This window comes from Streptomyces diastatochromogenes, from assembly GCF_002242805.1.
Classification (GTDB): domain Bacteria; phylum Actinomycetota; class Actinomycetes; order Streptomycetales; family Streptomycetaceae; genus Streptomyces; species Streptomyces diastatochromogenes.
This window is the reverse complement of record NZ_MCGQ01000023.1, coordinates 169,930-226,582: the sequence shown is the minus strand read 5'-3', so window position 1 is coordinate 226,582 and position 56,653 is coordinate 169,930. Positions and strand designations below refer to the sequence as shown.

Genomic DNA, 56,653 nt, shown 5'->3' with positions numbered 1-56,653 from the left:
TCGGCGCTCTCCACCATCTCGTTCGCGGCCTTCAGCTTGATCGAGCCGGCGAAGTTGAAGCCTTCGCACTTCAGGTAGAGGGGGCATCCGAAGATCGACCCGAGGTCGACGAAGAGACTGCCTTCGTTGAAGTCATGGGGAGCGGAAATTACGGGCACGTGGTCCTCCTGGTGCCAGAGCTCAGGGCAACGGCCTCAGCCGTATCGGCGCAGGTCGTGGAAGAAGTCGTCGATGAGGCGGAGGTTGCCCGCCCCGGCTGCTTCGTCGTAGACGAACTTGCCGACGGCGAGATCGAGCACGCCGAGTCCGAAGGGGGAGAAGATCACTGGGCGGTCGTGCGGCGGGGCGGCTCGTCCGAGCATCACGTCGTTGAGCGTGCCGTTCAGGAAGTCGCGGTTGCCGGTGCGCTGTTCGACCAGGTGGGGGGACGTGTCGGCCTTCAGGCAGTGGTCGACGTCGTCCACGAAGTTCGCGGAGGCGAGCAGGACCTCGGGGGAGAGGTCGCGCAGGGAGATGTGCAGGACCAGCGGGTTGTGGTCGAACCAGGCCGGCGAGGTGACATGGGGCTCGCCGGCGATGGTGGCGAAGACCACGAGGTCGCTGGAGCGGATGAGGTCCTCGGCGCTGTCGTGGACGACGACCTCGGCGGTGGTGCCGGCCTCCCGCAGGTAGCCGCAGAATCCGGTGGTGCTCTCGACGGACAGGTCGTGCACGCCGATCGTGTCGAACATCCAGTCGGTGCCGGCCAGGAAGGTGTGGATGTAGCGGGCGATCAGCCCGGTCCCGAAGAAGCCGATCCGGGTGGGGCGCGGCCGGTTGCGGCTGAGCCAGTCGGCGGCCAGCGCGGCGGACGCCGCGGTGCGGGTCGCGCTGATGATGGAGCTTTCGAGACAGGCGAACGGATAGCCCGTGTCGTGGTCGTTGAGGATGAGGACCGCGGAGGCCCGGGGCAGCCCGGCACTCACGTTCTCCGGAAAGCTGGAGACCCACTTCAGCCCGTCCACCTGCACCGAACCCCCGATGGAGGCGGGCAGCGCGATGATCCGCGCGGTGGGCCGGTCGGGGAAGCGCAGGAAGTAGGAGGGCGGGTTGACCGAGTCGCCGGCGCCGTGCAGCCTGTAGGTGGCCTCGACCAGGTCCACGATCTGCTTCTCGCGCCCGCTGAGCGCCTGTTGCACCTGTGTACCGGTGATCACCGCGAACGTCGGCACCGCGACCCCGTGAGGGAGGGTCCGCTGGGTGGCGCTGGACAGCAGTTGGGTCATCGCTCGCTCGCCTCCGAGGTCGGCCAGCAGTCGGCCAGGCGGCGGGGCTCGGCCATGCCGACCAGTACCTGCCGCTCTCCGGTGAAGGGCTCTCTGCTGTGGGCGGTGCGCAGGTTGTCGACGAGCATCAGGTCACCGGCCTGCCAGGGCTCGCGTCGGGTGTGCTCTTCGTAGGTGGTGTTGAGCAGCTGGACGACGTCCTCGCCGATCGGGGTGCCGTCTCCGTAGCGGGTGTTGAACGGCAGCCCGTCCGCCCCGTAGACGTCCACCAGGTACTCGCGCACCTCCGGGGCCAGCGTCCACTCGTTGAGGAAGGCGATCTGGTTGAACCAGCAGCGCCTGCCGGTGAGCGGGTGCCGCACGATCGCGCTGCGGCGCTGCTCGGTGCGCAGGGAGCCGTCGGGCTGCCAGGCGAAGTCGATGCCGTGGGCGCGGCAGTACTGCTCGATCTCGGTGTGGTCCTCGGTGCCGAACGACTCCGTCAGGGAGGCCCCGATCTCGTCGTTGTAGGCGCGGGTCAGCAGCCAGCCCTCCTGCTCGAACCGTTCCGTCAGCTTGGTGGGCAGTGCCTGGAGCACCTGTTCCGCGTCGGCCACCGCGGTCGCCCCGCCCTCGCCGGGCGCGGTCAGACACGCGAACAGCATCAGGCCGGGAACCTCCAGCCGGTAGCTCAACTCGTGGTGCATGCACATCGGCTGGTTGGCCGGCCAGGTCGTGGAGGAGTACAGCCCTGGGCCGTACGCCTCACGGGGGGCGAAGGCCTCCCGCTCCGGCATGAGAGCTCCGGCGAGCCCGGCGAAGACGGCACCGGTCCGGGACGCGTCCCGCAGCGCCAGGCCGCGGACGAGGAGGGCCCCGTGCTCGGTGACCTGCGCACGCAGCGACTCGCGGTGCTCGGCCGCCCAACTCGCCGCGTCACCGGGGGAATCGACGTGCAGGATCGCGGGTCTGTCCGGCCGCAGCTCCACGTCGAGCGGTGCTGCCAGAGGTGAGGACGACATCTCGGTTTCCCTTCGGTTGCCCGTCTTGAGGCGCCGCGCGGCTCAGTTGGAGGCCAGCGGGGCCACGACACCCAGGACGGCCTGTGCTGCCTCGGCCGGACGGGTGCGAGTGAAGTAGTGGCCGCCGTCGGCCAGCTCGTGCAGGTCCACGTGCTCGGCCAGGAGCAGCCAGTCCCGGTAGTGGTGGGCGTGGCCGGCCGTGTGCGGATCGTCGGCGGCGACGACCACCGAGACCGGCGCGGACAGCTTCACCGGCGGCGGCCCGTCCAGCGCGGCGCAGAAATAGCGGTGCGCGGACACACAGTCGTGCCGGTAGGCGGCGCCGATGTGCTCGGCGTGCTGCGCGTTCAGTTCCGCGAGTTCCGTGTAGCCGCTGTCCGAGGTGAGCCGCGCGGCGATCTCCGCGTTGCTCCGGCTCGTCAGTTCGCCGACGGCGGCGTGCCGGTCGGCGGCGGTGCCGAGCAGCTGCGCGCCGAGGAACACGCGCGGCACGTCCACACCCTGCTCCTGGAGTCTCCTGGCCGTCTCCAACGCCGGTGCGGTGCCCGACGAGTGGCCCCAGAGCACGACCCGGGTCAGGCCGCGCGCGGTGATCTCGGCGGCGACCCGCTCCGCCACCTGCGCGATCGACGCGAACGGCTCCGGGTGGGACGCCAGGTCGTGACCGGGCAGGTCCACCGCGAGGACCGCCATGCCGTGGCCCGCCAACGCGCTCGCCATCGGCTGGTAGTTGACCGCGTTGCCGCCCGCGTAGGGGAAGCACACCAGCGCGCACCGAGGCGTACCGCCCGCTGCCGACAGGGGCTGGAGCAGCTCCGGGTGGGGCCGGGGCGTGCCGTCGAGGAGGGCGGCCAGGTCGGCGAGTACCGGGTGCCGGGTGATGTCCTTGAGGGACACCGCGCGGTCCAGTGCGATGGTGAGTTTGACCGCCGTCAGGGAGGTGCCCCCGGCGTCGAAGAAGTGGTCCTCGCGGCCGATCCGGTGCTCGGGGACGCCCAGCAGTTCCGCCCAGGCGGTCGCCAGCCTCCGCTCGGTCGGGGTGAGCGGGACGCTCTCGTCCGCGCCGGCCACGGAGGGTTCCGGCTGCGTGGCCAGGGCGGTGAGCGCCTTCCGGTCGATCTTGCCGTTGGCGGTCAGCGGCAGGCCGGCCTGCCAGTGGAAGGCCGAGGGGATCATGTAGCCGGGCAGTACCGCACCCAGCGCCTCGCGCAGCCGGTCCGCGTCCAGGCGCCGGCCCGTGTAGAAGGCGATCAGATGCTTGCTCCGGCCGGCCCGCTCGGCGACGACCACCGCACCGTCCCGCACCCCGGCCACCCGCAGCAGGGCGTTCTCGATCTCGCCGATCTCGATGCGGAAGCCTCGGATCTTGACCTGGTTGTCCCGGCGGCCGAGGAACTCCAGCTTGCCGCCCGGGTGCCAGCGCCCCCAGTCACCCCCGAGGTAGAGCCGCTCACCCGGACGGAACGGGTCCTCGCGATAGGCCTCACGGGTCCGCTCGGGATCGTTGACGTACCCACGGCCCACGCAGACACCGGAGAAGGCGATCAGTCCCGGGGCGCCCAGCGGCACCAGCGACAGATGCTCGTCCACGACATGGACGTTTACGTTGTTGACCGCACGCCCCAGCAGAACCCGCTCCGGGACCGCGTCCATGACCTCGTGGTTGGTGTCGTCCGAGGTCTCGGTCAGCCCATAGGCGTTGACCAGCCTGATCCCCGGCTGGAGCGCGAACCACCGCTGGACCAGCTCCCGTTTCAGTGCCTCACCGGTCACCGACACACAGCGCAGGTCCGGCAACTCGCGCGGGTGCCGCTCCAGATACGAGACCACGACCTCCAGATAGGAGGGCACCACCTGCGCCACACCGGCCCGGCCGCGGACCAGCGTGTCCACGAACCGCTCCACGTCCACGATCACGTCCTGGCCGACCAGCAGCGTCCGCCCGCCCACCAGCAGCGAGGACACCAGCTGCCACAGCGAGATGTCGAAGCACTGCGGGGCGGTCTGTGCCACCACACTGCCCTCGCCGATCCCCAAGTCGTCGATCTTGGCGTGGAGATGGTTGAGCATGCCCGCGTGCTCGCACATCGCCCCCTTCGGCTCGCCGGTGGAGCCGGACGTGAAGTAGATGTAGGCCAGCTGACCGGCGTCGACCCGCACTCCGACGTCACCCTCGGCGTGCCCTTCCGCGTACGCCCCCTCGATCAGCAGCTTCTCGACCCCGGGCAGGGTGGCCAGGGCCTGGTCGAGGGTGTGGGCGCTGCCGGACTCGGTCAGGACCAGCCGGCACCCCGCGCGCGACAGCGTCGCCGCGACACGGTCGGCGGGGAAGTGCGGCTCGATCGGCAGGTAGGCGCCGCCCGCCTTGAACACCGCCAGGGTCGCGGCCATCCAGTCGAGATGGCGTTCGGTGACCACGGCCACCACGTCTTCCCGGCCCAGCCCCCGCGTCAGCAGCGCCCGCGCCAACCGGTTCGCGCGCGCGTTGAGTTCTCCGTACGTCCACTGCTGCTCGCCGCACACGGCCGCCACCGCTTCCGGATGCGCCCGTACCCGCTGTTCGAACAGTTCGTGCGCCCGCGCGTCGGGCAGCACCCGGCGGGGCCCGGCCAGCTCTTCCAGCTGTTCCTGCACTTCGTCGGCGGACAGCAGACTCTGTCGCGCGTGCTCGGCGTCCACGTCGGCCGTCATCAGCCGCAGCGCCGTCAGGTGATAGCCGGCGATCCGGGCCGCACTCGTGGCGTCCAGGACGTCGGTACGGTACCGGAGCCGCAGCCTCAGCCGCCCGTCCCGGTCGGACCAGTGCACATGCAGGACTCCGTCGTCGGCCACCGTGTTCTCGGCCCCGCCCCGGGGACCGAACACGACCTCGTACGACGGCTCCACCACCTCCAGCTCCCGGCGCAGCTCGTCCACCGGGAACTCCCGGTGCGCCAGCAGCTCCGCCTCGGCGTGCTGAGCGGCCGCGACCAGTGCGCGCCAGGACCCGGGGGGAACCGTCAGCCGGCAGGGCAGCGGCTCGCCCCGCACCCCGGCGGCGTACCCCGTCACCACGTCCTGCTCGCCGGAGAGCGCGGCCAGCACCTTGGCGTGCGCGGCCAGCAGCAGCGCGCTGACCGGTACGCCCAGCTGCCGCACCAGCCCACGGGCGGCGTCCGCCACGTCGTCCGGCACCGACACCTCGTGCTCGGCCGCTCCGGGAGCCGGCTCCCGAACCCAGCGTGGCACCGTGGTGGTACCGCCGGCGGTCAGCACGCGGCTCCAGAACTCCCGGTCCGCTTCCAGGTGCGTTTCCATCGAATGGCCTTCCTCAACTCAGGGTCGCCGCGGGGGCGTCGGCCGAAGAGGGTGATGTCGTCCGGTCGCTGCCGCTGAGCTGTTCGGCGGCATCCGGCATGTCCACGGCGGGGTTGCCGCCCCACCGTGCGCGTGCGGGGACCTCCTCGCCCTTCATGAGGAAGGAGTCGGGTGCCAGCACGGCGCCGTCGCCCATCGTCACGCCGTAGTGCACATGGGCGCCGATGCCCAGCGTGCAGCCGGCGCCGAGCGTGGTGCCGTCGGACTTGAAGGTGCCGTCCTCCTGCGAGTGGCACTGGATCTTGCTCCCGGCGTTGAGGGTGCAGTCGTCGCCGATGGTGGTGAGGGACCGCTCCGTCAGGTAGCAGCCGTCGTCCAGCACCCTGCTGCCGATGCGTACGCCCAGCAGCCGCCAGACCAGGCTCTTGAACGGGGTTCCGTTGAAGATGTTGAGGTACTGGTCCGGCACCTTCCACAGGCGCTCGTGCCACCAGAAGTAGGGGTCGTAAATGGAGCACAACTGGGGGCGCAGCGCACGGAATCTGGTGATGCAGCGTTCCAGCAGGACGTAGTAGAGGGTGGAGAACCCGAGCGTGAGTGCCAGATAGGTGGCGATCACCACGTGGCCGAGCACGCCGTAGAGGTCGACGGAAGCAAGTCCGAATGCCGTGAGCACAAAGGTGTGCAGCCATCTCGCGAACAGGTGGAGGACCATCGAGCGGAGGTTGTAATGGTTCTTCGCGGCGAGACGGTCTCGGAACGTGTCTCCGGTCCTGAGGTCGTCGAACCGGGAGTCGCGCTCCACCGACCGGGGAATCTCGAAGCAGGGCGAGCCGAGGAGCCCTACGCCTTCGCGGACCTCACCGTCGAGGGGAATCATCACCTTCGTCGCGAGCAGGCAGTTGTCACCCGTCCTGCCGCCCGTGGGATAGGCGATGTTGTTCCCGAGGAAGTTGTGCGGTCCGATCGATGCCCGGGACACCCGGAACGACGTACTGGAGAAGTCCGCGTTCACGATGGAGAGCCCGTCGGCCACCATCGTGCCGCTGCCGACGGAGACCAGATACGGGGTCTCGTGCTGCACCTCGGTACCGAAGTTCGACCCGGTCTGCTCGACGCGGGACAGGTCGTATCCGAGCGCGTGCAGGTAGTACACGATGTAGGAGCTGTCACCGAAGAGCCACTTGAAGAACTTGATGTTCGTCATGCGCGACGTCGCCTGGTGCAGCGCGTAGTGGAATCCGTAGAGCGGATAGACCCGGTCGGGCTTGACGGCCAGACTCACCAGACGCGGCACGGTGAACAGGGCGGCGAGGCCCAGGACCAGGAAGCCGAGGAACAGGACGAGGGACAGGGACAGCGAGTCGGAGATCAGTTCCGACCAGGAGAGTGAACCCGTGTCCGGGCCGAGTCGCTTGCCGATCGCCGGGACCGCGTTGAACAGCATGTACAGCCCGCCGACGGCCAGCGGTATGTACAGGAAGAACAGCTGGAGCAGGCTGGCGAGGCCGAACCAGGTCCGGCGCAAGGTACCGCACTTCGCCGGCGCGACCCTGACGTAGTCGATCTCCGTGGGCAGGGCCGGGGTCCCGTGCCAGTGCTCACCGTCCGGCACCGCCTGGCCGCGGTACAGGGCGGACGAGTGCCCCAGTTGGGCTCCGTCGCCCATCGACGTGTCGATGTCGAGGACGGTCTTCTCCCCGATGAACACCTCGCGGCCGAGCGTGACCCGGCCGGTCTGGATACGACCGGCGTGGGCTCGGTAGCCGAGGAAGAACGACTCCTTGCGGATCACCGCACCGTCGCCGATCGTGAGCAGGTCGGTGCAGACCGGGACGGAGTGGGAGAGGATCGTGACTCCCTTGCCGATGTGCGCGCCGAGTGCCCGAAGGTAGAGCACATACAGCGGATTGCCGGCGAAGAGAATCATCGGATTGCCGTGGAGCAGCACCTTCACGAACCAGAAGCGCAGATAGGCCAGACTCCAGACAGGGATCTCCGTCGGTTTCCAGCGGCCTATGAGGATCCATTTGGCGAAGACCGGGAACATGCACAGGGCCACGAACCCGATACCCCCGAAGAACAGGGACCGCAGATAGATGTGGACCAGGCCCGAGCCGGCGGCTATCCACTCGTAACCCCGGGCGGTGGCAAAACCGGCGACCAGGGAGTATGCCAGGAAAAACAGCAGCTGGAACGCCCCGCAGAGTACATGGTTCGGTCTGCGTGTCGCCGTCGTTGTCGGCTGTGCCGGCGGTGGCGCCGGTTGCGATGAAGCGGCGGGAGCGGGAGTGGCTTCCGCGAGAGCCGCTGTCAGGCTCCGGATCGTGGGGTGCCGGTAGATGTCCTTCATGGACGCCGACGGCAGATCCGGTATTTTCCTGACCCGCGCACAGAACTGGGCCATCACCAAGGAATTGGCACCGAGATCGGTGAAGAAGTGGCTGTCGAGCGGAACCTGTTCGACGCACGAGACGTCGGCCAGAATGCCCGCGAGCCTTTTCTCGGTATCTGTCCTCGTCGGGCCGGAACCGCTCTGCCTGGCGGCGACTGCTTTGTCCGACCCGGATATATGGACCTCTGAGGACTGCTCCACCATGCGATCTCCCGGAACGTCTGGATCGGGCGGGTGCTTGCTGATCACGAACCGCCGGGTTCAGTTTCGGTCGGCCACCGTGAGGGTGCCACTTCGAATCGACCACCGTTCGAGCGCGGAATGCCCGACGGCCCCGTGTTCCCTGGCTCCCCGCAGCACGGGGGAGCATTACGGATCACCCGAATGGGGGCCGTTCCCGAAGGGCCGGACAAGCTGCCGGCGCCGACTTCCGGACGCGGAAAAAGGGACGGTGCCGGGCGTCCCTTCCCGGCACCGTCCCGGACCGTGTGCCGCTCAGGACACGGTCCGTCTGGGGTGAAGCGTCAGGCGACTTCCGCGCGCTCCTTCTCGGCCTCCACGGCCTTCTCCTGGCGGTGCTTCGCGCCGGACTTACGGCCGGGCAGGACGGCCAGGACGATCATGGTGCCGGCGGTCATGATGATCCCGCCGACGAGGCTGGTCTGGGCGACACCGTGGGCGAAGGACTCGTGCACCGCGTCCACCAGGGCCTGGGCCTGCTGAGGGCCGCCGGACGGGCTCTTCGCGACCTGGCCGGCGACCGCGAGGCCGGCCCCCACGGACTCCTTGGCGCTGTCCAGCGCGGCGGCCGGGAGATGGCCGCCGACCAGGTCGCCCAGCCTGTCCTTGTAGGCGGTGCCCAGCAGCGAGCCCAGGATGGCGATGCCGAGGGAGCCGCCCAGCTCCAGGGAGGTGTCGTTGGCGCCGCCGCCGACACCCAGTTCGGACTCGGGGAAGGAACCCATGATCGTGTCGGTGGCGGGGGAGACGCTCAGCCCGATCGCGAAGCCGAGCAGCAGCAGCGAGGGCAGGAAGTCGGTGTACGCCGAGCCCTGGTCGATCCGGATGAGCAGGAACACGGCCACGGTGCCGATGATCATGCCGGGCACGACCATGGCCTTCACTCCGAGCTTCGGGGTCAGCCTGCCGGTCACCGCGGCGCCGGCGAAGACCGCACCGGCCAGCGGCAGCAGGCGCACACCGGTCTCCAGCGCGTCGTAACCGAGGACGAACTGCAGGAACTGCGTGGAGTAGTAGATCGATCCGAAGGCGCCGAAGAAGAAGAACAGAACGGCGATCATCGAGCCGCTGAAGGGACGCAGCCGGAACTTGCGGACGTCCAGCATCGGGTTCGGGTGCTTCAGCTCCCACACGGTGAAGGCCACGAAGCCCAGACCGGCGACCACGGCCGCGGTGACGGGACCAGTGCCCCAGCCGAAGTGCGGGCCCTCGATGATGGCGTACACCAGGGAGCCGACGGAGACCATCGACAGCAGACCGCCGACGTAGTCGATCCCGCCCATGCCCGCCGCCTTCGACGGCGGCACCAGCACGAGCGCGCCGATGACGGCGACGACGGCGATCGGCACGTTGATCAGGAAGGTCGAGCCCCACGCGTGGTCCCGCAGCAGCCAGCCGGCGACCAGCGGGCCGACGGCGATGGCGAGGCCCGAGGTGGCCGTCCAGGCGGTGATGGCGCGGGCCCGCTCCTGCTTCGGGAAGATCGCCACCAGCAGGGAGAGCGTGGCCGGCATGACCACGGCCGCGCCGACGCCCATGACGGCCCGGGCGGTGATGACCAGGTCGGTCCGGTCGACCTGGCTGCCCATCACCGAGCCGCCCGCGAAGATCAGCAGGCCCGTGACGAGGGCGCCCCGGCGGCTGTACTTGTCGCCGATCGAGCCGAGTACCAGCATCAGCGCGGCGTAGGGGACGGTGTAGCCGTCGATGACCCACTGCAGGTCGCTGCTGCTGAGCCGCAGGTCCTTGGTCATGTCGGGGGCGGCCACGATCAGGGACGTGTTGGCCATGACCACGATCAGCAGACTCAGGCACAGCACGACCAGCGCGAACCAGCGCCGGGGATAGGGCCCGGTCATCTTCTCGACCGGTGTCTGGGCGAAGAGCGGCATCACAAACTCCTAGGGGTGAAGCGGCAGCCTCGGGGTGGGGTGGCAGAAGCGGTGCGGGGTGCGGGGTGCGACCCCGGGCACTGCGGGCACTGCGGGCACTGCGGGGCGGTTAATTGCCCAACGATGTGCAGACTAGTTTGTTGCTCGCCCATGTGCAAGTATTACTTGCCCAACGATGTGCAAGAGGGCGATGCCCCCCGCCGACCGGAGGTCCCGACGTGATCGACCGCCCCGACCTGTCCGGCCACCGGCGCCGGACGCTCACCACGAGAACCCGCATCCTGGAAGCGGCCCGGCAGGAGCTGGGGCGTGACCCCGAGAGCAGCCTGGGCGACATCGCCGAGGCCGCCGGTGTGGCCCGGCGTACCGTCTACGGGCACTTCGGCGGCCGGTCCGCGCTCGTCGAGGGGCTCGTGGAGGACGCGGCGAAGGCGCTGCGGGACGCGCTCGACGGGATCGCGCTGCCGATACCGGACGCGGTCACCGCCCTGGCGCGCTTCGTGCTGACGCTCTGGCCGATCGGCGACCGCTACCGCATGCTGCTGCGTCTCGCCCCGCAGGACCTGGCCCCCGAACACGTGGACTGCGTCCTCAGCCCCGCCCGCGCGACCGCGACCGCGATCATCGCCGCGGGTCAGCGGCAGGGCGTCTTTCACACCGACGTTCCGGAGACCGCGCTCAGCCGCGCCCTGGAGGCCTACGTCCTGGCGCTGCTCGACTGCGTCAACAACGGCACGTGGTCCGACGACGGCACGCACACCGCGGCCGCCGCCCTGATCGCCGTGGGAGTCCACCGTGACCTCGCCGCAGCGCACGTCGACCGGCTCCGTCAGCCCGAGCGCATCGGCGCCTGAGCGCCCCCATCCCCCGGAGGAAACCCGTGTCCCAGTCCTCGTACGACACCGAACCCGCCTATGGCGACGGCTCCGTGTACATCAGCCCCCCGCCCCTCGGGCGCCGCCGCAGGATCGTGATCGTCGCCGTCGCGTCCCTGGCGGCACTGGTCCTGACCGGCGTCACGGCCGACCGGTTCGTCGCGGGCCGCGTGGAGAGTCGTACGGCCAGGGCGTTCCAGGACGGCATGGACACCCCGAACCGCCCCTCGGTGCACGTCAGCGGCTTCCCGGTGCTCACCCAGCTGGCCTCCGGCACCCTGCGGCACGTGGACATCACCGCCCACGACATCCCCGCGCACGGTTCGACGCGGCCCCTGCCGATCACCCGGCTCACCCTCGGCATCGACGACCTGAAGCCCTCCGGTGACGCCGACAAGGCCCACGCGCGCGCCGTCGAGGCGACCGCGTTCCTCTCGTACGAGGACCTGTCCGACGCGCTCGGCCTGCGACTCTCCCAGGACTCCGAGCCGGGCCGGGTCCGGGCGACCGTCGCTCTCCCGCTCGGCGGCCAGGCCACCGTGAGCACGGCCGTCTCGGCGGTCTCCGGCAACCGCATCGCGTTCACGGACTTCCGTGTCGCCGAAGGAGTCCTGCCCGGTCCGGCGAAGGCCCTGCTCGACAGGATCTTCGCGGCCCCGATCCCGCTCCGGAACATCCCCGAGGGTCTCCACCTCAGGTCTCTCACACCGACGGCGAACGGTGTCGCCGCGCGCTTCACCGGTCGCACGGTCACCTTCCGACCGGCCGCCTCGACCGCGTGACCTAGGGGGTGTCTTCTGGATCATGCCGGCGACGCGGGGTCTGGCACGCACATCTGCCGCGTTGTCGTCACTCGCCGACGCTCCGCGTCGACTCCCTCCTCCGCCTTGCAGCTGCACGCACCAGACCCCGCTCAGGTCGGCCACCAACGCACCCGGCGCAATGGCGCCGACCTGATCCAGAAGACACCCCCTAACCCTCGTCGGAGCCCTCGTCGCGTACCTCCGCGGCGACCGCCTCGACCACGTCGACCGCCTGCCGCTCCGGTACGCCCGCCGCGACCAGCGTGGCGACGGCTGACCGGGTGCCGTCGTCCTCCCACGCGCCCGCGTTGACGCTCTCCAGCAGGGACAGGGTCAGGGCCTCAAGGCCGGCGTTCAGCACGGCCGGCGGCAGGTGGTCGTGGAAGACGCCCTGCCGCTGTCCGTGCTCCAGGATGACCGCGGCCTCCTCGCGGGCCGGGGACAGCACCTCGGACACCCGCTCCATGCCCAGGTCCTGGCGGGCCAGCGCCAGCAGCAGGCGGTAGCGGTCGCCCACGGGCCAGATCGCGAGGACGAAGCGGGCCAGCGCGCGCTCGGGCGGCTCCGCCGTGCCGGGCTGCCGTGCGACGGCGGCCTGCAGGGCCTCGGCGGCCTCCTCGGCGAGCGCCTCGACCAGGGCCGCGCGCCCGGGGAAGTGCCCGAACACCGTACGGCGCACCACGCCCGCGGCCCGGGCGATCTCCTCCAGGGTGGCATCGGGGTTCCGGCCCAGTTCCTGCCGGGCGGTGGCCAGGATCCGGGCCCGGTTGGACCGGGCGTTGCTCCGGATCGGGGCGCGGACCACGGGCTTCGATGCCACGACACAACCTCACGACTGACAGCGGTGCACTTACGGCGACTCATCCTGCCATGGCCGAAAGCACCTGCCCGGTCGGGACGGGCAGGTCAGGTACCGAGCCGCGGATCCCTGCCGATGACCGGCTCGGTGTGCTCGACGGCGAAGGCGTGGACGGCCGTCATGACCGTGTGCTGGTCGGCGACCAGGCCGGCGACGGCCGTGGACGCCAGGATGTCGTCCACGGCCGCGCGGTCGGCCAGCGGCCTCCCCGGGGGCCGGTCAGGTTGCCGAGCACCCGGGCGAAGACGTTCTGTTCGTCGAGATAGACCTCCCGCATGTGGACGGGGGCGGTGAGGACGGCGGCCACGCCGGTCATGCGGACTTCGGCGATGCCGTCGCAGCGCCAGGTCGCGGGAACGGCGGTGCCCACCGTGGCGGACGACGGCCAGTAGCCGTGATCCGTGGGCGAGAAGTGGTGCTGGCGGTATTCGACGAGGCCCGGCAGCCGCGACACGATCCGCGCGTGCGGCCCTTTCCAGTACTGGAGAGCGGCTGCCCTCGTCAGGTCCTCGCGGAGCCGGACCGGGAAGATCCCGGACATGGTCGGCTCGGGGGTCATGCGTGCTCCATCGGTCGCGTGTTCCCTGCCCGTTGCCGGCTGTCAGTCGTCGGGGATGCCGGCACCGCTGAGCGCCGGGACGGTGATCTCCGGGCGGGCGAGGGAGCGGGCGCCGAGCCGGAACTGGTCGAGTTTGTCGATGATCGTCTGGCCGACGGGCGTGTGGCCCCAGATGCTGATGCCCTGGTGGGTGGAGGGCTGCCAGGTGTTCTCGTCGATGACGATCGGGTTCCAGCCGACCTCCCACTCGAAGCCCGAGGGCGTGCGGGCGTAGTACGACAGCTCCTTGTCGTTGGTGTGCTGACCCACGGACAGGGCCATGTCGAAGCCGAGTTCGTGCACGCGCTGGTAGCTCTGCGCCAGGTCGTCGAGGGACGCGGCCTGGATGTTGAGATGCTGCACGCGCGTGCGGACCGGGTCGACGGGCAGGCCACGGACGGCGGCGATCGCGATCGAGTGGTGGCGTTCGTTGACGCGCAGGAACCGGATCTTGAGCTTGACGCCGCTGATGGTCTCGTCGATGTAGTCGGTGAGGCGGGCGTCGAAGACCGTGTTGAAGTAGCCGCGCATCAGGGCGGGTCTGGCAGAGCTGATGGCGACGTGGCCCATGCCCGCGTCGCCGGTGACGAACCCGGACGCGAGCATCCGCAGGGGCCGCGCCGACGTCAGCGCGGTGGTGTAGATCTCCTGGGTGATGCCCTTGGGGCCGGGGAAGCGCAGCAGGCGTTCGACACCGCGCAACTCCGCCTCTTCTTGGGTGCCTTCGAGGACGGGGACACCATGGGCACGGATGCGCGCCTCGATCTGCTCGAAGCTGCTGTGGTCGTCGATGTGCCAGCCGGTCGCCACGACGTCCTCGGCAGGGCCGTGCCGTAGCAGGAAGCGGCACTCCTGGTCGTCCAGGCGGAAGCGCACGCATCCGGTGTCGAGGTCGTCGCGGTGCATGCCGATGGCGTCGGTGCCGAAGCGGTGCCAGTCGGCGAAGCGGTTGGTCTCGATGACGATGTAGCCGAGGTGGACGGCGCCGAAGACGGAGGCGGTGTTCATCGGCGGCCCGCCAGGAAGTCGGCGCACAGCCGGTTGAACAGCTCGGCGCGCTCGAACTGCACCCAGTGGCCCGTGTTGGCGGCCATGTACAGATCGCAGTTGGGCAGCCGCTCGGCCAGCATCCGGCCGCCGCTCGGCCGGTTGACCTTGTCCGCCGCGCCCCACAGCACCAGGGTGGGCACGGGCAGCCGGGACAGGCGGTCGTCGCGGGTGAAGTCCATCTTCCACAGGGTGCGCAGGGCGTCCGGGCCGGACGGGCGGCGCAGCGGCGGGGCCGCGACGACCTCCGGGTCGACGCTGTCCCGGTAGCGGGCGTCGATGACGCTGTCCGGCACGTCGGCGGCGTTGAAGACGAGGTAGGTGCGGATGAACTTCTCCAGCTTCGGCCGTGAAGGGCCGTCCCCGGAGTAGTAGTTGAGCAGGCTGTTGAGGCCCGGGGTGGGCAGGGCGCGGGTGGTGCCGATGCCGCCGGGGCCCATCAGCACCATGCGGTCGACCCGGTCGGGGGTGTCCAGCGCGAGGCGCAGGGCGCAGGCCCCGCCGTAGGAGTTGCCGACCAAGTGGGCCTTGTCCAGGCCGAGTTCGTCGAGCAGGCCGCGGATGCCGTCGGCGAGGTAGCCGAACGGGTCGGCGCCGTCCATCCCCTTGGTGCTGCGGCCGTAACCGGGCAGGTCGGGGACGATGACCCGGTACTCCTTCGCCAACGCGGCGATGTTCCGGGCGTAGTTGGAGACACCGGAGGCGCCGGGGCCGCCGCCGTGCAGCAGCAGGAGGGGCGGGCCGTCGCCGGTCTCCGCCACGAAGATCTTCTTGCCCGCGACGTCGATCAGCGACTCCCGCATCGACGGCGGCTGGGTGTGTGTGGTCATGCTGGTCCTCACTGGGCGATCGAGGTGGTCGGGCGCGGGGCGGGGGCGAATCCCGCCGGGGGCGGAGGCAGTTGGACGCCCGCGGGCACCGCGGCGTAGACGTAGGCGTCGGGGCGCAGGGCGAGGGTGGCCACCCGGCGCTCGGCCATCCAGGGCAGCAGCACGCCGTCGCTGTCGACGACTGTGCCCTCGGCCGGGCGCGAGCCGGCCGGCGTGACGGTGAGCGAAGGAACGCCCGGGCGCTCCCACCCGGGCTGGGGCACCGGGAGGCCGCCGTTCAGGAGCAGCCATCGGCCCCCGAGCACGTCGTCGAGGCGGGCGCGGCTGCCGTCGGCGACGGTCACCCAGGGCTGGGGTAGCTGGTGCCCGGATGCCTTGCTGCGCGGCCGGGCCTGCAGGCCGTCGGCGTAGTGGGCGACGGGTATCCAGTGGGAGTCCTGCAGCCAGTTGCCGAAGCCCGGTACGCGGTCGACGGCCCGCAGTGCGGTGTCCCGGATCCGGGTGACCGGCAGCCGCCGTTCGGTGATGATCCGCCCGACGAACACCGCCCGCCGGGTGACCTCTTTGACGTGCGGCTTCCGCTCGGCCTCGTAGCTGTCGAGCGCCGTCTCGGGCAGCTCGCCCCGCAGGACCGCGGCGAGCTTCCAGCACAGGTTGGCCACGTCGCGCACCCCGGCGGCCATGCCCTGCCCGATCCACGGCGGCATGGCGTGGGCGGCGTCACCGGCCAGGAAGACGCGCCCCACCCGGAAGCGGGCGGCGAAGCGGACGTGATGGCTGTAGACGGTGGCGCGCAGGATCTTGATCTGGTCCCGGCCGATCCCGTACCCGGACACCATCGCGTAGATCGCGTCGTGGGTGGTCAGGTGCTTCTCGTCGTCGCCGGGCAGGATCGGGAACTCCCAGCGGTGGTGCCCGAGCGGGGTCGGGCAGTCCACGGCCGGCCGGGCCGGATCGCAGCGGAAGCGCAGCTTGTCGTGGTCCGGCCAGGGCTTCAGCATCTCGGTGTCGATGACCACCCAGCGGTCCTCGTACGTCCGCCCCTCGTAGCCGACGTTCAGCTGGGCCCGGGTGAGGCTGGAGCCGCCGTCGGCCGCGACGACGTAGGCCGCGCGCAGTCGTCGTAGGGAGTCGTCGGCGCCGACCACGGTCAGCTCGACGCCGTCCGCCTCCTGGCGCAGTCGCACGCACTCGTGCCGCAGCAGCACCTCCACGTTCGGGTACCGGTCGACCCCGTCCCGCAGGACCTGCTCCACCGCGGGTTGGTAGATGAACATCTGCGGCGGGTGGCCGTGGCCGCGCGGGGTGGGGCGCGCCCGGATGAACGGCCGGCCGTGCGCGTCGACGAAGTCCAGGGGGCGCTCGGCCAGCATGTCCCGCTTCAGCCGTTCGGCCAGCCCGGTGCGCTGCCAGATCCGCAGCACCTCCTCGTCGGTGGAGATGGCCCGCGCGCGGGCGAACACCTCCGCGTCGCGCTCCACGACCACGACCCGCAGGCCCATGGCCCCCAGCAGGTTGGCCGCGGTCACCCCCGTCGGTCCGTATCCGATCACCGCGACGTCGTACGGGCTGTGCGCACTGTCCTCGGCTCTGTCCCTGGCATCGATCCGGCTCACCAGGCCACCTCACTGTCGTCCCTGTCGGCTCTTGCTGTAGCGATCATTCCAATTGGAGCAGTCGCTACGGTAAGCTGGGCGTCAGAGACGGTCAAGGCCCGGAACGACAGGAGGGCAACCGATGACCAGACCGCAGACCACGCGCAGGAAACGCGCCAACGGCGTGGAGTCGCGGCAGCGGATCCTCGACGCTGCCGTGGAGATCGCCGGCGAGCGTGGCTACGAGGGCACGTCGATCGCGGCGGTCAGTGCCAAGTGCGGGCTGCCCGCCAGCTCGATCTACTGGCACTTCAAGGACAAGGACGACCTGATCGCCGCGGTCATCGAGCGGAGCTTCGAGACCTGGCTCACGGCCCTCGTGCTGCCGGGCGAGGAGACCGGTACGCCGCTGGAGCGGGCCACCGCGATGGCCGCGAACGTGGCGAAGGCGCTGGTCGACGCTCCGGACTTTCTGCGCCTCGGCCTCATGCTCGCCCTGGAGCGGCGCCCCGTCGAACCCAGGGGCCGGACCGTGTTCCTCCAGGTACGGGAGATCTCCCGCAGGAGGATCGGCGAAGTGATCCGGACCCTCGCCCCGGACCTGGACGAGGACGCCGCACACACCCTCGCCGACTACGCCGTCGCCGGCGCCGACGGCCTGTTCATCCACCGGGAGATCGCCGGTGACGCCTTCGACCTCGTGGCGATGTTCGCACTGCACGCACGCCTCGTCTACGAGGCGGCGCTGCGCATGACGGCGAGGAGCGGGGGATGAGCCTGACGGCCCGACAGCGCGCGGAGGCCGCCGCGCTGTTGCGCCACGCCGAGTACCATGCGGCCCCGATCGCACCGCTGTCGGCCCTGCTGCCCGGCCTCGACCCGGCCGACGCCTATGCCGTCCAGCGGGGCAACATCGCCCGCCGCCAGGCTGACGGGGCCACCGTCATCGGCCACAAGGTCGGCCTGACCTCGGCCGCCATGCAGCGGCTCCTCGGTGTCACCGAGCCCGACTTCGGCCATCTGCTCGACGACATGGTCCGCCGGGACGGCACGGCGGTCTTCGCCGGCCGTTACTGCCGGCCGCGTGTCGAACCGGAGATCTGCTTCCTGCTCTCCCGGCCCCTGCGCGGCCCCGGCGTCACCAGCGCGGACGTACTGGCCGCCACCGATGCCGTCGCCCCGGCCCTGGAGATCGTCGACAGCCGCATCCTGGACTGGAACATCACCCTGGTGGACACGGTCGCCGACAACGCCAGCTCCGGCGGGCTGGTCTGCGGCCCCTGGACACCGCTCGGCAAGGCACCCGACCTCGCCTCCGTCACCGTCGACCTCCTCCTCGACGGCGAGCGCCTGGCGTCGGGCAGCGGCCGCGAGGTGCTCGGCCACCCGGCTGCCGCGGTCGCCTGGCTGGCCAACACGCTCGCCGGCTTCGGCACGGCCCTGGAGCCCGGGCAGCTGATCCTGCCCGGCGCCATGACCACCGCCCCCTTCGTCAGCGCGGGCCACACGGTCGAGGCACGCTTCAGCGGCCTAGGTCCGGTGTCGGTGACCTTCGTCTGACGCCTCCCCGAAATCCCCGAGCTCCCCGAGAGCCGCACCCCCGAGAAAGCCAAGAGGTCACCGCATGTCCGCCTCACCTCGCCGGATCGACGTCCACCAGCACCTCGTCCCGCCGTTCTACCGCGACCTGCTGACCAAGGCGGGCATCGCCGAGGCGGGCGGCCGCGTCCTTCCTGAGTGGAGCCCCGAATCCGCGCTGGAACTGATGGACCTGCTGGGCACCGCCACGGCAATCGTCTCCGTCTCCACCCCCGGCACCGGCTTCCTCACCGATCCGGGCGAGGCCGCGGACCTGGCGCGCCGGCTCAACGAATACGGCGCCTCCCTCACGGCCGACCACTCCGGCCGCTTCGGCCACTTCGCCACCCTGCCGATGCCCGATATCGACGCCAGTGCCGCCGAGGCCTGCCGGGCCCTGGACGAGCTGGGTGCCGACGGGGTCACCCTGCTCGCCAACAACCAGGGGACCTACCTGGGCACGGACGGCCAGGACACCCTGTGGCGCACCCTGGACGAGCGCGGCGCCGTCGTCTTCGTCCACCCCGCCGAGCTGCCGGCACCGGCCGTGGACGGCATCCCGCCCTTCGCCGCGGACTTCCTGCTCGACACCACCCGGGCCGCCTACCTCCTCGTACGCAACGGCATCGTCCGGCGGTACCCCCGCATCCGCTTCATCCTCAGCCACGCCGGCGGCTTCGTGCCCTACGCCTCCCACCGCATGGCCGTCTCCATCGCCGCCGACACCGGCCGCAGCCCCCTGGACATCCTGGACGACCTGCGCGGCTTCTACTTCGACACCGCCTTGTCCGCCAGCCCTGCCGCGCTGCCCACCCTGCTCGCCTTCGCCCGGCCCGGCCACATCCTCTTCGGCAGCGACTGGCCCTTCGCCCCCATCGCCGCCGGCCAGTACTTCGCCAACGGCCTCGACTCCGGCGTCGACCCCGCCACCCTCGTGGCCATCAACCACACCCATGCGGAAGCCCTGTTCCCGCGCCTGGCCGGAGCCCCCGCCCCGGCCCCGGCCCGCCCGGCCCAGGTACGACTGCGGCAGGCCGCCCAGCGGGCCGGCGCCCGCGCGCTCTTCAAGCTCGTCCAGCCCGGCACCCGCTGACAGCACGGAGGGTCCGGTACGCCCCCGCGCACCGGACCCGCACCGTCGTCACCGCTTGCTGATCAGGACGTGCTCTCCGCGCGGGCCAGCAGGTCCAGCGCGACGTCCGTGATCATGTCCTCCTGGCCGCCCACCATGCCCCGCCGGCCGACCTCGACCAGGATGGTGCGGGTGTCGAGGCCGTACCGGGCCGCGGCGGTCTCGGCGTGGCGCAGGAAGCTGGAGTACACGCCCGCGTAGCCGAGGCTCAGCGTCTCCCGGTCGACCCGTACCTCACGGTCCTGCAGTGGTCGTACGAGATCGTCGGCGGTGTCCATCAGCGGGAACAGGTCGCAGCCGTGCTCCCAGCCCATCAGATCGGCGACCGCTACGAACGCCTCCAGCGGGCAGTTGCCCGCGCCCGCACCCTGCCCGGCGAGGGAGGCGTCGACGCGTACGGCGCCGCTCTCGACGGCGACGACCGTGTTGGCCACGCCGAGGGCGAGGTTGTGGTGGGCGTGGATGCCCAACTCCGTTGCCGGGTCCAGGACTTCGCGGTAGGCGCGGAAGCGGTCGCGGACGCCGTCCATGGTGAGGCGGCCGCCGGAGTCGGTGACGTAGACGCAGTGGGCGCCGTACGACTCCATCAGCTTGGCCTGGCGGGCCAGTTCGGCCGGCTCGGCCATGTGGGACATCATCAGGAACCCGGCGACGTCCATGCCCAACTCCCTGGCTGCCGCGATGTGCTGGGCGGAGATGTCGGCCTCGGTGCAGTGGGTGGCGATGCGCACCGAGCGGATGCCCAGGGAGTGCGCCTGCTTGAGGTCGTGGACGGTTCCGATGCCGGGCAGCAGCAGAGTCGTGGGTACGGCGTGCCGGGTGGCGTCGCAGACGGCCTCGATCCACTCCCAGTCGGTGTGGGCGCCGACGCCGTAGTTGATGCTGGAGCCGGCCAGGCCGTCCCCGTGGGCGATCTCGACGGCCGCCACACCGGCGGCGTCCAGGGCGGCGGCGATGGCGCGGGCCTGGTCGACGGTGTAGCGGTGCCGGACGGCGTGCATGCCGTCCCGCAGGGTCACGTCCTGCACGTAGAGCGTGGTCACTTGGCGGCCCCCTTGCCGTGCCGGGCGGCCATGCGTTCCGCGGTGCGCAGGGCGGCCGAGGTCATGATGTCGAGGTTTCCGGCGTAGGCCGGGAGGTAGTGGGCGGCGCCCTCGACCTCCAGGAAGACGGACACCTTCAGGGCTTCGCCCGTACCCGGGGCGAGGGTGCGCAGCGGGTCGTCGGCCGCCACGCGCTCGAACTGCACCTTCTGCTTGAGCCGGTAGTCGGGCACGTACGCCTGCACCCGGCCCACCATCTCCTCGACCGACGCGGTGACGTCCTCGGTGGCGCAGTCGGAGACCAGGCAGTGCACGGTGTCCCGCATGATCAGCGGGGGTTCGGCCGGGTTGAGGACGATGATCGCCTTGCCGCGGGCGGCGCCGCCGACCTGCTCCACGGCGGAGGAGGTGGTCTCGGTGAACTCGTCGATGTTCGCCCGGGTGCCGGGGCCGGCGGAGCGGGAGGCGATCGAGGCGACGATCTCGCCGTAGTGGACGGGGGTGACCGCGTTCACCGCGGCGACGATCGGGATGGTGGCCTGACCGCCGCAGGTGACCATGTTGACGTTCGGGGCGTCGAGATGGGCGTCGCCGTTCACCGGCGGGACGACGTAGGGGCCGAGGGCGGCGGGGGTGAGGTCGACGAGGGTACGGCCCAACGGGCGCAGTATCTCGTCGTGGTGGCGGTGGGCCCCGGCCGAGGTCGCGTCGAACACGATCTGCACGTCGGCGAACTCGTCCAGCGCGACGAGTCCTTCGACGCCCTCGTGGGTGGTGGCGACTTTGAGGCGGCGGGCGCGGGCCAAGCCGTCGGAGTCCGGGTCGATCCCGGCCATCGCCACGATGTCCAGGCTCTCCGACAGCCGCAGGACCTTGATCATCAGGTCGGTGCCGATGTTGCCGGAGCCGATGACGGCGACCTTCGTCCTCCCGCTCACTGCTCGTCCCCTTCCTTCGCGAACCCGACGCGCACGGAGCCCAGGCCCGAGACACGTGCCTCGAACACGTCGCCGGGCGCGGCCGGAGCCATCGGACCCAGGGCGCCGGTCAGGACGAGATCGCCGGCCCGCAGCGGGTCCCCGCGCTCCGCGAGCGCCGAGGCCAGCCAGACGGCCGCGTTGAGGGGGCTGCCGAGGCAGTCGGCGCCGGTGCCCGCGGAGACGGCCGTGCCGCCCCGGGTCATGGTCATCGTGACCGTGCGCAGGTCGATCCCGGTGAGCGGTACGGGGGTGCCGCCGAGCACGTACAGGCCGCAGGAGGCGTTGTCGGCGACGGTGTCGACCAGGGAGATGTCCCAGCCGCGCACCCGGCTGTCGACGATCTCCAGCGCGGGCAGGGCGAAGTCGACCGCACGCAGCACGTCGACGACCGTGCACGCGGGGTGCGGCAGGTCGCGGCCGAGCACGAGGGCGACCTCGGCCTCCACCTTGGGCTGCAGCAGCCGCCCCGCGGGCACCGCGCCGCCGTCCGGTACGGCCATGTCCGCGAACAGTGCGCCGAAGTCGGGCTGGTCCACCCCGAGTTGACGCTGCACGGCCGGCGAGGTCAGACCGATCTTCCGGCCGACGAGACGGCGGCCGGCGTCCAGGCCCCGCCGGACGTTCAGCTGCTGCACGGCGTAAGCGGCATCGAGGTCGCCGGCGTCCAGCAGTGTCCGCACCGGCGGACAGGCGGCCCGGGTCCGGGCGGCCTCCGCCAGCAGATCGGCGGCCTTGACCACGGCCGGTGGATGCGCGTCCGGGCGGACGGGGTCGGGCACGGTGGACACGGTTTGCCTCCAGGGGAGCGGTGGGGGAGCGGGCGGACGTACGACCTACGTCCCCCGGTATGCACACCGTTTTAGACAGCACCCCTCGACTGGGCCAAACTTTGTTCCATGACACGGAACAGTGCAGCGGGCAACATGCTGGAAAAGGCCGCACTCATCCTCGAATGCTTCACTCCGAGTGGCGGACCGTACCGTCTGTCGGAACTTTCGGAGCAGACCGGTCTGCCCAAGCCGACGGTGCACCGGCTGGCGGCCGACCTCGTCGGTCTCGGCTGGCTGGAGCGGTCGGGGCAGCAGTACCGGCTCGGCGCGAAGCTGTTCGAGCTGGGCTCCCTCGTGCCGCGCCGACGCGATCTGCGCGAGACGGCCCTGCCGTTCCTGCAGGACCTGTTCGAGGCCACCCGCGAGACCGTCCACCTCGGCGTCCGTGAGGGCATGGACGTGGTCTACCTCGAACGCATCCACGGCCACGAGGCCCTGCGGCTGCCCTCCCGTATCGGCGGCAGCCTCCCGCTGACCTGCACCGGCGTGGGCAAGGCCCTGCTGGCCTTCTCCGGCGTCGCACTGACCGAGGAGGTCCTCTCCGGCCCGCTGCCGAGCCTCACCCCGCACTCGATCACCGACCCGGCCCGCCTGCGTATGGCCCTGGAGAAGATCCAGGTCTCGGGCCTGGCGTACGAGGAGCAGGAGGCCGCACTCGGAGTCAGCTGCATCGCGGCCCCCGTCTTCGCCGGCGACGCGGCGGTGGCCGCCCTCTCGGTGGCCGTGCCCTGCTCACGCTTCCGACCGGCCCAACTGGCGCCGGCGGTGCGCACGGCCGCGCTGGGGTTGTCCCGCCTTTTGCGAGGGGCCGGCTGAAAGAAAAAAGGGGCGGCCCCGGACCTGGGACCGCCCCGGTGCTCGGTCAGCGGGTGGCGAGCAGTTCCAGGGTGTCGATCACCCGGTTCGAGAAGCCCCACTCGTTGTCGTACCAGGCGACCACCTTGATGTGGCGGCCGTCGACGCGGGTGAGGGCCGAGTCGAAGATCGACGAGGCCGGGTTGCCCACGATGTCGGCCGACACCAGCGCGTCGTCCGAGTACTCGAGGACGCCGGCGAGCGGGCCCTCCGCCGCGGCGCGGTACGCCGCCAGCACCTCGTCGCGGCTCACGTCACGGGAGACGGTCGTGTTCAGCTCGACGATGGAGCCGACCGGAACCGGCACGCGGATCGAGTCGCCCGACAGCTTGCCGTCCAGGTTCGGCAGCACGAGGCCGATCGCCTTGGCGGCACCCGTCGTGGTCGGCACGATGTTGACCGCGGCGGCACGGGCGCGGCGCGCGTCGCGGTGCGGACCGTCCTGCAGGTTCTGCTCCTGCGTGTAGGCGTGCACCGTGGTCATGAACCCGTGCTCGATGCCGGCGAGTTCGTCGAGCACCGCGGCCAGCGGCGCGAGCGCGTTGGTGGTGCAGGAGGCGTTCGAGACGATCGTGTGCAGGGCCGGGTCGTACGTGTCGGTGTTGACACCGAACGCGAGCGTGACGTCGGCGCCGTCCGACGGTGCGCTGACGAGTACCTTCTTCGCGCCCGCGTCGAGGTGGGCGCGGGCGGCCTTGGCCGAGGTGAAGCGGCCGGTCGACTCGAGGGCGACGTCGACACCGAGTTCGGCCCACGGCAACTGCCCCGGGTCGCGCTCGGCGAGCACCTTGATCCGACGGCCGTCGACGACGAGGGTGTCCCCGTCGACGGTCACCGGGCGGCCGAGCCGGCCGGCCGTCGTGTCGTAGGCGAGCAGGCGCGCGAGGGTGGCGGGCTCCGTGAGGTCGTTGACGGCGACGACCTCGAGATCGCTGTCGCGCTCCAGCAGCGCGCGCAGCACATTGCGTCCGATGCGGCCGAATCCGTTGATGGCGATGCGAGTCATCAGTCATGTCCCTTCGGTTTCGCCACCAGGTTCTCGGCACGCGGCCGAACGGGACAGCGGCGCGATCGCCATGGTTCGAAAGGATCGCGCCAGGTGATGATCGACTGCTCGCCCCCTCGTCTGCTTGCCCCTTTTGACAGGCGTCCCTTCGGCTACTCGCCCCTGGTGAAGGTGCGCCGGTACTCGCTCGGCGTGGTGCCGAGGATCCGCTGGAAGTGCAGCCGCAGATTCGCGCCGGTGCCGAGACCGACATCGGCGGCGATCTTCTCCACGCTCCGCTCCGAACGCTCCAGCAGCTCACGGGCCAGGTCGATCCGGGCGCGCATGACCCACTGCATGGGCGTGTACCCGGTGTCCTCGGCGAAGCGCCGGGAGAAGGTGCGCGGCGAGACCGCCGCGTGCCGGGCGAGCGCCTCCAGGGTGAGCGGCGAGGCGAGCCGGTGCAGCGCCCACTCGCGGGTGGCCGCGAACCGCTCGCCGAGCGGCTCGGGCACGCTGCGTGGCACGTACTGCGCCTGACCACCGCTGCGGTAGGGGGCCGCGACCAGGCGCCGGGCCGCGTGGTTCGAGGCGGCCACGCCGAGGTCGCCGCGGAGCATGTGCAGGCACAGGTCGATCCCGGAGGCGGCGCCGGCCGACGTCAGCACGCTGCCCTCGTCGACGAACAGCACGTTCTCGTCGACCCGGACGAGCGGATGCTTCGCCGCGAGCGCCCGCGCGTAGTGCCAGTGCGTCGTGGCGCGCTTGCCGTCGAGCAGACCCGTGGCGGCGAGCGCGAAGGCGCCCGTCGAGATGGCGGCGAGCCGCGCGCCGCGCGCGTGGGCCGTGATCAGCCCCTCGACGACGGCCTGCGGCGGGTCCTCGCGGTCCGGGAACCGGTAGCCGGGGATGAACACGATGTCGGCCCACGCGAGCGCGTCGAGGCCGTGGGCGGCGTGGTACGACAGGCCGTCGCCGCCGGTCACGAGACCGGGGGCCGCGCCGCACACCCGCACGTCGTACGGCATGCTCGCGCGGGTCGTGAACACCTGCGCCGGAATGCCGACGTCGAGCGGCTTCGCCCCCTCGAGCACGAGAACGGCGACGCGACGCAGACGGGAAACAGACACGATGACCAGCGTAATCGCAGGCCGAGGGGCCTGACGGCGCGACCCGGTGGCGCGGGAGACCGGTCCCGCACCACCAGGTCCCAGCGGGCAGGAGCCGTCAGGCGTTGGGGTCGAAGGGGATGCCGGACGGCATGGAGTGCGCCAGGGCGTACTGGAAGTCGCCGTCCTTGATCTTGATCGTGGCGGCGCCGAAGTCGGCACTCAGGAGCTTGTCGCGGTAGCCCGCGGGGTAGCCGTTCCAGCCCACCAGGCGGGGGTAGAACCAGCCGCCGGTCACGTTCTCCGGGGGCTCGTCGTTGGTGTTGGCGAAGCGGAAGTCGTGGGTGGACACTCCGTCCTTGTGGTAGACGATCTTCGGGTGTGTGCCGTCGAAGCGGACCGAGGAGCGGGCGGCCACCTGGTAGCTGGTGTGCTGGGACACCGACACGTACTGGACCTCGTTGTTGTTGATCCACACCACGACGTGCTCCCAGTCGTGCGTGTGGCCGATGGCCGCCGGGCCGAGCGTCGCCTGGTCCTTCTCGAAGTAGCTGGCGTACATCACCGCGCACCAGCCGTTGTTGCACTTCTCGCGCGAGTAGGTGTTGGCGTTGGCCAGTTGGGCGTAGTCGTGGCAGTGCCCGTTGACGTCGCCGCCGAGTTTCAGGCCGGGGTTGATGGTGCCGTCGGCTCCGATGGCGGCCGTGGCGTAGCAGCCGTCGCCGTCGTAGTCGTAGGCGGGGGAGAAGGTCTGCTCCAGCCCGTCGGCGTTCTGCGGCAGCAGTTGCAGCACGTTCGCGTGGGCGCTCGCCGGGACGGCGACGACGAGCGCCATCGCGCCCAGCGCGCCGAGGAGGACCTTGGTCAGGGACTTCACGTTGCGCATGACGGCTCCTTGTCGGGCAACTCGCTCAGCAGTACAGGTTGTTGCCCGGGGAGACCCCGAGGATCTGGGTGAAGCGCTGGTAGGCGTCGACGCGGCTCTGCACCTGCGCGGGGTTCTTGCCGTCGCACTCGAGGGAGCCGTTGATGCTGCGGATGGTCTGGCCGAAGCCGGCCCCGTTGACCATCGCGTTGTGCGGGGTCATGCTGCCCGGTCCCGACTGGGTGTTCCAGTACCACAGGCCGGTCTTCCAGGCGACGGAGGCGTTGTTCTCCACCTGCCAGGGGTTGTTGAGGAGATCGATGCCGAGCGCGTCACCGGCGGCCTTGTAGTTGAAGTTCCAGCTGAGCTGGATCGGGCCGCGCCCGTAGTAGGCCGCCTGTCCCGCGGGGCAGCCGTACGGCTGGCCCCAGTCGCAGTAGTGGGGGTAGTTGGCGGTGTTCTGCTCGACGACGTACACCAGGCCGCCGGTCTCGTGGTTGACGTTGGCGAGGAAGGCGGCTGCCTCCTGCTTCCGCACGGTGTCGCTGCCGGTGGTCGTGAAGCCGGGGTAGGCGCTGAGGGCCGCGGTCAGTCCGCTGTAGGTGTAGAACGAGTTCCGGTTCGGGAACATCTGGTTGAACTGCGCCTCGCTCACCACGAATCCGGACGGGGTACCACCCCCGCCGCCGCTCGCCGGCGCGTTCCACTTCTGGTTCGCCCCGCCGGAGCAGCTCCAGATCTGCAGCCGGGTGCCGTTGGCACTGTTGTTGTCCCGTACGTCCAGGCACTTGTTGGCGGCGGGGTTGACGATGTCGTGCGCCGCGGTCACCTGCCACTGCTGGTTGGCGCCGCCCGAACAGTCCCACAGCTGGACGGCGGCGCCGTCCGCGGTGCTGCGGTCGACCACGTCCAGACACTTGCCGAGCGCCCGCAGGGTTCCGTCGCCGGGGTTGGACCAGATCTGGGCGCCGGTTCCGTTGCAGTCGTAGAGCTGTACGGCGGTGCCGTTGGCGCTGCCGGCACCCGCCACGTCGACACACTTTCCGGCGAGTCCGGTGATCGCGCCGTCGGCGGCCTGGGCGGGAGCGGCGGTGAACAGCGCGGCGAGGACGGCGGCGAGAACGAAGCCGATCGTGAAGCGGGACCTTCTGCGACTGGAAGTTGGCATGGGGATGGGCTCCTTGGTTGTGGGGGCGCCCGGGAACCTAAAGGTCTGGACCTCCTTCCGTCAAGAGGTGAAGTAAGTGCTGAGGAAACCGAGTTGGAAAACACTTGCGGTGCCTCGAAGAGCGCATGCGATGATCACGGAGCCACACCGGCCCAGGATCCCCGCGTACGGAAGGAGCCCACCATGGCGACCGAGGCGGCTCAGGTCACGGCCGACCCGGACCACGCGCGCATCCCCGACACCGCGGCCGGGGGTACGGTCATCCTGCTCAACGGCACGTCCAGCTCCGGCAAGTCCAGCATCGCCGGGGCGCTCCTGGACCTGCTCGACGGCACCTGGTTCCACATGCCCGTCGACGCGTTCCACTCGATGCGCTGCGACCAGCCCATCGCCGACGAGGACCTCCAGGCCGAGATCGACCGCACCGCCAAGGGCTTCCACCGGGCCGCCGCCGGAATGGCCGCGGGCGGCAACAACCTGGTCGTGGACCATCCGCTCAGCCGCCGCTGGCGGCTGCTGGACCTGCTCGACCTGCTCGTGCCCGAGGACACCGTCCTGGTCGGGGTCCGCTGCCCGCTGCCCGAGCTGGAACGCCGTGAGCGCGAGCGGGGCGACCGGGAACTCGGCCTGGCCGCCCTGCAGTTCGACAAGGTGCACGCGCACGGGGTCCACGACCTCGACGTGGACACCAGCCTGCTCTCCCCGGAGGAATGCGCCCTGCGCATCCGCGACTTCCTGACGGACCGACCGCGGCCCACCGCCTTCGAACAGCTCCGCACGACCCTGCGGAATCCGGCCGTGGCACCGGCCTGACACGCGCCGGAGCCATGAACGGCTCCGCGGATCCTGCGCAATCCCGCCGTGGCTCCGGCCTGACGCCCGCCCGAGCCACGGCGGGCGTCAGGAGATGGCCCGGAGCCGGCCGTGCGACCGTGCGCGGAGCTGGTCGACGGCCTGGGCCGTCGCCTCGTCCGCCGGGAGGAACACCACCAGTTGCTGGGCGTCCGAGGTCAGGTCGAACGTCTCCCGGAGCAGCCGGAGTTCGCACCCGGAGGGGTGGCGGAGCCGGAGGACTCCCCGTTCCGGAACCACGTGCCGGTTCAGCCGCCGGGTGAAGTCGGGGCCCGCGACGGGCGCGAGTTCCGCGGTGAGCCACTCGGAGGTCTCGACGGTCGGACCGAGCCACAGGTCGAAGGCCTGCTCGTCCGCGACATCGTCCCAGTCGGCGAAGAACGACCGGGCGCGGGAGTCGGTGAAGACGTACCGGGTGAGGTTCGGCGCCTCGGCGTCGAGCAGCCCGCTCGCGCTGGTCACCGCCTCGAACGCGCCGGTGTGGGCGAGGACGTCGCCGAGCCGGTTGGTCACCATCGCGATGCCCGGCTCCAGCAGGCGCAGCGTCCGCAGGACCGCCGGCCGTACTTCCCGACGCGCCGGAGCGGGCCGGGGGTGGGCGGTGCACTCGCCGCCGGTGATCTTCGCGAGGTAACGCAGGTGGGTGCGCTCGGCGGGGTCGAGGCTGAGGGCGTCGGCGAGCGCGTTCACCACCGCCACCGAGGGGTTGCGGTCCCGGCCCTGCTCGATGCGGGTCAGGTACTCGACGCTGATCCCGGCCCGCGTGGCCAGATCCAGTCGGCGCAGCCCCGGTGACCTGCGCCGGCCGTGGTCCGGCAGCCCCAGTGACTCCGGCTGGATGCTGTCGCGCTTGGCCCGTACGAAGTCCCCCAGTGGCGTTCCCATGCCCCGAGGATAGGGCGCGCCTCGCCGCTCAGCGTGGCCCTGTGGGGGCCAGCCTGAGCACGGTCTGGCTGTGGTCGTGACGCCGGGCCGATCGTGGTGGGCATGGAGAACACACACAAGCTCGTGATCATCGTCGGCAGCGTCCGCGACGGACGCTTCGGTCCGGTCGTGGCGTCCTGGGTCGCCGAACAGGCAGGCCTGCACGGGGGTTTCGACGTGAAAGTCGTCGATCTCGCCGAGATCGACATCCCGCTGTCCCTGCCCGCGGTGTCGCCGAAGTACGCCGGCGACGACTACCCCCGTCCGGCCGGGATGGCGCCGCTCACCTCGGCGCTCGCGGACGCCGACGCCTTCCTCGTGGTCACGCCGGAGTACAACCACAGCTACCCCGCCTCGCTGAAGGCGGCCATCGACTGGCACTTCACCCAGTGGACGGCCAAGCCCGTCGCCTTCGTCAGCTACGGCGGCGCGGCGGGCGGCCGGCACGCGGTCCTGCACCTGGAGAACGTCCTGACCGAGCTGCACGCGGTGACGATCCGCGACGGCCTCGCCTTCCCGAACTACTTCACCGCCTGGCAGGACGGCCGACCGCTCGACCCCGAGGCCCCTGGGTACGCCAAGACCCTGCTCGACCAGCTGGCCTGGTGGGCGGGCGCGCTCCGGACGGCGCGCGAGGCGGCTCCCTACCCGGCGTGACGTCTCAACTCGCGGGCTGACCGTCCGTCACTTTCGGCTGTGCTGCGGCACCTTGAGACAGCGCTGCCGTGAGTCGCGACAGGGCGCCGGCGAGGGTTCCGTCGTCGTCGATGGTGGTGAGCAGGCGGGCCTGTTCCGTGGCGACCCGGTGGGCCGCGCGGTCGTGGAGGATACGGCCGCGGGCCGAGAGGTGCAGCAGCACGCGCCGGCGGTCGGTCGGGTCGGGGCGGCGGTGGACGAGGTTGTCCGCGACCATACGGTCCACGAGCTTGGTGAGGCTCGGTGCCGGCATGAGGGCGTGGTCGGCGATCTCCGTCATCGGGTGGCCCCGGCCGTCGGCCGTCAGGGACAGCACGCGCCACTGCTCCAGGGAGCAGCCCTCCTCGGCGAGCAGGGCGGCCAGCCGCCGGGCCAGTCGCCGCTCGGCATGGCTCAGCAGGTGGGCGAGGTCCGGCGACGGTTCCGAAGGCATTGCCGGTGTCCTTCCGGTCGGTCTACTGTGCGGGCAGATTACGGGCCTTAGCGAGGGAGCCGGGGCCGGGGGGCGATGTGCGTCCTCCACCAGCCCCCGTGGAGGTCGGTTTGCTGGGTCCCAGGCCGTCGTGGCGCACCGGGAGCGCGCAGGACACGCTCACCGTGTGCCTCGTCGTACCGCTGCGCGGCCCCGCCGGCATCTTCGGGCCGTCGTGCGAGACGTCGGCGCTGCTGGCGGTGGACGAACTCAACGCGGCGGGCGGCATCCTGGGCCGTGAGGTCAGGCTCCTCGTGGTGGACGGCGGGGCGCCACCGCGGGACGTGGCCGCCGAGGTCGAGGCGCTGGTGTCGCTGGGCGCGGTCGACGCGGTGGTGGGCTGGCACATCTCCGCGGTCCGCCGCGCGCTCGCGCCCCGCATCGCCGACCGCGTCCCGTACGTCTACACCGCGCAGTACGAGGGCGGCGAGCGCACCCCCGGGGTGTTCCTGACGGGCGAGACCGACACCGCTCAACTGCTGCCCGCCATGCGGCTGTTGGCCGAGGCGACGGGTGCGCGGCGCTGGTGCACCGTGGGCAACGACTACGTCTGGCCCAGGGTGACGGCGCGCGCGGCACGCCGATGTGCCCGCGCCGTCGGAGGCCGGGTGCTCGCGGAGGCCTTCGTACCGCTGGGCACGGAGGAGTTCGGGCCGGTGCTGCGCCGGATCGAGCGGAGTGCGGCGGACGCGGTGCTGATGCTGCTGGTCGGAGAGGACGCGGTGCGCTTCAGCCGGGCCTTCACCGCCCACGGACTCCACGGGCGCTGCCAGCGGCTCAGTACCCACCTGGACGAGAACATGCTCCTGGCGGCGGGCGCCGACGCCACCGAGGGGCTGTGGGCGGCGGCCGGCTACTTCGAGACGCTGGCCACCGCGGAGAGCCTGGACTTCGGGCGGCGCTACGCACGGCGGTTCGGGGTGGAGGCGCCGGTGGTCGGCAGCCTCGGCGAGTCGTGCTTCGAGGGGCTGCGGCTGCTCGCCGCCCTGGCGGGACGGGCCCGGTCGCTGGACGTACGGGCGATGCGTGCGGCGGCCGACGAGGTCGCCTACGAGGGGCCCCGGGGTCCCGTGCGGCTGCGCGGCAACCACCTTGAGCAGCGGCTCTACCTGGCCAGGGCGGACGCCTTCGCCTTCGACGTCGTCGCCCAACTCTGACCTCCCGTCACCTGTCCGTCCCTCATGTGTCCGGTCCCTCGCCCGTACGCCGACACTACCCCGGGCAGAAATATTTTCGTCAGGAAGTATCAAGGCTTTTAAAGGACTCGAAACTGACGGGAAACACGTCGGCGCCAACCTTCCCTCGAACTGCCCCTGCAGAAGAACTGCCCCCGCGGAAGAGGGAAGAGCCGTGACGGAGATCGTCGACAACCAGGCACCACCAGCCCCGCCCGGCAGCCGTACCTACAACGGCTGGACGCAGAACGACACGCTGGAGGACTATTCGCTGCGCTACGCGCCCAAGTCCTTCCGCCGCTGGACCCCGTACGTGGTGGCCACGACGGCACTGGGCGGTATCGCCTATCTCGCTGACTTCGCCATCGGTGGCTCCATCGCCATCTCCCACGGCTTCTCCAGCGCCATGGTGGCGATCCTGGCGGCGGCCGTGGTCATCTTCCTCACCGGCATCCCGATCTCGTACTACTCGGCCAAGTACTCCATCGACATGGACCTGCTGACCCGCGGTGCGGGCTTCGGCTATCTCGGCTCGACCCTCACCTCGGTGATCTACGCCAGCTTCACCTTCATCTTCTTCGCCCTCGAAGGGTCGATCATGGCGCAGGCCCTGGAGCTGGGCCTGCACATCCCGCTCGCCGTCGGGTACATCATCTGCTCGCTCATCATCCTGCCGCTGGTCGTCTACGGCATGACCGCGCTGTCCAAGATGCAGGTGTGGACCCAGCCGATCTGGCTCGTGCTGATGGTCGCGCCGTTCGTGTCCATCGCGATCCAGGAGCCCGGCAAGTTCTCGGAGTTCACCCACTTCGCGGGCGACTCGCCCACCGGGTCGAGCATCAGCATGCTCGGGGTCGGGGCGGGCGCCGGTGTCGCGCTGTCGCTGATCGCGCAGATCGGTGAACAGGTCGACTACCTGCGCTTCATGCCGGACAAGACGCCGGAGAACGCGAGGAAGTGGTGGGGCGCGGTGCTGAGCGCCGGTCCCGGCTGGGTGGTTCTCGGCGCGGCCAAGCAGATCGGCGGTGCCTTCCTCGCCTTCTACATCGCCGGCAGTGTGGGCCTGTCGAAGGCCAATGAGCCCATCCAGCAGTACGTGCACGGCTTCAAGACGTTCGCGGCTCCGGTCGCCCTGGGCCTGGCCACGTTCTTCGTGATCCTGTCCCAGATAAAGATCAACTCGACGAACGCGTATTCCGGTTCGCTGTCCTGGTCGAACTTCTTCTCCCGCCTGACCCACCGTCACCCGGGCCGGGTGGTCTACATCTTCCTCAACGTCGGCATCGCGCTGGCCCTGATGGAGGGTGGTGTCTTCGGCTTCCTCAACACGGTGCTCGGCTTCTACTCCAACGTGGCCATCGCCTGGATCGGCGCGGTCGTGGCCGACCTGGTCATCAACAAGCCGCTGAAGCTCAGCCCGTCGTACATCGAGTTCAAGCGGGCCCATCTGTACAACTTCAACCCGGTCGGCTTCGGCTCGATGCTGATCGCCTCGGCCGTCTCGATCGCCGCGTACTTCGAGGCGTTCGGCGACTACGGCAAGGCGTACTCGCCGTTCATCGCGCTGTTCCTGGCGATGGTGCTCTCGCCGTTGTTCGCGGTGCTGACGAAGGGGCGCTACTACATCGCCCGCGTCGACGACCTGGACGAACCGTTGCTGGGCGCCGACGGACTCCCCTCGGGGGCCACGCTGACCTGCTCGGTGTGCACGACCGAGTTCGAGCGGCCGGACATGGCGGGCTGCCCCTTCCACCAGGGCGCGATCTGCTCGCTGTGCTGCAGCCTGGAGAAGGACTGCCACGACTCCTGCAAGAGCGGGGGCGGTTCGGGGCCGGTCGACCTCGCCATGCCCGCCGTGCGCTCGGGCGGCGGTCCGTCTCCTACCTGAGGTCGATGAGACCCCGACGGACCGCCTCCGACACCGCCGCCGCCCTGTTGTCGACGCCGAGCTTCCGGTAGACGCGCACCAGATGCGTCTTGACGGTCGCCTCGCTGAGATACAGGGAGGCGGCGATGGAGCGGTTGCTGTGACCGTCGGCCATCAGCCGGACGACCTCCCGTTCGCGGAGCGTCAACTCCGGTGCGGGGCTGACCACATGGCCGACCAGATCACTGACCACCTCCGGGGCGAGGCCCATCCCGCCGGCCGCGGCACTGCGCACCGCCCGGAAGAGGTCATCGGGCGGGCCCGCCTTGAGGACGTAACCACGTGCACCCGCCTCCAGCGCGCGCACGACGTCGGCGCGTCCTGCGTAACTGGTCAGCATCACCACGGGCAGAGCGGGCGCCCGGGCGATCAGCCGGCGGACCGCCTCGACACCGTCCTGACCGCCGTCCGGCCCCGCGAACCGCAGATCCATCAGAACGACATCCGGCGCCAGCACCAGCGCCAGCCCAACAGCCTCGTCACCGCTACCCGCCTCACCGACCACCTCAAGATCCGGCTCCCCGTCCAGCAGGGCCCGCAATCCGGCCCGGACGACCACATGATCGTCGGCGATCAGCAGACGCAGCGGAGCGGCCGCCGGGGGCGTCATCGGACGACCGCCGAGAGCACGGGCGCGACGGGAACGGACGGCGCGCGGGGTGGTGTCGTCGGGTTGTGGACGGGGTGGTGTGTGCGGGGTCGTGTCATCGGGCTGTGGCCGAGGCCGTGTGGGTGCCTGGGCGGCGTGCGAGGCGGTGTCACGGGACGGCTGCCGGGGCCGTGGGCGCGGGCTGACGGTGAGTGGAGCGGGTTCACGGGGCTGTGCCTGAGGCCGTGAGTGCAGCTTGGCGGTGAGTGGTGCGGGTTCGTCGGCCTGTGCCTGAGGGCGTGTGGGCGCCCGGGCCGCGTGTGAGGCGGTGTCGTGGGACGGCTGCCGGGACTGTGGGCGCGGGCTGACGGTGACTGGAGCGGGTTCGCCGGGCTGTGCCTGAGGCCGTGAGTGCAGGTTGGCGGTGAGTGGTGCGGGTTCATCGGCCTGTGCTCAAGGCTGTGCGAGTGCCCGGGCCGCGTGTAAGGCGGTGTCACGGGACGGCCGTCGAGGCCGTGGGCGCAGCCTGACGGCGACTGGAGCCGGTTCATCGGGGCGTGGCCGAGGCCGTGTGAGTGCCCGGGCGGCGAGTGAGGCGGAGTCATGGGACCGCCGTCGAGGCCATGGGCGCAGCCTGGCGGCGAGTGGTGCGGGGTCACCGGTTTGTGCCCGACGCCAAGGGCGCCGCCGGACCGCGACGGGACCCGCCTCATCGGACCGCCGCCGAACCCACCGGCACCGCCGGACCCGACCGCGCGCGCACCGGCAGCACGGCCCGGACGCGCGTGCCCCGGCCCGGGGTGCTGGCGACGTCGAGTTCGCCGCCGTACGTCCGCAGCCGTGCCCGTGCCGACGGCAGGCCGTAGCCGCGGTCGGGTGCGGACGTCGTACCCGTGAAGCCGACGCCGTCGTCGTGGACCTCCAGTTCGACGCGGTCCGGGTGGTGGTGGAGGGTCACCAGGAGGCGGGTGGCACGGGCGTGTTCGCGGACGTTGGCCAGCAGGCCCCGGGCCACGCGCAGCAGGGTGGTGGCGGACGGTTGGTCCAGGTCAAGGTGGTGCGCTGCGGTCGAGCGGAACCGCACCAGTGCGGCGGTGCCGTCCAGTTCCGCGCGGGCGCACAGCAGTCGCAAGGAGGCTTCCAGGCCGGCCTCGGCGACCGTGGGCGGGGTGAGGTCCCGGATGATCCGGCGGGTCTCGGCGAGGCCCGCGTCCAGGCCGTCGGCCACCGCGCGCACCCGCGTACGGGCCACCTCCGGCCGGTCCTCCCAGTCCCGCTCGGCCGCCTGCAGCAGCATCAGGCTGCCGGACAACTCCTGGGCGAGCGTGTCGTGCAGATCCCCGGCGATGCGCGCCCGTTCCTCCAGCACTCCCGCCCGGCGCTGCTCGCGCGCCAGCACGTCCCGCGTGCCGCGCAACTCCTCCACCAGCCGCTGCCGCTCCGCCGCCTCCCGCTGCTGCCCCCGGTACAGCGCCACCGTGCCCCAGACGGCCGCCACGGGAACCAGCACCGTCTCCGCGTCGAACCCGCCCGCGCCGCCGCTCAGTTGCCCGACGAGCACGACGGTGACCGCGCCCACCGCCACCTTGGCCGCGTGGTGCCCGAGCGCCCGCAGGGCCGCGCACGCGAGCGGCACGGCACACCAGACGTACGCGCCGGTCAGCGGGCGCGGGGCGAGGAGGACCAGCACGGTCCACAGCAGGAGCAGCGCTGCCACCCAGGCGTGCCGGGCGCCCGCGCCCAGCCGGCCCCACTGCGTGAGACCGGCCGCATAGACGCCCGCGAACAGCGCGCTGACGGTCACCATGTCCCAGCACAGCGCGGAGTGCATCCGGAAGAGCCGGACCAGTGCGGCCGCGACGACGATGAAGAAGACGAGGTGCGCGACGGGTTGCAGCGCGACACGGACGCCGAGAGCCGCGGGCCGAACGCGGGCGAGGCCGGGGCCGGACACGGCACACCCCCTGGACGAATGATCCAACAGGGCGTCCGAGTCTATCCCCAGCCTGTATGACCGGTGTGAAGGCCGCCGCCCGGCCGCCCGTTACGCCCCCGGGTGCAGCCCGAGCCAGCCGGGTGTCGGGTCGCCCTTCACCTCGCCGAAGTACAGCGCGAAGGTCTGCTTCCAGCGCTCGACCGCGGCCCGGTCCGCCATGAATCGCGGGAAGCCGTCGAGATCGGCATCGGGGTACTCCCAGACGGGCTTCAGGCTCCCCGCGGGAGTGACGTCGGTACGTACCGACCAGCCGTTGAACGACGCCTGCTGCCGCTCGGCCGACAACTGCCAGTTGAGGTACAGCTTCGCGGCCGTCGGATGCGCGGCCCGCCGGAGGATCGCGGCACGCTGGCCCCAGGCCATGAACGGGTGCCCGTCGGCCACCACGAACCGCACCGGCGACGAGGCCGGCGCGGTCAGCGACCCCGAGCCGCCGACGCCGATCGCCTTCTGCCCGGCGCGCACCGCGTCACCGGGCGAGTTGCTGCCCCGCGCGAACCGCACGTCCTGCGCGGCGAGCCGGGCCACCCAGTCCCAGCCGTAGCGCTGGACGTAGCGGGAGTAGAGGAAGAGGACCGCGTCGTCGTCGTGCGGATACGAGGAGGCGATCCGCCCCTTCCACTTCGGGTCGACGAGATCGAGCGGGCTGCGCGGCGCGTCCGAACCGACCGCCGCGGGGCCGTACATGAAGCTGAAGGCGATCACCGCGACGGCGACCCAGGCGCCCTGCGGATCCCGGAAGGCGTCGTACAGCTTCGAGAACCCGGCCGGCCGGTACGGCAGCAGGCGGCCCTGCTCCTTCCAGCGGACGAAGTCCTGGAGGGTCTGCAGCTGGACGACGTCGGGGACGAGGGTGCCGGTGGCGAGCTGGTTGTCGACGCGGACGTCGTGGTACTTGCTGTAGTCGACGATCAGCGTCAGGTCGATGCCCGGGAAGCGCTCCTTGAACGCCGCCTTGGTGCCGTCCTGCTGGGTCGGCGTGTCACCGCCGGCGTAGATGACGAGCCTGCCGCCCTCGGCGAGGGCGTCCCGGTACAGCTCGTCCAGCGTCCTGTCCTCCTCGGCCACCGCGGTCCGACGGGCTGCCGCGGCCGGGGTCGTGGTGGCGCCGAGGGCACCGATGCCGAGCGCGGCGCCGGCACCGGTGGTGAGGACACGGCGTCTGCTGGGGAAGCGGGGCATGCTGACGAGACCTCTCTCAGGGGGGAGTGTGCGGAGCCCCGGCGCCGTGGGCGGCGTCCAGTCTCGCGCGGTTCCCGAGGGCCGCGCGTCGTGCGGACGGACGGATGAGAGCCACAGGCGGTGTAATCCCCGTTCAACCGAACGGTTGACTCGACCGTCCGGCCCGCCCGCACCTTCCCCCTGCGCCCCGCGACTTCCCTTGCGCCCCCCGACGCACCGACCTAGCCTCGACTGGACACGTCTGGACAGGTGGGGCAGGTAGGTGGGCGATGACGCATCCGCAGGAATCCCTCGACAGCAGATCCACCGGCCGCCAGATCCAGCTGGAGACGCACGGACTCGACGTGATCGGGGACGCGGAGCGCAAGGGCACCCCGCGCACGCTGTTCTGGCCCTGGTTCGGTGCGAACGTCTCGGTGCTCGGCCTCAGTTACGGCGCCTTCGCCCTCGGTTTCGGCATCTCCTTCTGGCAGGCACTCGCTGCCGGCGTGCTCGGCATCGTCGTCTCCTTCCTGCTCTGCGGCTTCATCGCGGTCGCCGGCAAGCGCGGCTCGGCGCCCACCATGGTGCTCAGCCGGGCCGCCTACGGAGTGCGCGGCAACCGGCTGCCGTCCGTCATCTCCTGGATGCTCACCGTCGGCTGGGAGACGGTCCTCACCGCCCTCGCCACCATGGCCACCGCCACCGTCTTCGGACGGCTCGGCTGGGGCGGCGGCACGGAGACCAAGGTGGTCGCCCTCATCGTGGTGGCCGCGCTGACCGTGGTCGGCGGGGTCATGGGCTTCGACCTGATCATGCGCCTGCAGACCTGGATCACCGTCATCACGGGCGTGCTCACCGTCGTGTACGTCGGCCTGGTCGCCGACCACATCCACTGGAGCACGGTCAGCGCGATCCCGGCGGGCACCGCCCAGGAGTTCATCGGCGCGCTGGTGTTCATGATGACCGGCTTCGGGCTCGGCTGGGTCAACGCCGCCGCCGACTACTCCCGCTATCTGCCCCGCAGTTCGTCCAGCCGGGGCGTGATCGGCTGGACCACTTTCGGCGCCTCCGTCGCCCCGCTGCTCCTGCTGGTCTTCGGCCTCCTGCTGGCCGGCTCCTCCGAGACGCTGAGCAAGGCGATCGCGGCCGACCCGATCGGCGCGCTGACCACCATCCTGCCGACCTGGTTCCTGGTGCCGTTCGCGGTGGTCGCCGTCCTGGGCCTGGTGGGCGGCGCCGTCCTCGACATCTACTCCTCCGGCCTGGCCCTGCTCTCCGCGGGTCTGCCCGTACCCCGCTATCTGGCCGCCCTCTTCGACGGCGTCCTGATGATCGCTGGCTCCGTCTACATCGTCTTCTTCGCCGACAGCTTCCTAGCCCAGTTCATGGGCTTCCTCACCACGCTCGGCGTGCCCATCGCCGCCTGGTGCGGCATCATGCTCGCCGACCTCGCGCTGCGCCGCCGCGACTACGACGAGGGCGACCTGTACCGCCCGCACGGCCGCTACGGCGACGTACCCCTGCTGCCGCTGCTGCTCACCCTCGGCGCCACCGCCGTCGGCTGGGGCCTGGTCACCAACACCTCCGCGAGCTGGCTGACCTGGCAGGGCTACCTCCTGGAGCCGTTCGGCCTGGGCGGCAAGACGGGTGCCTGGGCGTACGCCAACCTCGGCGTCCTGGTCGCCCTCGCGCTCGCCTTCCTCGGCACCCTGATCCTCGGCCGGGGCCGGGTGCGCGAGCAGGAGGCCCAGGTGCCGAGCCCGTCGCCGAACAAGGGGGTGTACAGCACATGACCTCCGCCACCCCCGGGCTGCTGGCCGTCATCGACATGCAGCGTGTCTTCGCCGACCCCGCCAGCCCCTGGGCCACCCCCCGTTTCGCCGACGCGGCCGCGGGCGTACGACGTCTGCTGCCGGCCTTCGGCGACCGCGTCGCCTTCACCCGCTTCCTGGCCCCCGAGCGGCCCACCGGAGCCTGGCGCGCCTACTACGCCCAGTGGCCGTTCGCGCTCCAGCCGCCAGACTCCGAACTGTGGGAACTGACGGACGAGTTCGCCGACAGCGCCGCCCACGTCGTGGAGGCCACCACCTTCGGCAAGTGGACCCCGGAACTCGCCGAGCGCGTCGGCCCGGACGGCCGCATGGTCCTGGCCGGCGTCAGCACCGACTGCTGCGTGCTGTCCACCGCCCTGGCCGCCGCCGACGCCGGCACGGAGGTCCTGGTGGTCGCGGACGCCTGCGCGGGCGTGGACGACGACTCCCACGTCAAGACCCTGCAGGTGCTGGACCTCTACCGGCCGCTGATCCGGGTCACCACCATCGACGACCTGCTCGCCGAGGCCCGGCCATGACCGGCGTCCCGCTCAAGCACCAGCGGATCAGCCGGATCCTCGCCCGGGAGATCCGCAGCGGCCGCCGCCCGGCGGGGGAGCAACTGCCCGGCGAACACGCCCTCGCCCAGCGGTTCGGCGTCAGCCGTACGACGGTCCGCGCGGCCCTCGCCGAGCTGTCCGAGGAGGGGCTGATCACCACCCGCACCGGCAAGGGCTCCTACGTCCTCTTCGACGGCGGCCCACTGGACGACGGGCTCGGCCGGCCCTGCGCACTGGTTCTCCAGGGCGTCGAGACGCGGGTGCGCACCCTTGCCGTACGCGAGACGCACGACAGCGGCCTCGCCGACGAACTCGCCCTGGAGAAGAACGCGTTCGTGTGTGTGGAGCGGACCCGGGAGCTGGTCGCGGACGGCACCGTGGTGTCGTACGAACGCAGCTACCTGCCACCCCTGTCCGTGATCCGGGAGCTGCCCGCCCAGGGGCTCGGCCAGGACTCGCTCGCCGAGGTGCTGCTGCGGGCCGGGCTACGGCCCGACCACGGAGAGCAGCGGGTCTCCGGGCGGCGGATCGACGCCCACGAGGCGGAGCTGCTGCGGCGGACACCGGGGGACTGGTTCCTCGACACGCGGCGCACCAGCCGGGCGGCCGACGGCTCCTTCGTCGAGCACGTCGTCAGCCTGCTCGACCCCGACCACTTCCAGCTGACCCTCGCCTTCGGCTGACCTGCCACGACAGGTACCCACCCGCCCCGGAATCCGCACGCATGTCCCGGGCCGCACGGGGTACGCGAGCGGAGCGCGCCCGGGCGGCTGCCCGTGCGTGTGGCCGTACGACCGCCGCTACCTGGGGATCTGCCATGGAAACATCCGCACACGACGACCTCCCGACGCCGGCCCAGCGGGCACTGGACGCGCTGGCCGTGAACGCCGAGGACCAGGCCGCCCTGGACACCCTCGCCCACAGCGACGTACTCGTCCCCGTACCGGACGACGCGGTGGACGGGGACGGCACCGACACGATGCTCGCCCTCCCCGTCCTCGAACAGGCCGGGGGTGATCCGGTCGTCCCCGTGTTCACCTCGGAAGGCGAGATGACCGAGCTGCTGCCCTTCGTCTCCCGCTACCACCTGGTACCACTCGCCGCACTGGCCGCCCACTGGCCCGACGAGGACCTCTCCCTGGCCATAGACGGCAGCTCGAAACACGGCCTGACACTCACGTCACATGGAGTACGGACACTGCTGGCAAGGTGAGCTGCAGCCAACCTTCGGGCGCCAAAATACCCCCATGGAATGGATCTCCGGAGTAGCAGGCGCACTGGTACTGGTGCTGGTCCTGACCAGCACCCTCCGCACCCTCGTCGTCCCCCGAGGCCTCTACTCCGTGCTGGTGTTCCGCCTGTGGTGGCTGCTGCGCAGGCTCCTCAGGCTCGCCGCCCCGCGCGGCGACTACCACGCCATCGACCGGGCCCAGACCTGGCTCGCCCCGCTGATGCTGATCGGCATGCTCGTCACCTGGCTCGGCGGGGCCCTGCTCGGCTTCGGCCTGCTGCTGTACGCGGCGTCCCCGCTGTCCTGGACGACCGCCTTCCGCGAGGCGGGATCCAGCCTGTTCACGCTCGGCTTCGCGAGCGGAGCCCGGCTGAAACTCTCCGTGCTCGACTTCATGGCGGCGGCCACCGGGCCCGTTCTGATCGCCCTCCAGATCGCCTACCTGCCCACCCTCTACGCCGCCTACAACCGCCGCGAACTGGAGGTCACCCTGCTCCAGGCACGGGCCGGCGAGCCCGCCTGGGGGCCGGAGATCCTCGCCCGGCAGTGGCTGGTCGACACCGAGACCGCGCTGCCCGAGCTGTACCGGGCCTGGGAGCGCCTGGCCTCGGACATGGGCGAGAGCCACTCCACGTACCCGGTCCTGCTGAGCTTCCGCTCCCCGCGGCCGCACCGCAGCTGGCTGGTCGGGCTCGTCGCCGTCATGGACGCGGCCGCCCTGCAGCTGGCGCTCGACCCGCGCCTCGCCCCGCCGGAGGCCCGCCTGGTGCTGCGCGCCGGGTTCACCGCCCTGCGCGACATCGCGCGCGTGGTGCGCATCCCCTTCGACCCCGATCCCTCGCCGGGCAGTCCGATCCGGCTGACCTTCGAGGAGTTCGACGAGGCCGTGGCCATGCTGGGGGCGGCCGGCTTCCGTGCGGAACGCAGCCCGAAGGAGGCCTGGCCGCACTTCCAGGGCTGGCGGGTCAACTACGAGGAGGTCGCGTACGAGCTGTGCCGCCGCTGCGACGCGGTGCCGGGCCTGTGGACCGGCCCCCGCGACTTCTCGGGCGGGCCCATCCCGCCGCAGCGCCCGGTGGACCGCAGGCCCGGCGCAGGACGGCCGGAACTGCCCCCCGTCCCGGAGTAGTCAGCCCGCCCTCCGACGGGAAGATCCCAGCGGAAGGTCCGGTGCATGCGAAGGAGCCGATGATCGTGAGGATCGTCCTGCTGGGCACCGCCGCCGGAGGCGGCTTCCCGCAGTGGAACTGCGCCTGCGCGCTGTGCGCGGCCGCCCGTAAGGGCACGCTTCCGTCCCGCACCCAGGAGTGCGCGGCCGTCACCGGCAACGGCCGCGACTGGTGGCTGCTCAACGCGTCACCCGATCTGCGCGCCCAGCTCACCGCCACCCCGGCCCTCTGGCCAGGCCCCGGGCCCCGGGACACCCCGCTGCGCGGGGTGCTGCTCACCGACGCGGAGGCGGACCACGTCACCGGTCTGACCGAGCTGCGCGGAGCGGTGGGCCTGAAGGTCTACGCGGCCCCGCCGGTCCGCGCCGTGCTCACGCCCGCCCGCGCCGCCCTGGACCGCTACGCCTCCTGGGAGTGGGCCGACAGCCTGGCCGACGGCGGCTTCGTGCTGTCCGGCGGACTGGTCGTCACGGCCCATCCGGTGGGCACCAAGATCCCGAAGTACGTACCGGCACAGGCGCCCGAGACCGGCGGCCCGTGGGTGACGGCGTACCGCGTCGAGGACCTGGCCAGCGGGGGAGTGCTGGTGTACGCGCCCTGCGTCGGTGCCTGGAGCCCTGTGCTGGACGAACTGTGCGCGTCGGCCGACTGCGTGCTCCTGGACGGCACCTTCTACGCGGCCGACGAGATGGGCAGTGCGGTCCCGACCGGTGCCGGGCAGGCGGCCATGGGACACCTGCCGGTCACGGGCCCGCACGGCTCACTTCAGGCCCTGGCCCGCCACCCCGGCCCGCGCCGCATCTACACCCACCTCAACAACACCAACCCGCTGCTCGACCCCGCCTCACGGGCACGCGCGCGCGTGGCCGGGCTGGGGGTGGAGATCCTGTCGGACGGGGCGGAGCTGACGCTCTGAGCGGGGTCGGCGAAGTCGGCTGTGGTTCCGCAGCGCCGCAAAGGGGCGCTGCGCGACCAGTCACGATGGCGCCGCAGACGGCTGACGGCACATCGCGGCACATCCCGCGGAGCGCTCAGCCGGCCCGTGAGGCCAGCATCCGCTCCAGCACGGCCCGCTGCAGGGGCAGTACCTCGGCGTACAGGGCGCGGCCCTTGTCCGTGAGGGCGACCCACACCCCGCGCCGGTCCTCCGCGCACACCGAGCGCTCGACCAGGCCCTCCTTCTCCAGGCGGCCGATCAGCCGGGACAGCGCGCTCTGGCTGAGATGGACCCGTCCGACCAGGTTCTGCACCCGGCACTGGTCGCCCGCCTCGGGCGCCGCGGTGGCGAGGATGTCCAGCACCTCGAAGTCGCTCGCGCCCAGCCCGTGCGGGTGCAGGGCACGGTCGATCTCGCACATCGTGTGCGCGTGCACGGTGAGGATGTCCCGCCACCGTTCCTCGAGCCGGGCGTCGGCCGTCTTGACTGCCATACCCGCACCGTAGCACCGATTCAGCCAATCGTTGAGTGTGCAACTAGTGCGGGTGCATGCGCTCGTACGAGCCTCAGGCGGACGGGTCCTGGAGGAGCCCGATCAGGTTGCCGTCGGCGTCCTTCACCGAGGCGATCAGCCTGCCGTTGCCGACGTCCCGCACGTCCTGGACGACTTCGGCGCCCGCCGCCAGCAGGGCCGCGAGCCGCTCCCGGAGGTCGGTCACGTGCCAGAACGGCACCGGTCCGGTCAGGCCCTGAGCGTGCCCGTTCGGATCGAGGCCGACATCCTGTCCCTCGGCCTTGAAACCGACGTAGTAGGGCTGGTCGGCGTACGGCTCGACGCCCAGCAGGACGGTGAACAGGGCCTTGGCCCGGTCCTTGTCCTTGACGGGGTAGATGATCGTCTGCAGGCCTGCGGTCATGGGACTCTCCTTATGAGGCTCGTGGCCCGGCGGGGTTCTCCGCCGGTGCACTTCACGCTAGGCCCCGGGAGCCCGCCCCGGCTTCTTCGATCCTGACCGGTTGCGGGCTCTCGGCCGGCCCTACTCGTTGTGCAGCACCTCGGCCACGGTGAGGCGGGCCGCGCGCCGGGCGGGGACGAGCGCCCCCACCACGGCGATCACGAGCCCCGCCAGTGCCAGTCCGGCCAGCCTCGGCGCGTGCCAGACATCCGTCATGTACGACGGCAGGGTGATGTCGATCCCCGCGGCCATCCGTGGGACAACCACCTCGTAGGCGGCGATGCCCAGCGGGACGCCCAACACCGACCCGATCACGCCGAGCACCGCCATCGACGTCACCGTCATCACCGTCACCTGGCGCGGGGTCATCCCGATCGACTTCAGCATGCCGAGATCGCGGCGCCGGTCGTGGGTGTTCAGCACGGCCGTGTTGAACACGCCGAGGGAGGCGACCAGGGCCAGCATCAGGGTGAGGGCGGTCGCGGAGTCGATGATGGTCCGGGCGCCGCTGCTCGGGCCGGTCAGTTGGGTACTGAGCCCCTTGTCGACGGCTCGCGCTGCGCGCGCGTACGCCGTCCCGTCCGCGCCCTTGCGTAGTTTGACGTGATAGGCGAACGCTTTTCCGTCCGGGACCAGCGCAGTGAACGTCGGCCAGGTGCCGGCGACCACCCGGTCGTTGTCCTGCATCAGCTCGCCGACCACGGTGACCTCCTCCTCGCGCCCGCTCTTGCGTAGCCGGAGGTGGTCACCGATGTCCACCCCGTTGCGGCGCAGGAAGGCCGAGCCGACCACCACCTCTCCCGGACGGTGCATCCAGCGGCCCCGGACGAGCACGTCGTCCAGGGGCAGGTCCGGCCCGCGCCGACCCTCGAAGATGACCCTCTGTGCGGAACCCTCGAGCCGCGCGTCCTCGTCCCCACGGGCCGTCACCCGTTCCGCGCCCGGCAACGAGCCCAGCAGCGACTGGAGTTCGGTGTCGCCGTGGACCGGCAGCACCTGCTTGCCATGGGCGTAGTTGCTTGCGTACACCGTGACGTCGTACGCACCCTTGCCGCGGTCTCCGAAGAGGGTCATCGTCGTCGCCAGACCCGTCGCGAACGTCACTGTGGTCACGCCCAGGACCACCGCGGCCAGCGTGAGCGCGCTGCGCGCGGGCCGGGCGAACGGCAGCCCCGCCCCGAGGCTCACCGACCGCGGCAACCGCAGCCCCGCGAGCGTCCGCTGGATGCCGAGCGCCCGCCCCGCACGTGGTGCGCTGCCCGCGCTGATCGCTCGTGCCGCCGACAGCCTCTGGGCCCGCACGGACGGGCCGAGCGCTGCCAGCACGCAGACCAGGGGCATGCCCGACAGGACCAGCCCGTTCACCCAGGGCGCGATGCCGACCCGGTCGTGCAGCATCCCTGAGTCCGGCCCCGTGAACACGAACTGGAAGAACGGCTTAGCCAGCAGGTTGCCGGTGAGCGTGCCGAGCGCGCAACCCAGCACGGCCGGTACGGAGACCATCACCAGATAGACGCCCAGCACCTGCCCCGGAGTGAACCCGAGGGCCTTGAGGATGCCGATGTGCCGGAAGCCCGACACCACCGCGCCGCCGACCACGTTGGCGACGATCAGGACCGCAACCAGGATGCCGAGGATGCCGAATGCCATGAGGTACGGGGCGTACGCGCGCGCGTTGCTGCCGATCCGGTGCTTGAGCGTCAGATAGTTCTGCGATCCCCTCAGCGAGCCCTTGGGCAGCCGCTCGGTCACCCGGGCCAGCCCCGCGCTCAGAGCGCTCTGCGACGACGCGTCCCGGAACCGGTACAACATCTGCGTGGTGTTCGGGTGCAGGGCCGCGATCTGGTCCGGGGCGACCCACACGTCCGCCGTGTCACTCAGATCGAACGCGAATCCGACGATGGTGAGGGTCGGCCCGGACGGCAGATGGAACTTCTTGCCGATGTCGTCACCGGTCCAGTCGGACTGCCGGTTGAGGACCATCTCGCCCGGCCGGGTCGGCCACCGGCCCGCCCACAGGTCCACCCGGTCCACGGCGCCGCCGGGCCCGGAACGGCCCACGACCGTGACCTCGCCGCCGAGACCCAGGTCCGCCATGCTGCGCGGAACGTCCACTGTCGCCTGCCGGAACGGACCGGCCACGGCCTCGACGCCGGACTTCCGCGAGGCATCCCTCAGCTGGGCGTCCGTCACCTTGCCCGGATCGATCCCGGCGACCACATGAGGCCCGCGCTGCCTGCCGAAGACATGGTCGAACGGCGCCGACGCCGCATCCACCAGCCCCAGCGCGACCACCATCGACCCCGTCGACACCAGCGTGACCAGCCAGATCACCAGCGTCTGCAGCCGCCGCCTGCGTACGGCCGCCCGCGCGGCCTTCCACACCGCCCTCATGCGGACGGCTCCAGGGTGTGCTCACCGGTCACCCGGCCGTCGGCGACCTCCACCAGCCGGCTCGCGCAGCGCCGCGCGAGATGCTGGTCGTGCGTCACGATGATCAGGGTCTGACCGATCTGGTTCAGGTCAAGCAGCAGATCCATCACCTGCTCCCCGGCCCTGCTGTCCAGGGCGCCGGTCGGCTCGTCGGCCAGCAGCAGCGCCGGACGGTTCATCAACGCCCGGGCCACGGCGACCCGTTGCCGCTCACCGCCGCTGAGGACCGCCGGGTAGGCGTTGCGGCGGTCCGCGATGCCCAGCTCCTCGAACAGCTCCAGAGCCCGCCGCCGGGCCTGCCGTGCCGGTGTCCCGGTCAACTGGGCGGCCAGGGCCACGTTGTCCAGGGCCGACAGGTCGTCGATGAGGTTGAAGAACTGGAAGATCATGCCGATCCGGCGCCGCCGGTACAGCGCGAGCCCCTTCTCGCTCAACTCCCCGACGTTCTCGCCGTGCACGACGACCGTGCCGGCCGACGGCCGGTCGAGACCGGCGATCATGTTGAGCAGCGTGGACTTGCCGCATCCCGAGGGCCCCATCACCGCGACCGCCTCCCCGGCCCGGATGTCCAGCGACACCCCGTCGAGGGCGACCGTCTCGCCGTACTCCTTGCGCACCCCGTCGAGCCGTACGACGGTGTCTCCCGTTCTCACCTCAGTGACCATGGACAGGACGCTAGAGGGCGCACCGGGACCCGGGCATCCCTCCCCGGATGGCACCCGGCGGCGGGACTCATCCCACGGATGCAGGGCGCTGAATCCACAGGTCGATGCGGATGTCAGTGCCGTCTGGGAGAGTGAGGCCATGGGGGGACACGACGTGGTGGCGGCCGCGCTCGCGGTGGCGTGTACGGCCGTCGTGGCGCTGACGGTGGCGCTGGTGCGCACCCGGCGCCGGTGGCAGGCGGCCGTGGGGGAGCGGGGCTGGCTGCTGGAGCGGGAGCGGGAGAGCGCCGCCGAGGCCGCGATCGTGGCCGAACGCGACCGGATCGCCCGCGAGTTGCATGACATCGTCAGCCACAACGTCAGCCTCATGGTCGTCCAGGCGAGCGCCGCCCGCGAGGTCCTCGGCACCATGCCCGACGAGGCCGCGACCGCCCTGCGCGCCGTCGAGGACGCCGGGCGGGGCGCGATGACCGACCTCAGACACCTGCTGGGGCTGCTGGCGCCCGCGCAGAACGGCGAGGACACCGACCCGGGCCCGGCCCGCGCCGACGACCCCGGCACGCCGCTCGCCCCGCAGCCCGGCCTCGACCGGCTCGGCCACCTGGTGGACCGGATATCGTTCGCCGGCCTGCCGGTCGAGGTCCGCGTCTCGGGCGAGCCGCGCCCGCTGCCCCAGGGAGTCGACGTGACCGCCTACCGCATCATCCAGGAGGCCCTGACCAATGCGCTCCGGCACGGCGACGGCGGCAAGGCGGACGTGACCGTGCGCTACGCCGACCACGCCCTGCGCGTCGAGGTGCTCAACACCGGCCCCAGCGTGCTGACCGGCACCGCACCGGCCGCACCGAAACCGCACAGCGCGGGCACCGGGCGCGGTCTGCTCGGCCTGCGCGAGCGGGTCGCCGTCTACGGCGGTGACCTGGACGCCCGGCGCAGACTCGGCGGCGGCTATCGCGTCCGCGCCCGCATACCCCTGGACCGCCCGTGACGGCTCAGGCGCCCGAGCCGGCGCCCCGCGTCCTGATCGCCGACGACCAGACGCTCATCCGGACCGGCTTCCGGCTGATCCTCACCGCCCGGGGCATCGACGTGGTGGGCGAGGCCGCCGACGGTGCCGAGGCGGTCGCCGCCGCCCGTGAACTCCTGCCGGACGTCGTGCTGATGGACATCCGGATGCCGACCATGGACGGCCTGGAGGCCACCCGGCGCATCCTGGAGCAGACCCCCGGCTGCCGGGTGCTGATGCTGACCACCTTCGACCTGGACCGGTACGTGTACACGGCCCTGTCGCTCGGGGCCAGCGGCTTCCTGCTGAAGGACGTCACGCCGGAGCACCTGGCGGCGGCCGTACGACTTGTCGGCACCGGCGACGCCCTGCTGGCGCCGCAGATCACCCGGCGCCTGGTGGAGCGGTACGCGGCCGAGGCCGAGCGGACGGCCGAGGCCGTCCCCGCCGACCTGGCCGCCCTCACACCCCGCGAGCGTGAGGTGCTGACCCTGATGGGACGCGGCCTGTCCAACACCGAACTGGCCGCCGAGCTGACCCTCAGCGAGGCCACGGTCAAGTCCCATGTGGCCCGGATCTTCGCCAAGCTGGGTCTGCGCGACCGCGCCCAGGCGGTCGTCCTCGCCTATGAGACGGGGCTGGTCAGAGCGGGGTCGCGCTGACCAGCCCGGGCGTCCTCAGGTCGACTCGCGGCGTACGAACTCCGTCGGGAGGATCACCGCGGCCGGGTCCTCGCCGCCTATCTGGGCGAGCAGCACCCGCACCATCTCGGTGCTGATCCGGTCCCACGGCTGACGGATGGTGGTCAGCGCCGGGGTGACCGCGGTCGCCGCGGGGGAGTCGTCGAAACCGCCGACAGCGATGTCCTCCGGCACCCGCTTGCCCGCCCGCTGCAGCACCGCCAGCACGCCCTGCGCCATCAGGTCGGAGGCGACGAACACGGCGTCCATGTCCGGGGCCTGCGCCAGCAGCCGCTCCGCGCCCGCCTCGCCGCTGGCCCGGCTGTAGTCGCCGGAGACGATCAGCCGCTCGTCCACCTCGACGCCCGCCTCGGCGAGCACCTCCTTGTAGCCGGCGAGCCGCTCCACACCACCCGGGGTGTCCAGCGGACCGGTGACCACACCGATCCGGCGCCGGCCCAGCGACACCAGGTGCCGGACCATGTCCCGGGCGCCGTCACGGTCGTCGGCGGCCACGTAACTCACCTTCGAACCGAGGCCGATCGGCTTGCCGCAGGCGACCAGCGGCACGCCCGCCTCCCGCAGCTCCTCGGCGACCGGATCGCCGGAGTGGCTGGAGACCAGCAGCACCCCGTCGACGTGCCCGGCCGTGATGTACCGCGTTATGCGCCGCCGTTCGTCCTTCGTCCCCGCCAGCATCAGCAGCAGCGGGATGTCGTGCGCGGCCAGCGCCTGGGTGCAACCGCTCAGCAGCACATTGAAGTTGGGATCCTCGAAGAACCGCTCCTGCGGCTCGGTCAGCAGGAAGCCGACCGAGTCGGAGCGTCCGGTGATCAACGAGCGGGCGTGCCGGTTCACGACGTACCCGGTCCTGCGGATGGCGGCGTCGACCGCCTCCTGCGCGGCGGGGCTGACGTAGTGCCCGCCGTTGAGCACGCGCGAGACGGTGCCTCGTGAGACCCCTGCCTCGCGCGCCACGTCGTGGATCGTCGGCGGTTTGCGCCGGCCCCCCGAATTGCTGCTCATGGTCATGACTTTACGGCCCCGGAGAGGAGATCCAGGCTCCAGAACCGCTGGATGACCAGGAACAGCAGGATCAGCGGGAGGACCGCGAGGAACGCGCCCGTGATCACCAGCGTGTACAGCGCCGGAGTGTTGGAACCCTGCTCCAGCAGCGTGTACAGACCCAGGGTGAGCGGGAACCGCTCGTCGTCGCTGAGCATGATGTACGGCAGCAGGAAGTTGTTCCACACGGCCACGAACTGGAACAGGAACACCGTGACCATGCCGGGGATCATCATCGGCAGTGCGATCCGGGTGAAGATCCGCCACTCGCTCGCCCCGTCCATCCGCCCGGCCTCCACCACGTCGGCGGGGACGGCGGCGGCCGTGTAGATCCGCGACAGGTAGACGCCGTACGGGGAGAGGATCTGCGGCAGCAGCACGGACAGGTAGGAGTCCGTGAGGTTCGCCTTCGCCATCAGCAGGTACTGCGGGATGGCGAGGATCACCGGCGGCATCAGGACGCCCGCGAGCAGGACGTTGAACAGCGTCTCGCTGCCCCGGAAGCGGTAGGTCGCGAGCGCGTAGCCGCTGAACGCCGAGACGGCGGTCGACAGCAGGGCGCCGAGACCGGCGTACAGGGCGGAGTTGGCCATCCACTGCCAGTAGATGCCGTCGCGGTAGGCGTTGAGGTCCTTGATGTTGCCGGTGAAACCGGTGCCGGGCAGGAAGGTGAAGGTGGAGAACAGCTCGTGCCCGGACTTGGTGGACGCGATCACCACCCAGGCCACCGGCAGCAGGGTGTAGATCGCGCCGAGCAGCAGTGTGGCGGTCGGGATCAGCGCGATCCGGCGGCGCAGCGGCGGTCGCTGGGCGGTACCGGGCGTGGTGCCCGCCGCCGGCTCCGCCGTGCCGAGGGCAAGAGAACTCATCGTGCTTCCTCCTGCTTGTTACGACTGTTCGCGGCCCGCAGGAAGGCGAAGGACAGCACCAGGGTGGCCAGTGCGATCAGGGTCGCCTCGGCGGCTGCCGAGTAGATGTCGCCCCGGTGGAAGGCGTCCTGGTACACCTTCATCAGCGGGCTCCAGCTCGTGTTGAGGGAGTTGGTCAGCGGCTTGAGGGTGGTCGGCTCGTTGAACACCTGGAGCGTCGCGATGATCGAGAAGAAGAAGGTCAGCACCAGCGAGGGCGCCACCATCGGGATCTTGATCTTCAGCGCGATCTGCAGCGGGGTGGCGCCGTCCAGCTTCGCCGCCTCGTACACCTCGGCCGGGATGGACCGGAGCGAGGTGTAGATGACGATCATGTTGAAGCCGGTGCCGCCCCAGACCGCGATGTTCGATATGGCGAGGTACAGCGGACCGCCGTCCAGCAGGTTCGGCTGCGGCAGGTTCAGCTTGTCCAGCACGTAGTAGAACGGGCTGACGTCCGGCAGGTACAGGAAGCCCCACATCAGCGCGGCCACCACGCCGGGGATGGCGTACGGCAGGAAGATCGCGAGCCGGGTGAAGGGGGCCAGGCGCACCCTCTCGGTGTCGAGCATCAGCGCGAACAGCAGCGCGAGGCCGAGCATCACCGGGACGACGATGCAGCCGTAGCCGAGCACGCGCAGGGCGCCATGGAGCAGTTCGCTGTCGTGGAAGGCCTCGGTGTAGTTGCCGAAGCCGGCCCAGACCTCCTTGCGGGCGCCCGCGCCCAGGCCGAGCCCGGAGACGTGCGCCTTGCGGAAGCTGAGCCAGACCGCGTAGCCGATGGGCAGCGCGAAGAACAGGAGGAACAGGACGGACGCGGGGAGGAGGAAAATATAGGGCGCGCTTCGCGCTCGTTTGAGGGTGGTGGTGGGAGACGGGTGGGCGTACGGGGCCCCCTTGACCCCGTACGACTTCCGGCTTGCGGTGCTGGTCACTGAGAAACCCCGAAGCCCTGCTTCTTCATGTCGGCGACCGTGGCGTCCTGCATCTTGTCCAGGGCGGCGCCGAAGTCCGACTTGCTCTTGGCGGCGGCGCCGAACGCGTCGTTGAAGGTCGCGTAGGCGACGTTCACGTTCGGGCCCCATGCGGACGGCGCGGTGGTCTTCGCGATGTCGGCGGCCTTGGTGTAGAAGTCCGGCTGGTTGGAGAAGTACGCCGGCGGGTTGGAGAAGGCGCCGCTGAGCTGGGCGGAGGTGGAGGCCGGGTAGATGCCGCCCTCCTTCGCCAGCGCGTTCAGGGCGTCACCGTCGGTGTTCAGCCAGGCCGCGAACTTGGCGGCGGCGGCCTGGTGCGGGGAGTCGGTGGTGACGGCGGTGGAGGAGCCGCCCCAGCTGCCGGTGACGTCCTGGTCGAGCGACCACTGGGGGAGCGGGGCCATGGCCCACTTGCCCTTGGTGTCCGGCGCGGCCGTGGTCAGCGTGCCCGGTGCCCACACGGCGCTGACCCAGGCGATCTCCTTGCCCGTGTTGAGCGCCTTGTTCCAGGCCGGCTGGTACATCGGCTGGTTGTCGATGACACCTTCCTTGACCAGCCCGCCCCAGAACTTGGCAACCTTCTGGGTGGCCGCGTCGTTGATGGCGACCTTCCACTTGTCGCCGGAGGTGGTCCACCACTTGGCGCCGGCCTGCTGGGCGAGACCGGCGAAGAGGCCGGAGTCGTTGGCGGAGAAGGTGGTCAGGGCCTTGTCCGGCGCCTTCTTCTTCAGCGCGCGGGCGGTCTCGGCGAACTGCTCCCAGGTGGTGGGGACCTTCAGGCCGTACTTCTTGAACAGGTCCTCGCGGTAGTAGAACATCATCGGGCCGATGTCCTGCGGCACCGCGTAGACCGCGTCCGTGCCCAGCGTGGTCTGCTGCCAGACGCCGTCGGCGAACTTGCTCTTCGAGTCGCCGACCTCCTTGGATATGTCGGCCAGCGCGTCGTTGCTGACCAGCGTCGGCAGCGCCTGGTACTCGGCCTGCACCAGGTCGGGCGCCTTCTTCGCCTTGTGCGCGGTGAGGATCTTGGTGACCAGCGTGTCGCCGGACGCCTGCTTCTTCACCGTGACGGTGATCTTGTCCTTCTTGCCCGGCCCCTTGTTCCACAGGTCGACGACCTTGTCCATGCCGGGTGTCCAGGTCCAGTACGTCAGTGAAACCGGGCCGGATTCGGCCTTGCTGTCGTCCCCGGAGCCGCAGGCGGTGAGGGCGGTGGCGCCGAGCGCGACGGCGACGGCGGATGTCACGAGGCGGCGGCGCTTCGTGTGCGGCATGGATCTCTCCCCTGACCTGGGTCCCCGCCCGCTGCGGGGACCTGCCATGCAGATGTGTGCACGTTCACATGACCCGGGTGCTCGCTCGCGGAGAGCCCCTGCCATGCTTCTGTGAGCGTTCACAGTAGAGAAACATCCCGGACACTTGTCAATGGTTGTTGCTGTGCGGTTATGTTGGGCTCGCACCGCCGATCCTGTGTGTGCACGTTCCCAAATGATCGATTTCACGGGAGAGATCCATGCCGGAGACCAGCCCCAGGGGCCTCACCAGGCTCGCCTTCGGTGGGGATTACAACCCCGAGCAGTGGCCGGAAAACGTCTGGCAGGAGGACGTGCGGCTGATGCGCGAGGCCGGCGTCACGATGGTGAGCGTCGGGATCTTCTCCTGGGCCCTGCTGGAGCCCTCACCCGGGGTGTACGACTTCGGCTGGCTGGACCGGGTCATCGGCCTGCTGCACGACAACGGCATCCGCGTCGACCTCGGCACCCCCACCGTGGTGCCGCCCGCCTGGTTCTACCGGGAGCACCCCGAGGCGCTGCCGGTGACCGCGGAGGGCGTGCGCTACGAGTTCGGCTCGCGGGGCGCGATCTGCCACAGCAACGCCGATTACCGCGCCGCCGCGGCGAACATCACCACGAAGCTCGCCGAGCGCTACGGCGACCACCCCGGGCTCGCGCTGTGGCACGTGCACAACGAGTACGGCGTCCCCGTCTCGGCCTGCTACTGCGACTCCTGCGCCGCCCACTTCCGCCGCTGGCTGGCGGACACCTACGGGACCGTCGAGGGCGTCAACGAGGCCTGGGGCACCGCCTTCTGGGGCCAGCGCTACTCGGGCTTCGAGCAGATCAACCCGCCGCGCGCCACGCCGACCGTCGGCAACCCGGGCCAGGCGCTGGACTACAAGCGGTTCGCCGACGCCACCATCCGCGAGAACTTCCGCGCCGAGCGGGACATCCTGCACCGGCTCTCGCCGGGCGTCCCGGTGACGACCAACTTCATGACCGCGCTCAGCCAGTGCGACTCCATGGACTACTGGGCCTGGGGCCGCGAGGTCGACCTCGTCACCAACGACCACTACCTGATCACCGACGGCCGCCGCACCCACGTCAACCTCGCCATGGCGGCGGACATCACCCGCTCCGTGGCCGGCGGCACCCCCTGGCTGCTGCTCGAACACTCCACCTCGGGCGTCAACTGGCAGCCCCGCAACCCCGCCAAGGCCCCCGGTGAGATGGCCCGCAACTCCCTCGCTCATGTGGCCCGCGGCTCCGACGGCGCGATGTTCTTCCAGTGGCGCCAGTCCCGGCGCGGCGCCGAGAAGTTCCACTCGGCGATGCTCCCGCACGGCGGCACCGACACGCGCGTGTGGCGCGAGGTGGTCGAACTCGGCGCGTCCATCGACTCGTTGAGCACCGTCCGGGGCACCCGCACCCAGGCCGACGTGGCCATGCTGTGGGACTGGCAGTCCTGGTGGGCGCAGAACCTGGCCTGGCGGCCCAGCGAGGACCACGACCCGCGCGAGCGTGCCGACTCCTTCTACGAGGCCCTCTACGACCGCCACCTCACCGTCGACTTCGCGCACCCGGAAGCCGACTTGTCGAGGTATCCCCTTGTCGTCGTACCGGCTCTGTACCTGATGACGGAGGCGGCCGGGAACAACGTCCGGGAGTACGTCGAGAACGGCGGCACGCTCGTGGTGTCGTACTTCTCCGGCATCGTCGACGAGCACGACGCCGTGCACGAGGGCGCCTACCCGGGCGCGCTGCGCGACGTCCTCGGCCTGAGTGTGGAGGAGTTCTCGCCGCTGCTGCGGGACGAGCGGGTGCGCCTGACCGGTCCCGACGGCTCCGAGCTGACCGGGGACGTGTGGACGGAGTTCGTGGTGCCGCGCGGCGCCGACACCGTGTGGACGTACGCCGACGGGCTCGCCGCCGGCCGCCCGGGGGTCACCCGGCACCGGCTCGGCGAGGGCACCGCCTGGTACGTCTCCACCCGCCTCGACGCCCACGGCCTGGACGCGCTGATCGGCTGGGCCGCCGACGACGCGCGGATCGCCCCGCGCGCCGACCTGCCCCGCGACGTCGAGGTCGTGCGCCGCGGCGGTGAGTCGGGGACCTATCTCTTCGCGATCAACCACACCACCGGCGACGCCAAGGTGCCGCTGGACACGCCCGGCACCGAGTTGCTGACGGGCGAGCGCGCCGCGGGCCGCCTGGCGGTCCCGGCGGGGGCCGTGCGGGTCGTACGACTCGACGGCTGAGCAGGCTCCCCTCCGTCCGTGTGTGCCACGAGAGCCGCGGGCGGAGGGGTTCTCCTCCGGCTCCCACCGGAGGACACCCCCAACCCAGTTACGTCGAAGGGACGACGGACGATGATGTTCCATCCCAGACGCACCATCAGGGCCCTGTTGCTGCCGCTCGCGGCCGGGCTCGCTCTCACCGCCCTGCCCGCCCAGAGTGCCCAGGCCGCGAGCACCCTGACCAACGGCGGCTTCGAGTCCGACGGCACCGGCACCGCGACCCCGGCCGGCTGGTCGACGTACTCGGCGGCCGGCCAGAACTCCGCCTCCTTCACCGAGGCCGGGGGCCACGGCGGCAGCTACCGCCTGACCCACTACTCGTCCTCCGCCTACAAGGTGGAGACGTACCAGTACCTGTCGGGGCTGACCAACGGCAACTACACGCTGACCGCGTGGGTCCGCTCCAGCGGTGGACAGAACTCGGCCTACATAGCGCTCAAGAACTGCGGGAGCACCGAGCAGCGCACGGATCTGCCGATCTCGTCGAGTGGGTGGATCCGTATCGTCACGCCGATCAACGTGACCAACAGTCAGTGCACCATCAGCATCAACAGTGACGCGAACGCGGGCAACTGGATCAATGTTGACGACCTGACCTTCACGTCCGGCACCACCGGTACATCCATCCATGGTGCCGACATCTCCTCCCTCGCCAAGAGCGAGGCCAAGGGCGGGGTGTACAAGACCAGCTCCGGCACCACCGGTGACGCCGTCACCATCCTGAAGAACGCCGGCATGAACTACGCGCGGCTGAAGGTCTGGGTGAACCCGGCCGACGGCTTCAACGACAAGGCCCACGTCCTGGCCGTGGCCAAGCGCGTCAAGGCGGCCGGCATGAAGCTGCTGGTCGACTTCCACTACTCCGACACCTGGGCCGACCCGGGAGCCCAGAGCAAGCCGGCCGCCTGGGCGGGCCACTCGTACAGCCAGCTCAAGACGGACGTGTACAACCACACGTACGACGTGTTGAACGCGTTGAAGGCCCAGGGCACGACCGCCGACATGGTCCAGGTGGGCAACGAGATCAACGGCGGCATGCTGTGGAACGAGGGATCGACGAGCAACTGGTCTCAGCTCGCGGGGTTGCTCAACTCGGGCTACGACGCCGTCAAGGCGGTCAACTCGTCCACGGTCGTGGCGCTGCACCTGGCCAAGGGCGGTGACAAGGCCGGAACCGAGTCGTGGTTCGACAACGCGGTCGCCAACGGTGTGAAGTTCGACGCGATCGGCCTGTCGTACTACGGCTACTGGCACGGCCCGCTCTCCGACTTCCAGACCACTCTGGACGACGCGGCCTCCCGCTACGGCAAGCCGGTGTTCGTCGCCGAGACGGCCTACCCCTTCCGGCTGGACAGCGACGACTCGCTGGTCAACCAGATCGACACCACCGGCGAGCTGGTCTCCGGCTACCCGGCGACCGTGGCCGGACAGACCAAGTGGATGAACGACGTGGCGAGCATCGTGGAGGCCGTCCCGAACGGCCGTGGCCTCGGCGTCTTCTACTGGGAGGCGACCTGGACCGCGGTCACCGGCAACGGCTGGGACCCGACCGACGCCACCTCCGGCAACGGCTGGGAGAACCAGGCCCTGTTCGGCTTCGACGACAAGGCGCTGTCCTCCATGTCGTGGTTCAGCCACCGCTGAACC

General features: G+C 71.0%; 51 protein-coding genes (1 of these 51 cut by a window edge). 20 read left to right on the top strand and 31 right to left on the bottom strand.

The window, feature by feature from the left end:
* The 6 genes from sbnA to BEK98_RS27315 all read right to left on the bottom strand — a co-directional run.
* Positions 1–158 carry the start of a 2,3-diaminopropionate biosynthesis protein SbnA gene (gene sbnA, locus BEK98_RS27340; RefSeq protein WP_094219323.1) on the bottom strand. Its footprint begins 868 nt before the window's first position, so the window shows 158 of its 1,026 coding nt (coding positions 1–158); it begins with the start codon at positions 156–158; the stop codon falls past the left edge of the window.
* A gap of 36 nt (positions 159–194) precedes the next feature.
* On the bottom strand, positions 195–1,265 hold the full coding sequence (gene sbnB, locus BEK98_RS27335; protein ID WP_094219322.1) for a 2,3-diaminopropionate biosynthesis protein SbnB: 1,071 nt from the start codon (positions 1,263–1,265) through the stop codon (positions 195–197).
* Complete coding sequence (locus BEK98_RS27330; protein ID WP_094219321.1) at positions 1,262–2,266, bottom strand: TauD/TfdA family dioxygenase; 1,005 nt, start codon at positions 2,264–2,266, stop codon at positions 1,262–1,264. Before BEK98_RS27330 ends, sbnB begins: the two co-directional genes overlap by 4 nt.
* A 42-nt stretch (positions 2,267–2,308) precedes the next feature.
* Positions 2,309–5,563: a non-ribosomal peptide synthetase gene (locus BEK98_RS27325; RefSeq protein WP_094219320.1), complete on the bottom strand. Its 3,255-nt coding sequence runs from the start codon at positions 5,561–5,563 to the stop codon at positions 2,309–2,311.
* Positions 5,564–5,576: 13 nt separating this feature from the next.
* Positions 5,577–8,162 carry a Pls/PosA family non-ribosomal peptide synthetase gene (locus BEK98_RS27320; protein ID WP_094219319.1) on the bottom strand — a complete coding sequence of 862 codons (2,586 nt, stop codon included), beginning with the start codon at positions 8,160–8,162 and terminating at the stop codon, positions 5,577–5,579.
* 320 nt (positions 8,163–8,482) lie between these two features.
* Entirely contained in the window at positions 8,483–10,090 is a 1,608-nt protein-coding gene (locus tag BEK98_RS27315; protein WP_094219318.1) for an MFS transporter, read from the bottom strand.
* 218 nt (positions 10,091–10,308) lie between these two features.
* Between BEK98_RS27315 and BEK98_RS27310 the strand changes: the two genes are divergently transcribed.
* Positions 10,309–10,944 carry a TetR/AcrR family transcriptional regulator gene (locus BEK98_RS27310; protein ID WP_244202007.1) on the top strand — a complete coding sequence of 212 codons (636 nt, stop codon included), beginning with the start codon at positions 10,309–10,311 and terminating at the stop codon, positions 10,942–10,944.
* A gap of 26 nt (positions 10,945–10,970) precedes the next feature.
* Positions 10,971–11,747, top strand: a complete 777-nt coding sequence (locus tag BEK98_RS27305; protein WP_244202006.1) for an LmeA family phospholipid-binding protein — start codon at positions 10,971–10,973, stop codon at positions 11,745–11,747.
* 190 nt (positions 11,748–11,937) lie between these two features.
* Here BEK98_RS27305 and BEK98_RS27300 read toward each other — a convergent pair whose 3' ends face one another.
* The 5 genes from BEK98_RS27300 to BEK98_RS27280 all read right to left on the bottom strand — a co-directional run bounded on the left by BEK98_RS27300 (position 11,938) and on the right by BEK98_RS27280 (position 16,718).
* Positions 11,938–12,588, bottom strand: coding sequence for a TetR/AcrR family transcriptional regulator (locus tag BEK98_RS27300; protein ID WP_094219317.1), 651 nt, complete (start codon positions 12,586–12,588; stop codon positions 11,938–11,940).
* Positions 12,589–12,745: 157 nt separating this feature from the next.
* Positions 12,746–13,186 (bottom strand): hypothetical protein, encoded by a 441-nt coding sequence (locus BEK98_RS27295; RefSeq protein ID WP_094219316.1) that lies wholly within the window; start codon positions 13,184–13,186, stop codon positions 12,746–12,748.
* A 42-nt stretch (positions 13,187–13,228) separates the two neighbouring features.
* Entirely contained in the window at positions 13,229–14,233 is a 1,005-nt protein-coding gene (locus tag BEK98_RS27290; protein WP_094219315.1) for a VOC family protein, read from the bottom strand.
* Entirely contained in the window at positions 14,230–15,102 is an 873-nt protein-coding gene (locus BEK98_RS27285; protein WP_094219314.1) for an alpha/beta fold hydrolase, read from the bottom strand. Before BEK98_RS27285 ends, BEK98_RS27290 begins: the two co-directional genes overlap by 4 nt.
* A gap of 8 nt (positions 15,103–15,110) precedes the next feature.
* Complete coding sequence (locus BEK98_RS27280) at positions 15,111–16,718, bottom strand: bifunctional 3-(3-hydroxy-phenyl)propionate/3-hydroxycinnamic acid hydroxylase (protein ID WP_244202005.1); 1,608 nt, start codon at positions 16,716–16,718, stop codon at positions 15,111–15,113.
* 121 nt (positions 16,719–16,839) lie between these two features.
* Here BEK98_RS27280 and BEK98_RS27275 point away from each other — a divergent pair, with 121 nt between their 5' ends.
* The 3 genes from BEK98_RS27275 to BEK98_RS27265 all read left to right on the top strand — a co-directional run bounded on the left by BEK98_RS27275 (position 16,840) and on the right by BEK98_RS27265 (position 19,368).
* Positions 16,840–17,472 carry a TetR/AcrR family transcriptional regulator gene (locus BEK98_RS27275; RefSeq protein WP_094219313.1) on the top strand — a complete coding sequence of 211 codons (633 nt, stop codon included), beginning with the start codon at positions 16,840–16,842 and terminating at the stop codon, positions 17,470–17,472.
* Positions 17,469–18,257, top strand: coding sequence for a 2-keto-4-pentenoate hydratase (locus BEK98_RS27270; protein WP_094219312.1), 789 nt, complete (start codon positions 17,469–17,471; stop codon positions 18,255–18,257). The genes BEK98_RS27275 and BEK98_RS27270 overlap by 4 nt, the downstream gene beginning before the upstream one ends.
* Positions 18,258–18,321: 64 nt before the next feature.
* A complete protein-coding gene (locus tag BEK98_RS27265; RefSeq protein ID WP_094219311.1) occupies positions 18,322–19,368 on the top strand; it encodes an amidohydrolase family protein in 1,047 nt (348 codons plus the stop codon).
* Positions 19,369–19,430: 62 nt separating this feature from the next.
* Here BEK98_RS27265 and dmpG read toward each other — a convergent pair whose 3' ends face one another.
* From dmpG to mhpD, 3 genes are read right to left on the bottom strand one after another with little or no spacing between them, the layout of a single operon-like run.
* On the bottom strand, positions 19,431–20,450 hold the full coding sequence (gene dmpG / locus BEK98_RS27260; RefSeq protein WP_094219310.1) for a 4-hydroxy-2-oxovalerate aldolase: 1,020 nt from the start codon (positions 20,448–20,450) through the stop codon (positions 19,431–19,433).
* Positions 20,447–21,388 (bottom strand): acetaldehyde dehydrogenase (acetylating), encoded by a 942-nt coding sequence (locus tag BEK98_RS27255; RefSeq protein WP_094219309.1) that lies wholly within the window; start codon positions 21,386–21,388, stop codon positions 20,447–20,449. Before BEK98_RS27255 ends, dmpG begins: the two co-directional genes overlap by 4 nt.
* Complete coding sequence (gene mhpD, locus BEK98_RS27250) at positions 21,385–22,209, bottom strand: 2-keto-4-pentenoate hydratase (RefSeq protein ID WP_094219450.1); 825 nt, start codon at positions 22,207–22,209, stop codon at positions 21,385–21,387. The genes BEK98_RS27255 and mhpD overlap by 4 nt, the downstream gene beginning before the upstream one ends.
* Before the next feature lie 144 nt (positions 22,210–22,353).
* Here mhpD and BEK98_RS27245 point away from each other — a divergent pair, with 144 nt between their 5' ends.
* On the top strand, positions 22,354–23,076 hold the full coding sequence (locus BEK98_RS27245) for an IclR family transcriptional regulator (RefSeq protein WP_094219308.1): 723 nt from the start codon (positions 22,354–22,356) through the stop codon (positions 23,074–23,076).
* Between the two features lie 46 nt (positions 23,077–23,122).
* On the opposite strand, the gene gap is transcribed toward BEK98_RS27245, so the two are convergent.
* From gap to BEK98_RS27225, 4 genes are all read right to left on the bottom strand, one after another.
* The gene (gap, locus tag BEK98_RS27240) at positions 23,123–24,121 is read right to left on the bottom strand and encodes a type I glyceraldehyde-3-phosphate dehydrogenase (RefSeq protein WP_094219307.1); all 999 of its coding nucleotides are present in this window, start codon (positions 24,119–24,121) and stop codon (positions 23,123–23,125) included.
* Between the two features lie 152 nt (positions 24,122–24,273).
* Positions 24,274–25,230 carry a GlxA family transcriptional regulator gene (locus tag BEK98_RS27235; RefSeq protein WP_094219306.1) on the bottom strand — a complete coding sequence of 319 codons (957 nt, stop codon included), beginning with the start codon at positions 25,228–25,230 and terminating at the stop codon, positions 24,274–24,276.
* Between the two features lie 97 nt (positions 25,231–25,327).
* Positions 25,328–26,095 (bottom strand): NPP1 family protein, encoded by a 768-nt coding sequence (locus tag BEK98_RS27230; protein ID WP_208643243.1) that lies wholly within the window; start codon positions 26,093–26,095, stop codon positions 25,328–25,330.
* Positions 26,096–26,120: 25 nt separating this feature from the next.
* Complete coding sequence (locus BEK98_RS27225) at positions 26,121–27,242, bottom strand: chitinase (RefSeq protein ID WP_094219305.1); 1,122 nt, start codon at positions 27,240–27,242, stop codon at positions 26,121–26,123.
* Positions 27,243–27,425: 183 nt separating this feature from the next.
* On the opposite strand from BEK98_RS27225, the gene BEK98_RS27220 reads away from it, so the two are divergent.
* A complete protein-coding gene (locus tag BEK98_RS27220) occupies positions 27,426–28,055 on the top strand; it encodes a phosphotransferase-like protein (RefSeq protein ID WP_094219304.1) in 630 nt (209 codons plus the stop codon).
* A gap of 87 nt (positions 28,056–28,142) precedes the next feature.
* Here BEK98_RS27220 and BEK98_RS27215 read toward each other — a convergent pair whose 3' ends face one another.
* Positions 28,143–28,979 carry a helix-turn-helix domain-containing protein gene (locus tag BEK98_RS27215; protein WP_094219303.1) on the bottom strand — a complete coding sequence of 279 codons (837 nt, stop codon included), beginning with the start codon at positions 28,977–28,979 and terminating at the stop codon, positions 28,143–28,145.
* 102 nt (positions 28,980–29,081) lie between these two features.
* On the opposite strand from BEK98_RS27215, the gene BEK98_RS27210 reads away from it, so the two are divergent.
* Positions 29,082–29,675, top strand: a complete 594-nt coding sequence (locus BEK98_RS27210) for an NADPH-dependent FMN reductase (RefSeq protein ID WP_094219302.1) — start codon at positions 29,082–29,084, stop codon at positions 29,673–29,675.
* Between the two features lie 4 nt (positions 29,676–29,679).
* Here the strand turns inward: BEK98_RS27210 and BEK98_RS27205 are convergent, their stop codons facing one another.
* Positions 29,680–30,147, bottom strand: a complete 468-nt coding sequence (locus BEK98_RS27205) for a MarR family winged helix-turn-helix transcriptional regulator (RefSeq protein ID WP_094219301.1) — start codon at positions 30,145–30,147, stop codon at positions 29,680–29,682.
* 113 nt (positions 30,148–30,260) lie between these two features.
* On the opposite strand from BEK98_RS27205, the gene BEK98_RS27200 reads away from it, so the two are divergent.
* A complete protein-coding gene (locus BEK98_RS27200; protein WP_094219448.1) occupies positions 30,261–31,343 on the top strand; it encodes a substrate-binding domain-containing protein in 1,083 nt (360 codons plus the stop codon).
* Positions 31,344–31,536: 193 nt separating this feature from the next.
* Positions 31,537–33,249 (top strand): purine-cytosine permease family protein, encoded by a 1,713-nt coding sequence (locus BEK98_RS27195; RefSeq protein WP_094219300.1) that lies wholly within the window; start codon positions 31,537–31,539, stop codon positions 33,247–33,249.
* Here the strand turns inward: BEK98_RS27195 and BEK98_RS27190 are convergent.
* The 3 genes from BEK98_RS27190 to BEK98_RS27180 all read right to left on the bottom strand — a co-directional run bounded on the left by BEK98_RS27190 (position 33,242) and on the right by BEK98_RS27180 (position 37,055).
* Positions 33,242–33,898: a response regulator gene (locus BEK98_RS27190; RefSeq protein WP_094219299.1), complete on the bottom strand. Its 657-nt coding sequence runs from the start codon at positions 33,896–33,898 to the stop codon at positions 33,242–33,244. The two genes, BEK98_RS27195 and BEK98_RS27190, sit on opposite strands and share 8 nt — an antisense overlap.
* A 688-nt stretch (positions 33,899–34,586) precedes the next feature.
* Positions 34,587–35,831 carry a sensor histidine kinase gene (locus BEK98_RS27185; protein ID WP_244202004.1) on the bottom strand — a complete coding sequence of 415 codons (1,245 nt, stop codon included), beginning with the start codon at positions 35,829–35,831 and terminating at the stop codon, positions 34,587–34,589.
* Positions 35,832–35,921: 90 nt separating this feature from the next.
* The gene (locus BEK98_RS27180; protein WP_094219298.1) at positions 35,922–37,055 is read right to left on the bottom strand and encodes an ABC transporter substrate-binding protein; all 1,134 of its coding nucleotides are present in this window, start codon (positions 37,053–37,055) and stop codon (positions 35,922–35,924) included.
* Between the two features lie 269 nt (positions 37,056–37,324).
* Here BEK98_RS27180 and BEK98_RS27175 point away from each other — a divergent pair, with 269 nt between their 5' ends.
* From BEK98_RS27175 to pqqB, 6 genes are all read left to right on the top strand, one after another.
* Complete coding sequence (locus tag BEK98_RS27175) at positions 37,325–38,830, top strand: purine-cytosine permease family protein (RefSeq protein WP_094219297.1); 1,506 nt, start codon at positions 37,325–37,327, stop codon at positions 38,828–38,830.
* Entirely contained in the window at positions 38,827–39,387 is a 561-nt protein-coding gene (locus BEK98_RS27170) for a cysteine hydrolase family protein (RefSeq protein WP_094219296.1), read from the top strand. The genes BEK98_RS27175 and BEK98_RS27170 overlap by 4 nt, the downstream gene beginning before the upstream one ends.
* Positions 39,384–40,091, top strand: a complete 708-nt coding sequence (locus tag BEK98_RS27165; protein ID WP_094219295.1) for a GntR family transcriptional regulator — start codon at positions 39,384–39,386, stop codon at positions 40,089–40,091. Before BEK98_RS27170 ends, BEK98_RS27165 begins: the two co-directional genes overlap by 4 nt.
* Before the next feature lie 134 nt (positions 40,092–40,225).
* Positions 40,226–40,621: an SseB family protein gene (locus BEK98_RS27160; protein ID WP_094219294.1), complete on the top strand. Its 396-nt coding sequence runs from the start codon at positions 40,226–40,228 to the stop codon at positions 40,619–40,621.
* Between the two features lie 34 nt (positions 40,622–40,655).
* Positions 40,656–41,768, top strand: coding sequence for a hypothetical protein (locus BEK98_RS27155; protein ID WP_094219293.1), 1,113 nt, complete (start codon positions 40,656–40,658; stop codon positions 41,766–41,768).
* 59 nt (positions 41,769–41,827) lie between these two features.
* Positions 41,828–42,724, top strand: a complete 897-nt coding sequence (gene pqqB / locus BEK98_RS27150; protein WP_244202003.1) for a pyrroloquinoline quinone biosynthesis protein PqqB — start codon at positions 41,828–41,830, stop codon at positions 42,722–42,724.
* A gap of 115 nt (positions 42,725–42,839) precedes the next feature.
* On the opposite strand, the gene BEK98_RS27145 is transcribed toward pqqB, so the two are convergent.
* The 4 genes from BEK98_RS27145 to BEK98_RS27130 form a co-directional block, all read right to left on the bottom strand.
* Entirely contained in the window at positions 42,840–43,238 is a 399-nt protein-coding gene (locus BEK98_RS27145; protein WP_094219292.1) for a MarR family winged helix-turn-helix transcriptional regulator, read from the bottom strand.
* A gap of 73 nt (positions 43,239–43,311) precedes the next feature.
* The gene (locus tag BEK98_RS27140; protein ID WP_094219291.1) at positions 43,312–43,662 is read right to left on the bottom strand and encodes a VOC family protein; all 351 of its coding nucleotides are present in this window, start codon (positions 43,660–43,662) and stop codon (positions 43,312–43,314) included.
* Positions 43,663–43,782: 120 nt separating this feature from the next.
* Positions 43,783–46,095: an ABC transporter permease gene (locus tag BEK98_RS27135; protein WP_094219290.1), complete on the bottom strand. Its 2,313-nt coding sequence runs from the start codon at positions 46,093–46,095 to the stop codon at positions 43,783–43,785.
* Positions 46,092–46,799 (bottom strand): ABC transporter ATP-binding protein, encoded by a 708-nt coding sequence (locus BEK98_RS27130; RefSeq protein ID WP_094219289.1) that lies wholly within the window; start codon positions 46,797–46,799, stop codon positions 46,092–46,094. The genes BEK98_RS27135 and BEK98_RS27130 overlap by 4 nt, the downstream gene beginning before the upstream one ends.
* Before the next feature lie 139 nt (positions 46,800–46,938).
* Between BEK98_RS27130 and BEK98_RS27125 the strand changes: the two genes are divergently transcribed.
* Both BEK98_RS27125 and BEK98_RS27120 read left to right on the top strand, forming a co-directional pair.
* Entirely contained in the window at positions 46,939–47,787 is an 849-nt protein-coding gene (locus BEK98_RS27125) for a sensor histidine kinase (RefSeq protein WP_094219288.1), read from the top strand.
* Positions 47,784–48,467, top strand: a complete 684-nt coding sequence (locus BEK98_RS27120; protein ID WP_094219287.1) for a response regulator — start codon at positions 47,784–47,786, stop codon at positions 48,465–48,467. Before BEK98_RS27125 ends, BEK98_RS27120 begins: the two co-directional genes overlap by 4 nt.
* Before the next feature lie 15 nt (positions 48,468–48,482).
* On the opposite strand, the gene BEK98_RS27115 is transcribed toward BEK98_RS27120, so the two are convergent.
* Genes BEK98_RS27115 through BEK98_RS27100 form a run of 4 tightly spaced genes read right to left on the bottom strand, consistent with a single transcriptional unit; the run spans position 48,483 to position 52,706 of the window.
* Positions 48,483–49,517 carry a LacI family DNA-binding transcriptional regulator gene (locus tag BEK98_RS27115; RefSeq protein WP_094219286.1) on the bottom strand — a complete coding sequence of 345 codons (1,035 nt, stop codon included), beginning with the start codon at positions 49,515–49,517 and terminating at the stop codon, positions 48,483–48,485.
* Entirely contained in the window at positions 49,514–50,419 is a 906-nt protein-coding gene (locus BEK98_RS27110; protein ID WP_094219285.1) for a carbohydrate ABC transporter permease, read from the bottom strand. Before BEK98_RS27110 ends, BEK98_RS27115 begins: the two co-directional genes overlap by 4 nt.
* Positions 50,416–51,393 (bottom strand): carbohydrate ABC transporter permease, encoded by a 978-nt coding sequence (locus BEK98_RS27105; protein ID WP_094219284.1) that lies wholly within the window; start codon positions 51,391–51,393, stop codon positions 50,416–50,418. The genes BEK98_RS27110 and BEK98_RS27105 overlap by 4 nt, the downstream gene beginning before the upstream one ends.
* Positions 51,390–52,706 carry an ABC transporter substrate-binding protein gene (locus BEK98_RS27100; protein WP_094219283.1) on the bottom strand — a complete coding sequence of 439 codons (1,317 nt, stop codon included), beginning with the start codon at positions 52,704–52,706 and terminating at the stop codon, positions 51,390–51,392. Before BEK98_RS27100 ends, BEK98_RS27105 begins: the two co-directional genes overlap by 4 nt.
* A 239-nt stretch (positions 52,707–52,945) precedes the next feature.
* Here BEK98_RS27100 and BEK98_RS27095 point away from each other — a divergent pair, with 239 nt between their 5' ends.
* Positions 52,946–54,967: a beta-galactosidase gene (locus BEK98_RS27095; RefSeq protein ID WP_094219282.1), complete on the top strand. Its 2,022-nt coding sequence runs from the start codon at positions 52,946–52,948 to the stop codon at positions 54,965–54,967.
* A 114-nt stretch (positions 54,968–55,081) separates the two neighbouring features.
* Entirely contained in the window at positions 55,082–56,650 is a 1,569-nt protein-coding gene (locus BEK98_RS27090; protein WP_094219445.1) for a glycoside hydrolase family 53 protein, read from the top strand.
* Positions 56,651–56,653 lie beyond the last annotated feature (3 nt).

Coding starts and splice junctions, on each gene's coding strand:
- BEK98_RS27230 (WP_208643243.1), bottom strand. CDS start 26,095: ATGCGCAACGTGAAGTCCCTGACCAAGGTCCTCCTCGGCGCGCTGGGC.
- BEK98_RS27270 (WP_094219312.1), top strand. CDS start 17,469: ATGAGCCTGACGGCCCGACAGCGCGCGGAGGCCGCCGCGCTGTTGCGC.
- BEK98_RS27125 (WP_094219288.1), top strand. CDS start 46,939: ATGGGGGGACACGACGTGGTGGCGGCCGCGCTCGCGGTGGCGTGTACG.
- BEK98_RS27205 (WP_094219301.1), bottom strand. CDS start 30,147: ATGCCTTCGGAACCGTCGCCGGACCTCGCCCACCTGCTGAGCCATGCC.
- BEK98_RS27190 (WP_094219299.1), bottom strand. CDS start 33,898: ATGACGCCCCCGGCGGCCGCTCCGCTGCGTCTGCTGATCGCCGACGAT.
- BEK98_RS27320 (WP_094219319.1), bottom strand. CDS start 8,162: ATGGTGGAGCAGTCCTCAGAGGTCCATATATCCGGGTCGGACAAAGCA.
- BEK98_RS27315 (WP_094219318.1), bottom strand. CDS start 10,090: ATGCCGCTCTTCGCCCAGACACCGGTCGAGAAGATGACCGGGCCCTAT.
- BEK98_RS27155 (WP_094219293.1), top strand. CDS start 40,656: ATGGAATGGATCTCCGGAGTAGCAGGCGCACTGGTACTGGTGCTGGTC.
- sbnB (WP_094219322.1), bottom strand. CDS start 1,265: ATGACCCAACTGCTGTCCAGCGCCACCCAGCGGACCCTCCCTCACGGG.
- BEK98_RS27225 (WP_094219305.1), bottom strand. CDS start 27,242: ATGCCAACTTCCAGTCGCAGAAGGTCCCGCTTCACGATCGGCTTCGTT.
- BEK98_RS27175 (WP_094219297.1), top strand. CDS start 37,325: ATGACGCATCCGCAGGAATCCCTCGACAGCAGATCCACCGGCCGCCAG.
- BEK98_RS27180 (WP_094219298.1), bottom strand. CDS start 37,055: ATGCCCCGCTTCCCCAGCAGACGCCGTGTCCTCACCACCGGTGCCGGC.
- BEK98_RS27325 (WP_094219320.1), bottom strand. CDS start 5,563: ATGGAAACGCACCTGGAAGCGGACCGGGAGTTCTGGAGCCGCGTGCTG.
- gap (WP_094219307.1), bottom strand. CDS start 24,121: ATGACTCGCATCGCCATCAACGGATTCGGCCGCATCGGACGCAATGTG.
- BEK98_RS27100 (WP_094219283.1), bottom strand. CDS start 52,706: ATGCCGCACACGAAGCGCCGCCGCCTCGTGACATCCGCCGTCGCCGTC.
- pqqB (WP_244202003.1), top strand. CDS start 41,828: ATGATCGTGAGGATCGTCCTGCTGGGCACCGCCGCCGGAGGCGGCTTC.
- BEK98_RS27245 (WP_094219308.1), top strand. CDS start 22,354: ATGCTGGAAAAGGCCGCACTCATCCTCGAATGCTTCACTCCGAGTGGC.
- BEK98_RS27210 (WP_094219302.1), top strand. CDS start 29,082: ATGGAGAACACACACAAGCTCGTGATCATCGTCGGCAGCGTCCGCGAC.
- BEK98_RS27170 (WP_094219296.1), top strand. CDS start 38,827: ATGACCTCCGCCACCCCCGGGCTGCTGGCCGTCATCGACATGCAGCGT.
- BEK98_RS27130 (WP_094219289.1), bottom strand. CDS start 46,799: ATGGTCACTGAGGTGAGAACGGGAGACACCGTCGTACGGCTCGACGGG.
- BEK98_RS27110 (WP_094219285.1), bottom strand. CDS start 50,419: ATGAGTTCTCTTGCCCTCGGCACGGCGGAGCCGGCGGCGGGCACCACG.
- BEK98_RS27160 (WP_094219294.1), top strand. CDS start 40,226: ATGGAAACATCCGCACACGACGACCTCCCGACGCCGGCCCAGCGGGCA.
- BEK98_RS27215 (WP_094219303.1), bottom strand. CDS start 28,979: ATGGGAACGCCACTGGGGGACTTCGTACGGGCCAAGCGCGACAGCATC.
- BEK98_RS27295 (WP_094219316.1), bottom strand. CDS start 13,186: ATGACCCCCGAGCCGACCATGTCCGGGATCTTCCCGGTCCGGCTCCGC.
- BEK98_RS27115 (WP_094219286.1), bottom strand. CDS start 49,517: ATGACCATGAGCAGCAATTCGGGGGGCCGGCGCAAACCGCCGACGATC.
- BEK98_RS27095 (WP_094219282.1), top strand. CDS start 52,946: ATGCCGGAGACCAGCCCCAGGGGCCTCACCAGGCTCGCCTTCGGTGGG.
- BEK98_RS27145 (WP_094219292.1), bottom strand. CDS start 43,238: ATGGCAGTCAAGACGGCCGACGCCCGGCTCGAGGAACGGTGGCGGGAC.
- BEK98_RS27275 (WP_094219313.1), top strand. CDS start 16,840: ATGACCAGACCGCAGACCACGCGCAGGAAACGCGCCAACGGCGTGGAG.
- BEK98_RS27165 (WP_094219295.1), top strand. CDS start 39,384: ATGACCGGCGTCCCGCTCAAGCACCAGCGGATCAGCCGGATCCTCGCC.
- BEK98_RS27330 (WP_094219321.1), bottom strand. CDS start 2,266: ATGTCGTCCTCACCTCTGGCAGCACCGCTCGACGTGGAGCTGCGGCCG.
- BEK98_RS27140 (WP_094219291.1), bottom strand. CDS start 43,662: ATGACCGCAGGCCTGCAGACGATCATCTACCCCGTCAAGGACAAGGAC.
- BEK98_RS27220 (WP_094219304.1), top strand. CDS start 27,426: ATGGCGACCGAGGCGGCTCAGGTCACGGCCGACCCGGACCACGCGCGC.
- BEK98_RS27290 (WP_094219315.1), bottom strand. CDS start 14,233: ATGAACACCGCCTCCGTCTTCGGCGCCGTCCACCTCGGCTACATCGTC.
- BEK98_RS27285 (WP_094219314.1), bottom strand. CDS start 15,102: ATGACCACACACACCCAGCCGCCGTCGATGCGGGAGTCGCTGATCGAC.
- BEK98_RS27135 (WP_094219290.1), bottom strand. CDS start 46,095: ATGAGGGCGGTGTGGAAGGCCGCGCGGGCGGCCGTACGCAGGCGGCGG.
- BEK98_RS27265 (WP_094219311.1), top strand. CDS start 18,322: ATGTCCGCCTCACCTCGCCGGATCGACGTCCACCAGCACCTCGTCCCG.
- BEK98_RS27090 (WP_094219445.1), top strand. CDS start 55,082: ATGTTCCATCCCAGACGCACCATCAGGGCCCTGTTGCTGCCGCTCGCG.